Below are 54691 nucleotides of genomic sequence, written 5' to 3'. Positions count from 1 at the left end.
GCCGTCTGGCGGGGACTGGCTGCATGAACTGAAGATCGACGGCTATCGCGGCTTGGTCCAGCTGGGCCAAGGGGGGCCGCGCATCCTGACGCGCAACGGGCTGGACTGGACGGACCGGTTCGCGCCGCTGCTGCCGGCGCTGGCCGAGTTGCCCGCGCGCTCTGCCCTCATCGACGGAGAGATCGTCGCGGGCGCGGGCCAGCACGGGTTTCCTGCGCTGCAACAGGCCCTGACCGAGGGCGGGCCGTTCGCCTATATCGCCTTTGACCTGCTGGCGCTGGACGGGCACGACCTGACCGGCCAGCCGCTGACCGAGCGCCGGGCGGCGCTGGAACGGCTGCTGTCGGACATGCCGCCGATGGGACTGGTCGACCTGTCCACCGCCATCGCAGGGGACGGTGCGTCCGCCTTGCAGGCGGTGTGCGCGGCCGGGGGCGAGGGGATCGTCAGCAAGCGCGCGGGCTCGCCCTATCGTCCGGGGCGCACGGACAGCTGGCGCAAGACGAAATGCGCGCGCAGCATGACCTGCGCGGTGATCGGGTGGCTGCCCTCGGACAGTCCGGGGCGGCCGTTTTCCTCGCTGCTGCTGGCCAGCGCCGCGGAGGGAGGCGGCTGGCGCTATCGCGGCAAGGTGGGCACGGGATTTTCGGCCGGCGTGCAGGAGGATCTGGCCGCGCGGCTGGCCCCGCTGGCGCGAAAGACCGCGCCCGCCGCCGTGCCGCGCACCGACGCGCGGGGCGGGCGCTGGGTCGAGCCGGTGCTGATGGTCGAGGTCCGTCATGCGGGCCTGACCGCCGACGATCTGCTGCGCCATGCCAGCTTTCAGGGACTGCGCGAGGACAAGATGCCAGCCGATCCACCCAGGCCCGCCGACCGACCGCCCGCCACGGCCCGAGTCGCCCCCAGGTGCGCCGCGCCCGGCCCCAAGGTCGCGGGCGTCACCATCACCAGCGCCGACCGTGTCGTGTTTCCCGACCTGGGCGTGACCAAGGGCGAGGTCGCCGCCTACTATGCCGCCATCGCACCCCTGATGCTGCCGTTCGCCGCCGACCGGCCGCTGGCCTTGGTGCGCCTGCCCCAGGGCGTGGGCGGCGAGAGCTTTTTCCAGAAGCACGCCGGCCGGGGCTTTCCTCCCCAGGTCCGGCTGGCGTCCCTGCCCGGCGAGGACGAGCCGGCGATGTATGTGGCCGACGCGGCCGGGCTGGTCGCCGCCGCGCAGAGGGGCACGGTCGAGTTCCACATCCGCGGGACCCGCCGCGACCGGCCCGACCGCCCCGACCGGCTGGTGTTTGATCTGGACCCCGACGAGGCGCTGGGCTTTGGCGAGGTCCGTCGCGCGGCGGTGGACCTGCGCGGCCGGCTGGACGGGCTGGGCCTGCCAAGCTGGCCGATGGTCACGGGGGGCAAGGGTATCCACGTCGTCTGCGACCTGCGCCGCACGGTCGGCTGGGACACCGTGACGCTGTTCGCGCGCACGCTGGCCACGATGATGTCGGCCGAGGAACCCGACCGTTTCGTCGCCGTCATGTCCAAGGCACGGCGGCAGGGCCGCATCTTCGTGGACTGGCTGCGCAACGAGCCGCAAGCGACCGCGATCAGCCCGTTCTCGCTGCGGGCGCGGGCCGGTGCGCGGGTGGCGATGCCGGTGTCCTGGGGGGTGCTGGACGACCTGACCGGCGCGGATGCGTTCGACATCCGCAACGCCGCCGAGCAGGCGGAACGGGTCGCCCCCGAGCGCACGCGCCCCATGAGCCTGGACAGGGCGGTGCGCGCGCTGGTGTCGGGATCGCGCGGCCTGTCGCGATCATGACAAATAACGGTCATGTAAGTGTCATGAACCAGCCCTAGAGAGCCTCTGGCAATCCATGCGTTACAAGGAGCCTTCCATGAGCATGATGAAGATGACCGCCTCGGCGCTGGCCATGGTCGCCGCCTCGGCCACCGCGGCCGCCGCGCGCGACAACGTGCAGGTCGCGGGGTCGTCGACGGTTCTGCCCTATGCCACCATCGTGGCCGAGGCCTTCGCCGAGAACACCGACTTTGCCGCCCCGGTCGTGGAAAGCGGCGGCTCGTCGGCGGGTCTGAAGCAGTTCTGCGAAGGCGTGGGCGCAAACACCATCGACGTCGCGAACTCGTCGCGTCCGATCCGCGAGGCCGAGCTGGCCACCTGCAAGGAAAACGGCGTCACCAACATCATGGAAGTCCGCTTCGGCTATGACGGGATCGTCTTCGCCTCGGACATCAACGGCGCCGATTTCGTGCTGACGCCCAAGGACGTGTTCATGGCGCTGGCCAAGGACGTCGTTGTCGATGGCAAGGTCGTCGCCAACCCGGCCACCAAGTGGAACCAGGTGAACCCCGCGCTGCCCGACCAGGAGATCACCGTCTACGTCCCCGGCACCAAGCACGGCACGCGCGAAGTGTTCGAGGAAAAGGTCATGGCCGTGGGCTGCGAGGAGGCCGGCGCGCTGGACGCGCTGACCGCGGCCAATGGCGGCGACGAGGACAAGGGCGAGGCCGCGTGCATCACCCTGCGCACCGACGGACGGTCCGTGGACATCGACGGCGACTATACTGAAACGCTGGCCCGGATCGATTCCAACAAGGCCAGCGTCGGCGTGTTCGGCCTGTCGTTCTACGAGAACAACACCGACAAGCTGAAGGTGGCCACGATCAACGGCGTCACGCCCACGGTCGAGACGGTCGCCAAGGGCGAATACCCCGTGTCGCGCCCGCTGTTCTTCTATGTGAAGAAGGACCACATCGGCACCATCCCGGGCCTGCAGGAATACGCCGAATTCTTCGTTTCGGACGCCATCGCCGGCCCCGGCGGCCCGCTGTCCGAGTATGGCCTGGTGCCTGACCCGGAACTGGCCGCCGTCCAGGCGGCCGTGGCCGAGGGCGCAACCATCACGATGCCGTAAGGCGCGCGACCGCGACAACGGGGCGGGCCGTTCGGCCCGCCCTCTGCCAAGGGGCCGTGCAACCCTGGCGACCGCCGAACCGACGACTGCCCCGGACATCCCGCCCCGCGAGGACCGATGCCTACTTTCTGGATCATGATCACCGTCCTTGCCCTGGCCGCCGCAGGGTTTGTGGTGGGCCGCAGCCAAGCGGTGCGCGCGGTGTCGGGCAATACCCGCCTGCTGCATTCGCGCCCGAACTACTACGGCTGGAACGTCGCGCTGTTCACGGCCTTGCCGCCGCTGCTGCTGCTGCTGATCTGGGTGCTGGCGCAGCCGGCGATCGTCGCGCGCGCCGTCGAGGACCATATCCCGGCCGAGGCGATTGCCGACAACGAAAGCCGCAGCCTGCTGATGGCCGATGTCCAGCGCTCTGCGACAGAGCTGGGCCGCGCCGTCTCGGCCGGCACCCTGACCGAGGCCGAGGCGGCGGCCCTGACCCCGCTGGACAAGGCCGCGTTCGACCGGCTGGCGAAAGCCGGCGCCAAGGTGTCCGACACGCCCCATGTCCTGGCCGCGGCGCAGGATTACCGCAGCATCAACAAGACCGCCGCGCGGCTGCTGACCGGCCTTGCGCTGGCCTTGGCGCTGGGCGGCATGGCGCTGGCACTGAGCCGCACCGTGCCCGAGTTCCGCGCCCGCAACGTGGTCGAACAGGTCGTCCGCGGCGTGCTGATCCTGTGTTCGCTGATCGCCATCGCCACGACCGTGGGCATCGTGCTGTCGCTGGTCTTCGAATCGTACAACTTCTTTCGGCTGTATCCCTGGCAGGATTTCTTCTTCGGCACCGAATGGACGCCCAGCTTCGGCGGCGGATCAAAGCTGGGCATCCTGCCGCTGCTGTGGGGGACGCTTTATATCTCGGTCATCGCCCTGCTGGTGGCGGTGCCGATCGGGCTGTTCGCCGCGGTCTACATGTCGGAATACGCCAGCCAGCGCGTCCGCTCGATCGTCAAGCCGGCGATCGAGGTCCTGGCGGGCATCCCCACCATCGTCTATGGCCTGTTCGCCCTTGTGACGGTGGGGCCGCTGATCCGGGACTGGCTGGCCATGCCGCTGGGACTGGGCAACAGCGCCTCGTCGGTGATGACGGCGGGGCTGGTGATGGGGATGATGCTGATCCCGTTCGTCAGCTCGCTGTCGGACGACATCATCAACGCGGTGCCCCAGTCGCTGCGCGACGGCAGCCTCGCGCTGGGCTCGACGCCTTCGGAAACCATCCGGCAGGTCGTGCTGCCCGCGGCGCTGCCGGGGATCGTCGGCGCGGTGCTGCTGGCCGCCTCGCGCGCGATCGGCGAGACGATGATCGTCGTGCTGGGGGCAGGCGCCATGGCGCGCATCAGCCCCAACCCCTTCGAGGCGATGACCACCATCACCGTCAAGATCGTGGGCCAGCTGACCGGCGACAATGACTTTGCCAGCCCGGAAACGCTGGTCGCCTTTGCCCTGGGGCTGACGCTGTTCGTCATCACCCTGGGGCTGAACGTGTTCGCGCTGTATATCGTGCGCAAATATCGGGAACAGTACGAATGACCGATGTCCCCTCGAACCTGCCGCGTCCGGTGGGACCCGGCGCACCCTCGGCGCCGCAGGCCAGGTCGCTGCTGATCGCCGACGCGCGCACCCGCCGCCGCAACGCCGCGGAAAAGCGGTTCCGCCTGTATGGCATCCTGGCGATCGCGGTGGCGATGCTGGCGCTGGTGTTCCTGCTGTTCACCATCCTGCGCGACGGATCCAGCGCGTTCGTGCAGACCTATGCCAAGATCCCGATGACGATCGAGGCGTCCATCGTCGATCCGCAGGGCAACCGCGACCCCGCGCAGATGGCCAAGGTCCTGACGACCTCGTACGGCAAGATCCTGCAGGACTCGCTGGCCCGGTATCTGGACGACAACGACATCGTGGTCGAGGGTCTGGGCGACAAGGACATCCAGGGCTTCTTTTCCGCGCAGGGACGGGCCGACATGCGCCAGGCGGTTCTGGCCGACCCGTCGCTGGTGGGGCAGGTGGTCGAGGTGCCGGTCCTGACCACATCGCGCGTCGATGGCATGTTCAAGGGCCGGGTGTCGCGGGAATCGGCGGCGGTGGACGCCAGGACCTCGGTCGCGCAATACGACTTGGCGATGGCGCTGGCGGAACGCGGCGACCTTCAGACGCGGTTCAACTGGGACTTCGTCACCGGCACCGACAGCTCTGACACGCGGCCGGAAAGCGCGGGCTTGGGGGTCGCGATCATCGGGTCGTTCTACATGATGCTGATCGTGCTGGTGCTGGCGCTGCCCATCGGGGTCGCCACCTCGATCTATCTCGAGGAGTTCGCGCCCAGGAACCGGCTGACCGACCTGATCGAGGTCAACATCTCGAACCTGGCGGCGGTGCCGTCGATCGTGTTCGGCATCCTGGGCCTGGCCGCGTTTATCAACGTCATGGGCCTGCCGCGGTCCGCGCCCATCGTGGGCGGCCTGGTGCTGACGCTGATGACGCTGCCCACGATCATCATCTCGACCCGCGCGGCGCTGCGCGCGGTGCCGCCGTCGATCCGCGACGCCGCGCTGGGCGTCGGCGCGTCGCGGATGCAGACGGTGTTTCACCACGTCCTGCCGCTGGCCATGCCGGGCATCCTGACGGGCACGATCATCGGCCTGGCGCAGGCGCTGGGCGAGACGGCGCCGCTGATGCTGATCGGCATGGTGGCCTTTGTCACCACCTATCCGTCGGCGCCGCCGCAGGGGTTCTTCGACCCCGCCTCGGCCCTGCCGGTCCAGGTCTTCAACTGGACGCAACGGGCGGACCCCGCGTTCTTTGAACGCGCGTCCGGTGCCATCATCGTCCTGCTGGCCTTCATGCTGGCCATGAACCTGCTTGCCATCTACCTGCGCCGACGCTTCGAGCGCCGCTGGTAAGCCATCCACGGGAGCCATAACTATGAACGACATGTATCTGGCGGAGAGAGCCGTGGACACGCAGGCAAGGCCCATCAAGTTCAAGTGCAGCGATGTGCAGGTCTGGTATGGCGACAAGCACGCGATCAAGGACGTCAGCGTCGATCTTGAGGACAAGACCGTCACGGCCTTCATTGGGCCGTCGGGCTGCGGCAAGTCCACCTTCCTGCGCTGCCTGAACCGGATGAACGACACGATTCCCGTGGCCAAGGTCACGGGCCGGATGCTGCTGGACGGCGACGACATCTATGACCGGCGGGTCGATCCCGTGCAGTTGCGCGCCCGCGTGGGCATGGTCTTTCAAAAGCCCAACCCGTTCCCCAAGTCGATCTACGACAACGTGGCCTATGGCCCCAAGATCCACGGGCTGGCGCGCAACAAGGCCGAACTGGATGTGGTCGTCGAAAAGGCGCTGCGCGGCGCGGCGCTGTGGGACGAGGTCAAGGACCGGCTGCAGGAAACCGGCACCGGCCTGTCGGGCGGCCAGCAGCAGCGCCTGTGCATCGCGCGGGCCGTGGCGACCGCGCCCGAGGTGCTGCTGATGGACGAGCCCTGCTCGGCGCTGGACCCCATCGCCACCGCCCAGGTCGAGGAGCTGATCGACGAGTTGCGCGAGACGTTCTCGGTGGTGATCGTCACGCATTCGATGCAGCAGGCGGCGCGGGTCAGCCAGAAGACGGCCTTCTTCCACCTGGGCAACCTGGTCGAGTACGGCTCGACCGACGACATTTTCACCCGCCCGCAGGACCCGCGGACGGAAAGCTATATTTCCGGCCGAATCGGCTGATCCGCGTCATCGCAACAGGGGGAATTGTCCATGATCGGCGAAAAGCACATCATGTCGGTATTCGACCGCGACCTGGAGACCGTCCAGGCGCTGGTGGTCAAGATGGGCGGCATGGTGGAAAGCGCGATCGCCGATGCCGGCCTGGCGCTTGAAACCCGCGACGAGGAACTGGCCGAGGACGTCCGCCGCCGGGATCGCGGCATCGACGAGCTGGAGGTCCAGATCAACGAGGAGGCGGCGCGCCTGATCGCGCTGCGCGCCCCCCGCGCCACCGACCTGAGGCTGGTGCTGACGGTGATGAAGATCGCCGGCAGCCTCGAGCGCGTGGGGGACTATGCCAAGAACATCGCCAAGCGCACCCATGTGCTGGCCCACATGGCCGTGGTCGAGGGCGCCGGCATGGCGCTGCGCCGCATGGCCCAGACGGTCGAGACGATGCTGAAGGACGCGCTGGACAGCTATGTCCACCGCGATGCCGCACTGGCCGCCGATGTGCGCGCCCGCGACCTCGAGGTGGATCAGATGTACAACGCGCTGTTCCGCGAGTTCCTCACCTACATGATGGAGGACCCGCGCAACATCACGGCCTGCATGCACCTGCATTTCATCGCCAAGAACCTTGAACGGATGGGCGATCACGCGACATCCATCGCCGAGCAGGTGCTGTATCTGGTCGAGGGCGAGCTGCCGGACGAGCCCCGTCCGAAAAGCGACAGTGTGACGGCAAGCGCGGAGGCCTGAGGATGACGGCGTCGCACCAACCCTGTGTTCTGGTGGTCGAGGACGAGGGCGCGCAGCGCGAGGTCCTGAAGTACAATCTGGAGGCCGAGGGCTTCGGCGTCGTCATGGCCGAGACAGGCGACGAGGCGCTGTTGCTGGTCGCCGAGGAGAACCCCGACCTGATCGTGCTGGACTGGATGCTGCCCAACGTGTCGGGGATCGAGGTCTGCCGGCGGGTCAAGGCCGATCCTGCGACCCGCACCATCCCCATCATCATGCTGTCGGCGCGGTCCGACGAATCCGACCGCGTGCGCGGACTGGAAACCGGAGCCGACGACTATGTCGTCAAGCCCTATTCCGTGGTCGAGCTGATGGCGCGCCTGCGCACGCAGCTGCGCCGCACCCGGCCGGCGACGATGGGCGAACGGCTGTCCTGGGGCGACATCGTGCTGGACGCGTCCGAACACCGCGTGTTCCGGGCCGGCCACCCCCTGCACCTGGGCCCGACCGAGTTCCGGCTGCTCTCCACGCTGATGGAAAAGCCGGGCAGGGTCTGGACGCGTGAGCAGTTGCTGGACCGGGTCTGGGGGCGCGACATCTACGTCGACAGCCGCACCATCGACGTGCACGTCGGCCGGCTGCGCAAGGTCCTGATGGCCCAGGGCGGCGACAATCCCGTCCGCACCGTGCGCGGCACGGGGTATGCGCTGGGGTGATCCGTGACGGCGGGGCGGGCGCCGCCTTCGGGTGCTGCCCTGCGCCGGTCGTGGCGCTGGCCCGCGTCCCCTTGCGGCAGCCCCGTGGACGCCGCGGCGATCCGACGTTGCACACCGAACGGTCCACAGCCTGACCGGCGCTGCGACAGGCGAGCTGCGCGTCGATGGCTTTGTCAAGGCGCGCTGGTGGGCGCGTCCGCCGCCGGCCCGCGGCGATGCCCTTGATCGGACCGGCCGCGGGGCAGGCCGCGGCCGGCGCATCCGCCCTGATGCGGGCGGCGCATCGGCAGCCCTCAGGCGTCGGTCTGGGCGTTGGCCTCGCGCCGGTTCCAGCGGACCGACGACCACAGCGACACGCCGATCAGGGCCGCGCCGCCCAGGCCGGTGATGACCTCGGGGATGTGGACCAGCGACTGAAGGTACATGATCACGGACAGCGCGATGATCGCCCAGAACGCACCGTGTTCCAGATAGCGGTACTGGGTCAGCGTGCCCTTTTCGACCAGCATGATGGTCATCGAGCGCACATACATCGCGCCGATCCCCAGGCCGATGGCGATGATGAACAGGTTGTTGGTCAGCGCGAACGCCCCGATCACCCCGTCGAAGCTGAACGAGGCGTCCAGCACCTCGAGGTACAGGAACGCGCCCAGGCCCCCCTGGGCACCCGCCGCGCGGATGTCCTGGGCGCTGTCCAGCAAGCCCCCCAGAACCTCGACCAGCAGGAAGGTCAGCAGGCCCCAGATCGCCGCGGTGAAGAACACCTGCCATTCGGCCGGCTCGAGAAAGCGCGAGAAGGCCAGGATGATCATCAGCACGACTGCCACCTCGATCCCGCGGATGGTGGCATAGCGCTGCATGTGGCTTTCCAGCCAGCGCACCCAGTGCACGTCCTTTTCGTGGTCGAAAAAGAAGCTGAGGCCCACCATCATCAGGAACGTGCCGCCATAGGCTGCGATGGGCAGGTGCGCTTCGTGCATGATCGCCGCGTATTCCTCGGGTCGCGCGGCGGCCAGCACCATGGCCTGCCACGGCCCGATGTCGGCCGCGATCACCACGATCAGCAGCGGAAACACGATCCGCATCCCGAAGACCGCGATGAGGATGCCCCAGGTCAGGAAGCGCCGTTGCCAGACGGGCGTCATGTCCTTGAGCTTGTTGGCGTTGACGATCGCATTGTCGAAGGACAGCGAGATTTCCAGCACCGCCAGGACCAGGCAGATGAAGAAGATCGTCAGCGTTCCGCCGAAGGTGCCCGTGGTGCGCCAGCCCAGGATGGCGCCAAGCACCAGCCCCACGCCCGTCACGATGAAGGCCCATTTGAAATATTGCAGCATGGTGCGCCGTTCCGCGACCGATGCGTCCGTTGCGTGTGACATGAAGACTGTCCAGGCGGCTGGAAGGGAATACAGTGCCGACATCACGAACGTGCCGCCACATCCGCCAGAGGGGCCCGGTCACCTGCTGACTCCGCCCAAGGGCGAACGCGCGCAATCTGCGCGCTTGCGGCACAGAATTCAAGGCCGCGTGCCGGGGCAGGGGCGCCCGACGTGATGTCGGCGCCGGGACCGGGGGATGGCAGGGCGATCATGCCGCGGTGCCGAGACCAGGCACGGCATCCCGCAAGGCCCATGCCCCCGCACGCGTGCGGTCCCGGGCCGTCAGCGCGCCGTCCCGGATGTCGCGGGCCTCACGCTTTTGGGCCACGCGTGTCCCTGTGCAACGCAATAAGGCCAGCGCCCCGCGCAGATCTGTCGAAGGGCGGCGGGCCGCCTGCCTTGTCGCCTTGGCCAAACGGCGGCCCTTGCCCGCGCCAGCCCACCGCGCTAGTCAGTCCCGCCCGGAGGCGTGGCAGAGTGGTTTAATGCACCGGTCTTGAAAACCGACGTGGGTGAAAGCCCACCGTGGGTTCGAATCCCACCGCCTCCGCCAGCTTTCTTTTCCAAGCGGCTGAAACGGTTACAAGATTTGGTCACATGGCGCTTGGTGTCCCCCTTTTCGTCCCCCTCAGACCTCGTAAAGGTCACTCAGGAGGTCTGCCGATGGAGTTCTTTCGCCGCCGCCGGATCGGCACACCGTGGGGTTCGCCGCAGTTGTCGGACGAGGGCCGGGAGAAGGTGAAGCAGTTCGTCGAGGGCTGGTCCGAGGGGCCGGTCAGGAGAGAGGCGCTGCTCAGGCACCTCAACGCAGAACTGCGCGAACAGGAGCGCCTCCGGCTGGCCGAGCGGCAGCACTTAGCCAGCAGTGGGGGCGAGCCGCCGGAGCGGTGATGGGCGCTCCACTGAGGCGCGCGGGATCGCCGTCGTGTGGGCGGAGGCGCACTGCCACGCCGTTGACGGCAGAACCACCGGGGGCGCATCCTCTGTCAGATCGTCGCCGTGGCGGCGTAGGGGGAGGGCCAGAACCGTGAAGAAGCGACGCAAGGAGCCGCTGCGCTACATCGACCCGGAAGACCCTCTCATTCAGGCGCTCGAACGGGAGGAGGTGCGTGACGCTCTCTGGCGGGCGCTGTTCCCCCGCCCGGCGGCGAGGGCCGATGCGCGAGCGCAGACGGAAGACCCGGCCGCGGACGCGGAACGGCCATAGGGCGTTCAGAGCCGCTCAGGGCCGCTCTGGTGCCGACCTGCTGTCTTCTGCCGGCGGGGTCGAGACCGCCGTCACATGCCCCTCCCAGCACCGCTGCGGTCATTCCGAAGGCCGGAGGTGGATCGCCACCGGCGGCAGCGGGAGGCGGCCGTTCAGCCTGGGGGGCGCGACCGTCGGCAGGGAGAGGATGCTCTCAGGCACCCGCCACCGCGCGCCCTCGCGCTCGGGGCGCGCCAGCCAGCCGGCGGCCGCGAGGGCGCTCAGGTCCTCCTCGGTCGCCCCGGTGGCGCCGCAGGTGGTGCGGCCGACGGTGACAGGGCGGCGGCAGAGGATCGTGGCAGCGGCCCTGAGCGCCACCGTGGGGGCGCGGGGGCGCACCCTCGCGTGGAAGGCCACGAGGTCGCCCCAGAGCGCCCAGCATCGCCCGTGGGCGGCATCCAGCAGGTAAAGGTCGGTGCGGCCGCGCAGGCAGCCCTCCGAGGCCACCTCGACGGCGCGCAGCAGCCACAGCAGGCGGTCACTCAGGAACGGCAACGCCGGCGCTGCGGTGAGCGCCGCTGGCGGCAGCAGCGGCCAACGCTCGGGGGCGCCATCGGCGAACATCCTCGCTATCTCTCCGCTGCGCGGGTGCGACGGGAGCGCCGCTACGACCTCAAGCAGTGGCCGCGGCAGAGAGAGGAGCCGCTGGGCGAGCAGCGGGGCCTCGTCGTCGCGCAGGGGAGCCCAGAGGCGCGCCGGAGAGGCATCACCGCCTCTCAGGAAGCCTGAGAGCGTGTCGGCGTCGGCTCCCGCTGCCCCGTCGCCGACGTCGGGCTGCGGCCGGACGAGGTGCGCCCCGCAGAGGACGGGCCAGAAGCCGGGCGGCAGAGCGCTCTCTCCGGGCTCGGGGTCGCCACGGACGGCGAAGGCGTGGAGGATGCGGTCGGACGGCAGCGGCAGACCGAGACGCCGCACGGCGGCCTTCACAGCGCCAGCGCCCGGGCCGAACAGAGCGACCCTGAACGGCGGCGGCTGCGGCCCTCCGTCGCCGAGGACGAGCGGCGGCAGCAGGCCGTCCACGACGGCGAGGGCGGCGATGACCGCCGCCGGCGGCAGGTGCCGCAGCGGCGACGGCATCGCTGCAGCGTCGTACGGCGACAGCGGCCGGCCGCAGGGGAAGACCCCGAGGAGGTCGAGCGGCTGCTCCCGGCGCGCGGGCATGAGCGGCCATCGCCACCGCGGCGCGTAGAGGACAGGGATGATCTCCTCCGCGGCGCGGCGCGGCAGGGGCCAGCCGCGAGCGGGCGAGGAGGCGCTGTCGAGAGGCCGGCAGTACGTCATTGGGGGATACCTCCTGCTGTAGGCGAGGACCGCGCGGCGGATCGCCACCGGCGGGGCTGAGGGGGCGGCTGCGATGTCATTGTGCAATCCTGACACTCCTGACACTTAAATCGCCCCCCTATGGCGCCCTAGAGAATACATAGGGGGTCTATAGGGGCGTACAGGGGATGTTCTCTTTACGTTCTTCTCTCTCTCTCTCTACACTGCTATTCAATAGAGAAAGAAGTGTCAGAGTGTCAGCCGCAGCAATAACCCGTTGACGATCAAGGGAAAAACTCCTGACACTTAGCCTGACACTCAGGGCGTGGCTGACACTCGAAGTGTCAGCCGACGCCCCTTTCCCCCCGTCGACGGCGTTCCCCGAAAGGTCGCACCCTACCCCTAGGGGGCGCTAAGCCTGACACTTAGGGGCCGATCCTGACACTTGCTGACACTTGCGGGCGCCGCAAGTGTCAGGATTTTCAGGGGGGTTTTCTTCCTTTTGTAGTCTGAAAACGACACCGGCGATGTCGTTTTCAGACCTTGTCTGCGACCCCCGCCGGCGATCCCCGGACAGCGGAAGGCCCCCTCCGGCGGGGCGCCAGAAAGGGCCTTGGTCAGCGCCATCGGCAGCAGACCCCCGTTGGCGATCACCGCACCACCGCCAGCGGCGGCGGAGGGGCGTGCCACCGGACGACGAAGCCGCCGCCGCTCCTGCGCCCACGCTGCGGCGCGAGGCCGTAGCGGCGCCCGCGCCAGCCGCCGATCTTCCGGCTGAACTCCCTCATCGTAAGCGCCTCCTCAGGGTCGCCGCCGGCGCGGTCCCACCACCGCCGGTAGGCGTCGTACAGCGCCCCCAGCCGGTGGCGCTCCCCGATCTCCCACCGCTCCGGCTCCGCGAGCCGGGCGGTGAGAAGGAAGCGGAGGAGAGCGGTGTCGCTCCGCCGCGCCCTCGCCTCTGCCGCCGGCAGCCACCCCACAGCGGCGCTCATCGCTGCCGCCCGCCTGCGCCGCCGCCCTCGTCCTCTCCTTTCGGAGCACGGCACCGTCGGCGCTTCGCGGGGTTGTCCGGTGCGCCGCCGCGGTTCTGCCGGAGCGCCTTCCGCAGTCCGACCACGCGGGCATCGCCGTCGCCGGCAGGAGCGTCCGGCTCCTCCGACCCCTCCGCATCCTCGTCGGCGAGCAGCCGTTCGACCGTGTAGCCGCGCGCGTGTTCGGTCCTCTCCCGGCAGAGGCCGTAGCGGTCGGCGCCTTCGGACAGCGCCTTCTCGAAGGTCCGCCGCGTCCACGGCTTCATCCCGGCCCCTTTCGCCCAGCGCTCGAACTCGGGATAGAGGTCGGGCGCCTTGAAGAACGCCCCGGGCGCCCAGCCCTCCGGGTTGCGGTGCTGCTGGTCGAGCAGGAACTGCCGCACCACATCCTCCTCGTCGGCATACCTGCGCCCGGCCGCCGCCACGTCGTCGGGGATCACCAGCCCCTCCCGGCCACCCCCGGCGGCGTGCCAGTCGCGAGCGCCTTCGATAGCCCAGCGCAGGATCGCCGGCCCTTCTTCCGCGAGCAGCAGCTTGCGGAAGTCGGGCACCTGCTCGTGCTTCTCGAACTTCCGCCGGAACTCCATCAGGATCGTCCTGCCCACCATCGCCTCGTCGGCGGTGGCGAAGGAGGGCCGGGGGTTGCTGTTGACGAGGATCGTCGCCCTCGGCGTGAAGTCGAAGAAGTCGCGGTTCATGTGCCGGGCGGTGACGGTGTCCCCGCCCGTCACGTCCTTGACGAGGGCGTCGTTCCAGACCCGGCCGGCCTCCGGTTCGGTCACCGTCACCATCCGCGCGCCGGCGAGGCTTGCGAGGCCCGTCGGGTGCTGCGTCCCGCCACCTTTGGGGCGGAGCAGCACCTCCACCGACACCACCTTCGCATAGCTGCCGAGGAGGCCTTTGAGCACCTCCCGGTAGACGGACTTGCCGTTGTCGCCGCCACCTTGAAGGAAGAAGAACGCCTTGGCGCTCGTCGACCCCGTCAGGCAGTAGCCGGCGAGGCGCTGGAGGAAGGTCGCCCACCCCGGCCGCCCGTCGGCGATCTGGTCGATGAAGCGCAGCCACCGCTCCGGCACGACCCCCTGCGGCGCCGGCCCCTCCGCCGCCGAGAGGCTGATCCGGTCCTCCGGCCGCCCTTCCCGCACTTCCGCCGTGCGGAGGTCGGCGACCCGGCCGCCGGGCAGGCCGAACAGCATCGGCTCCGCGTCGAAGGCGTCGGCGGCGATCCGCGTGGCCTCGTCCCTCGCCTGCTCAAAGACAGCCCTTCGCTTCGCCGACGTGCGGAGGTGCGCCTCCAGCTTCTCGACCTTCTCGAAGACCTCCTTGCCGATCTCGCCCGCGTCGCGCTTCGCCTCCGCCGCCGCGAGCCGCATGGCCCCCACGTCGCGGAGGTAGGCCCCCAGCGCCTTTCGGGCGCCGGCGTCGTCGAGCCGCTGCCAGTGGCCGCCCTCGAAGCGCCGCCAGAAGCCGTCGTCGCAGAGGACGAGGCGGTCGCCCTCCTCCGCAAGCCAGCCGAGGGCGAGGGAGGCGTCGTCCGTCCTGACACCGCACAGCGCCGTCAGCCGCTCGACCACGGCCGGGTCAGGATCGCCGTCGGTGGGGGCGGCGCCATCGGCGCCCTCTCCCCCACCGACGGCGATCCGGGCCAGCTTCTCCGCCGCCTCGCGGTGGCGAGCGTCGTCGCACGCCTTCTGCCACGCCTCCCGCGCTGCCGCCTCGTTGCCGCCGTGCTCGTAATGGACGAACAGGTCGAAGGCGTCGCCCCAGCGGCCGGAGGCGCACTTGCGCCCGAGGCCCTTGCCGGCGTCGCTGGCGCTCAGGCTGATCCAGTACTCGCCGCCGGCGTCGTCGGTGCGAACCTGCGTCGCGTGGGAGCCGGTCTTCTGGTAGGGCGACCGCCAGTGCTCCGACCATCCGTGGCTGCCGTCGTCGCGGTTCAGGTACTCGTAGCTGTGCAGCAGGTCGGGCAGGGGGTGAGCGCGGTTGAAGCGCTCGATCAGCGTCGCGGTGCCGCTGGCCTCCCTCTCCACACGCCGGCGCTCGCGGTCGGCTGCGGCTGCGGCCTCAGCCTCGGCCCTCTCGCGTCGGCGGCGGTCGCGCAGGGCGATGATCGGGTGATCGCCGCCGAGGGCGAGGGGGTCGCCTCCGGTCTGCCGCCGTTGGTAGAAGGGCGCATCGCCGTCGGGCAGGTTCGGCAGGAACGCGATCTGCCCTGCCCGGCACATTGCCCGGTCAGGCCGCACGGCGCCGCCGGAGCGCTGCTCGATCAGTTCGCACAGCGCCTCCGCCGTCTCGGCGTAGTCCGCTCCCGGCAGCGCCGCCGCAAGGGCGATCACCGCTCGCCACTTCGGAGCGACCGCGGTGGCGCTCTTTGTCGTGTAGATCAGGGCGTTCACGCCCTCGCCGACGGCCGCCTGCACCGCCCTCTCGACATCGTCGAGGGAGTGCCCGCCGTCGTCGATGTCGAGCACCAGCGCCCCGAACGCGCCGCGCTCGCGCTGCGCCGCGTGGGAGCGGGCGTCAGCGCCGCCGAGGGCGCTGGGGATGAACCAACCTGCGTCCTCCTTCGGCACGCAGGGGACGTTCGCCGCGAAGGCGAGGTCGGCCAGATCGGCGTAGGCGAGGTGGGCCAGTGCCTGCCCGTGAACGCCAACGCCGGTGGCGAACAGCGGCTGGAGCGGCCCCGGGATCGCCGGAGAGGGGGTCGGCCCCACCCCCGCCGATGGCGATGGCGATGGGGAGGCCAGAGGAGTGCCGGCGGGGGCGAGGCGGCGGATGCGCTCCGGCCGCGGCGGCTCCTTCGGAGTGCCCTTCGCGGCGATGGTCGCCTCTTGTGCGTCCTCCATGGTCATGCCCGGCCTCCTTTCGCAGCGCGGGCCGCCAAGAGGGAGCGCTGGTGATCGTCGAGGTTGAGAGCGAGGATGCGCTCGACGGCGCCCTTGGCCTCGATGACTGCGGCCCGGCAGTCCGCAGGGTCGGAGGGAGCGCCCTTGCGCCCGGTGGCGACGACGACCAGCGCGAAGAACAGGAGGTCCTCCATCCCGAGGTTGCCGCCAAAGGAGGCTTCGGTGTAGCGCCTGCGGCCGGACACGACAGCAGCGGATGCCTGAGCGAGGATCGCCAACGCGGCCCGCAGGTGACCGTCGGAGGGGGGCTCTGCCCCCGTAAGAACGTTTTTCGGCAAGGTTGCCATGGTGTTTCCTTTGCCCCTGAAGGGCTTGATGGAGGGCACCGTCGGCGCTATTTTGGGGGAGGCACGTTTCCTCCTTCAACAGCACTGGCGACGGCGCGCCTCGGGTTCATCCCGGGGCGCGGCTTCCCGCGCCCGTTGCTTGCTCGGGGGCGCTGTCCGCGCTCGCGAGCCGTTCAGTTCAGGGGGTGGGGGTCTTCTGGACCGCCGCCGCGGGTGGCGGTGGCGATAGCACTCAGGCGGCGATGCGAGCGGCGATGCGCTCCTCCATCCAGCGCTGGATAGCACTCTCCGGCCACGCGGAGACGCGTTCGCCCAGCTTCACGGGGGGCGGGAACTCGCCCTTTCCGATCTTGCGATAGATCGCCGCCTTGCTGAGAGCGACGCGCTCCCGCACCTGCGGCATCCGAAGAAAGCGGTCGGTCGTCATTGAGGTTGTCTCCTTGAGGCTGTTCATGTCCTGCAAGGTAGCGCGCAGGCCGGCGGCCCTTTACGCCCACACTGCGACTTTAATCCGCGCGCCGGGCAAGCCGCTGAAATCAGTTGTCAACTTTCTGAGGACACGGCCTTGGCAGCACCAGCGGCGGCGGCCCTCTCGCTGCAGACTTCCGCCGCAGAGCGGACCCAGACGCCGCTCTCCTCGCCTCCCAGATCGAGCGCCGCCAAGGCCGCCGCTGTCGCAGAGCAGTAGGCGTTGGCCGGCCCCCTCCTGTCGCCCTTGCCACTGTTGTCGCGGGCGAACCGGACGCGCTCGCCCATGCCCGCTGCGTCGAAGAACGCTGCGACCACGCGGGCCACATCGCGGGCGACAGCGGCGCGGCCCCCGCCGATGGCGTTCTCCGCGCGCCACTTCTCGACCTCGTCGGCGACGCGGCGGCAGTCGGCGGCGAGGGTGAGCGCCACCGGCGCGAGGACGGCCAGAGCGGCGGGATCGCCGACGGCGGCGAGCAGCCGTTCCTCCGTCAGCCGCTCCGGGTCGGGGGCGAGGCGCCGCTGACCGACCGGCGGCGCTGGATCGGGCGGCAGCAGCGCCACCGAGCGCGCTGCGCCGGCGAGCGCCGTCTCGGACTGAGGGTCGGCGGCGAACGCCTCCAATGCCTGCGCCACGCGCTGGTGGACGGCGCCGAAGGAGCGAACCGCATCGCTGTCGCGCTGCCGCGCCTCGATGGCGGCCAGCCAGTGAAGGTCGGGCTGGCGCCGCAGCCACCGCTCGACCGCCTTCCGCTCGACCGCCTCCCTTTCGAGCCCGTCAGCGTTCCTGTGAGGGGCGCCGTCGGCGCTGCGGTAGCGCGGCCAGTCGGGCGTCGCCTCCGCCAGCGCCGCCGCCGGGCGAACGCCGCCGCGCGGGGCGGGGGCCTTGACCAGCGCCTCGACGAGCGCGGTGCGGGCCGCGCGGGGGACAGCCGGCGCATCGTAAGGGTTGGCGCCAAGCGCCTTCGGCGGGCGCCCGCGAGGGCGCTTGGGCGGCGTCACTGCCGCCCCCGCAGCGGCACCGCAGCGGCGGTGGAGGGTGCGCCGGTCAGGAGGCCCGCCCACGCCGACATCATCGACCGGCGGCGCTCAAGCATGTCGCTGCGGCGGTAGGCGCGCTCGACCGCGCTGCCGACGGTATGGGCAAGCGCGATCTCGGCCATGTCGCGCTCGTAGCCGCCCTCGGCTGCCCAGTCACGGAAGGTGCTGCGGAGGCCGTGCGGCACCGCGGGGCGGCCCGAGCGAGGGTCGACGAAGCCCGGATCGCCGTCGGTGGTCGCTGCGGCGTGGACGCGGCGCATGACCGCAGACAGGGCCATGTCGGACAGGGCGACGCCCGACGGGGCGGGGAAGATGAGCGGCGCCCTGCCGGCCGGGAGAGAGCGCGCCGCCTCGATGATCGCCAGCGCGGGGGCGGTGAGCGGAACGCGGTGGGCTCGGCCAGCCTTCATCCGCTCGGCAGGGACGGTCCAGACCCGCGCCTCAGGGTCGATCTCCGACCACAGCGCGCCCCTGACCTCACCCGAGCGGGCAGCGGTGAGCGCGGCGAAGCGCAGCGCCAGCGATGCCGCACCGGGGCGCTGGGCCACCGCGGCGAACCAGCGCGGAGTGTCCGCGAGCGCCAGCGCGGGCTGGTTGCCGCTGCGGGCGATCTTCGCGGGCTTCGGCAGAAGGTGATCGAGGTTGCCCTTCCACCGCGCGGGATTGTCGCCGGTGCGGTGGCCGGCGACCGTCGCCCAAGACAGGACGGCCTCGATGCGCCCGCGCAGGCGCGAGGCGGTTTCAGTCCTCGTCGCCCAGATCGGCTGCAGCACCCTCAGAACGTCGGCGACGGCGATCTGAGCCACCGGCAGAGCGCCGATTACAGGCCCAGCGTAGCTGTCGAGGGTGCTGCGCCACTGAGCGCGATGCTTGGCGTTGCTGAACTCGTCCAGCTTTGAGGAGAGGTGGCGGTCCACGGCCTGAGCGAAGCTCAGCGTCTCCCGGGCACGACGGCGCTCCCCGACGGGGTCCACGCCATCGCGGGCGAGACGGGCGTTCGCCAGCGCCGCCTCGCGCGCCATCGCCAGCGTCACCACCGGCGGCGATCCGAGGCCGATCTCGCGGCGGCGGTGGCCGATGGTCAGCCGCTGCACCCAGCGCTTCGAGCCGGTCGGCTCGACGCGCAGCAGAAGGCCGAGGCCGCCGCCGTCGTGGTACTTCCCCGGCGCCGTCACCGTACGGACGAACGCCGCCGAGAGAGGGCGTCCCGAGCGACCGCCGACGGCCGGCGAGGGCTGCGCTTCCGCGGCTGTCGCTTCATCGGCCATTTCACCTGTCCCCCTCCGTGTCCCCCTCGAAATAGTAGACTGCACGAGTCTTCGCAAGACCGTGCTGGACAATGTCAGTGTCTAACCATCCGAGAATTCAGTACCTTTCGGGACGCTACGGGACCCCGGCAGAACACCCTTTGGCGGCCACCGCCTCCGCCATTATCCCTGTTGCGCACACGGACAGGCGCCCAGTGAGGGGAAAACAGTCCTGTTTTCCAACGTCTTCGCCTCCTCCATGCGAACCTTCGAGGCTGCGCGCCAGGGCCGTTCCGAGTTCTGAACGGTGCTCCGTCTCTGTTCGGGCGATCCTCGCCGATTTCGGTTCGGTCTGAAATTCTCGCGCCTTTCCAATGTCATGAGGTTCAATCGCGCCAAAACTTCGCGCCTTGTTTCCCTCGCTCTCAACGCGAACAGAGCCGCAACACGCCAGAGGCGCAGCCGCTGGGTGCGCTGGCCGCATGGCGCGTAGCGGTGGCGGTGGCTGACGCCGGTCGAGGCTGTAACGCAACAGTTCTGTCGGCTCGGCACCTGGGCCAGTCAGGACCCGCGGGCCGATTGCGCCTTTACCACGCTGCGCACCAGTTTTCCGAAGGCGCGGTCATTTTCGCGGCGCTCTGCCAGGGTGGCAGAGTTGAAGGCGTCCTCCGCCTGGAGCTTGCGCCAGCGCGCAAGACGGGTGGGGTCGAGACTGCCGTCCTCGATGGCGGTCTGGATGGCGCAGCCCGGCTCGGTTTCATGGTGGCAATCCGAGAAGCGGCAGCGGGCGGCCAGCGCTTCGATATCCTCGAACACGTCGGCAATGCCTGTCGCGGCGTCGGTCAGCTGCAACTCCCGCATGCCCGGGGTGTCGAGGACAAGGCAGCCGCCAGGGGTCGCATGCAACTCCCGCCGGGTCGTGGTGTGCCGGCCCTTCGCGTCGTCCTCGCGGATGCCCTGAGTGGCGATCGCATGCGCGCCAAGGAGCGCGTTGGCGAGCGTGGACTTTCCGACGCCGGAGGAGCCGAGAAAGGCGACGGTGCGGCCGGGCTTGCACCAGTCGGCCAGCGCCAGCACCGGTTCCGCGCCGCGGGCGTCGAGCGCCACCACCGGTGCCCGATCAGACACCTTCCGGGCCGCTTCGACATAGGGCGCGGTGTCCTCAGCCAGATCGGCCTTGGTCAGCACGATCACCGGTTCGATCCCGGCGTCGAAGGCGAGCGCGACGTAGCGCTCCAGCCGGGCGACGTTGAAATCCTGGTTGCAGGAGGTGACGATGAAGACCGTGTCGATATTCGCGGCGATCAGCTGCACCGCGCGGCCCGTGCCCGGCGCGCGGCGCTTGATCAGGCTGTTGCGGTCCAGCACGCGGCTCGACCGCGGACGCGCGCGGTCCAGAAGCAACCAGTCGCCCACCGTGGCCTCGGGCCCGGGCGGAATCATCTCGTCGATACCGTCGCCCGCCACCTGCAAACCGCTGCGATGCACGGCGACGACGCGGACGGGGGGCGTTTCGGCCAGCGCGTCCGCGTCAATCTGCCGGGCAAAGACCGGTCCCCAGCCCAGCCGCTCCAAGGGAGTGGGTTCGCGGCGGGCCGGCGCAGAACTTCCGGGGAACAGGGCAGAATAATCACGGACCATGGATCCTGATTACCACAAGAACGGATCATTGCTCGCTGAAATGCATCAGGTCCGGCTCGTGAGCCGCATCTGTCCGGGGTGGACGTCAGTCGAACGCCCGCCCCGGCTGTTCGTGCCAAGGCAGGGCCGCGACATCGGTCAGTGTCAACAGGGTCACGGCGGGCACCTCGCGCCTGCAGACCAAGCGCTTGAGGACCCCCGGCGCGAGATGGGCGAGCCGCAGCTGTCGGCTGACATGGCGTTCGGCAAGCCCACGGCTTTCGCCAGATCGGTGACCCTGTTGAATTCGCCAGCTTTCATGCGTCGCCGCATGTCCCGCGCCCGGTTGATGGCGCGCAGGACATGCGGATCCTGCGTCCGGTCTTCGCGGGGCAGACAGGTGGCGGGCGGCATGATCTTCGGCCGCCCGTTCTGCTTGCGGACCGTGAGCGGCACGAAGATCGGGGGGGACTCGTCGGGTCTCATCATTCCGCCGCCACCTTCTTTGGTGGGACCATCCTGTCGCGCATGCCGGAACCGGGAGCATGGCCGGACCTCGGACTTCGCCGAGATCCGGCCATGCTCCCGCAGGATGCCGCTGATCTGTTCCTTTGTCAGACGTGCCGTCTTCATGGTCCGTCCTCTCGGGGCGGCGGATACGGGACGCAGCCGGAGGAAAAAGCTCGTGGCAGGATCGTCTTGCGCTTCGATACATTGAAAAGGATGGGCTGCCCTGCGCCGAGCAAGGTCTTCGACGAAAACTGCAATCCATGTCCATCCCCGATGTCGGCACCCCGGCAGGCATCCTTGTCGAGCACCGCAGGGACAAGGGCCTCAGCGTCCTGCGCCTGGGGGGAAAGCGGCGCGGCTTTCAGGCGCTCCATCTTTCCTCTCTCGCCGGTGTCTGCAGGCCGCTGCCCCATCGGGCCTTGTCCCCGCGGGCCGGCGGCGACATTCTGGTCCTGCGCTGCGCAGGGGCATCCCATGACACTGGCCGTCCGTTCCGAAACCGCATGGTCGTTCTGGGGGCGGCTGCGGGCCGCCGCGGTGCTGGTCGTTCTGGTCGCATGTACGACGCCGGTGGCGGCCGCGGGGTGCGCCGGGCGCAACCTGTTTCCGACGCTCGCCCCCGATCAGGTCGCGGCCCTTGATGCGGCGGTGGCAAGGGTTCCGTACGCGAACGGCCTTCACTGGCGGGCCACGCGGGGGTCGGCGCGGATCGACATCGTGGGCACGTATCACTTTGCCGACCCGCGCCATCTGGACACGGTCGAGCGGCTGGCCCCCCTGGTCGCCGCCGCCGATGCGCTGCTGGTGGAGGCCGGACCCGACGAGGAGGCGCGCCTGTCGGATGCACTCGCGGCCGACCCGTCGCTGATCATGGATGCCCGGGGGCCGACGCTGCCGGAACGGCTGGGTCCGCGCGATTGGGGGATGCTCTCTGCGGCGCTGGGGGACCGCGGCATCCCGCCGATCCTGGCAAGCCGGATGCGACCCTGGTACGTCTCGATGATGCTGGGCCTGTCGCCCTGCATGGTGCGGCAGGTCCGCACGGCGGGCGAGACCGGGGGCCTGGACCATCTGCTGATCGCCGCAGCACAGGACGCGGACGTGCCGGTGCGCGCCCTGGAGCCCTGGGACACGCTGTTCGGCGTCTTTTCGGGACTGACCGACGCGCAGGAAAACGACATGATCCGCGCCGCTCTGCCGGCTGCGCGTCAGGCCGACGACTACGCCGCCACCACGACCGAGGCCTATTTCGCCGGCGATGTCTGGCGCATCTGGGAGTTCGGGCGCATCGACGCCTATGCCACCTCGGGGCTGGACCGCGCCGCGGTGGACGAGCAGTTGCGGCTGGCGCAGGATCAGTTGATGGACGCCCGCAACCGCCGCTGGATCGGTCCGCTGACCGGGGCTGCGGTGGACGCGGCCGGGCGCGGCAAGGGCGTGGTGGCGGCGTTCGGCGCATTGCACCTGCCGGGCGACAATGGCGTGCTGCGGCTGCTCGAAAGGGACGGCTGGACCATCGAGAGGACCGATCCATGAGCCTGACCGAGGAACGCTGGGCCGACGAGGAGGGCTGGTGGACGATGGGACCGGCCGAGGCGCGCCGCAACATGCACCCGGCCTGCGTCGTGGCCACGGCGCGGGGCGTGATGCAGGGCCGGGCGGTCCTGGCCGCCATGGACACCGCGCCGCGCTGGACCGCCGTCGTGATGACCGATCGCCACGCGACCGAGGGAGAGGACTGCGTCGTGCTGGGCTATCGCGCCTCGGCCAGCCGCACGGACGGATCGACGCGGGTGGCGATCTGCACCTCGACCTGGGTGCTGCAGCGCGACGGCTGGCGGCTGATCCAGCACCAGCAGACCCCGCCGGCCGACGGCTGAGGCGCGGGCCCCGACCCTTTCCCGCGCCGAATAGACAAGCACCGGGCCGCCCCCTATAACGCGCCCGAGTTCGCCATCCGCTTGCAAAGGTCCGTCCATGATCCAGGTTTTCGGCCACAAGGCCCCCGACACCGACTCCACCGGCTCGCCGCTGATCTGGGCGTGGTACCTGTCGGATGTCCGCAAGACCCCGGCCAAGGCCGTCCTGCAGGGGACCCCCAACACCGAGGCCATGTGGATGCTGGGCAAGTGGGGGGTCGACCTGCCCGAGATCATCACCGACGTGGCCGCGGGCGACCCGTGCGTGATCGTGGACACCAACAACCCCGCCGAGCTGCCCGCGTCGATCAACGATGCCGAGGTGATCGAGATCATCGACCATCACCTGCTGGCCGGCGGCATCAAGACCCGCACGCCCATCAACATCACCGTGCGGCCGCTGGCCTGCACGGCGACGATCATGCACGACCTGATCGGCGACGACCTCGAGCGTGCGCCGCGTTGGGTTAAGGGCGTGATGCTGACCTGCATCCTGTCGGACACGATGGAGTTCCGCTCGCCCACCACCACTCCGCATGACCGCTGGGTCGCCGAAAAGCTGGCCCGCGACCTGGAGATCGCGATTCCGTCGTTTGCGACCGAGATGTTCACCGCGAAATCCGATGTCTCGGCCTTCGGCGACGATGCCCTGCTGCGCATGGACAGCAAGGAATACGAGCTGGGCGGCAAGCGGATGCGGATTTCCGTGCTGGAAACCACCGCGCCGCAGGTGCTGCTGGACCGCAAGGCGCAGCTGATGGCCGCCATGCCCGGCGTCGCCGCCGAGGATGGCGCCGACGAGGTGATGCTGTTCGTCGTGGACATCCTGAACGAGCAATCGACCCTGCTGGTCCCCAACGACTTCGTCCGCCGCGTGGCCGAAACCTCGTTCGGCGTGCCGGTGACGGGCGACAGCGTCGTGCTGCCGGGCATCATCAGCCGCAAGAAGCAGATCATCCCCGCGCTGAAGGTCTGATCCCGCCGCTGCGGCCGCGCCGCCGCATCTGTCCCGCCCGGAGGCTGCGGCCTCTGGGCGGTTCCATGTCACGCCCAGCCCAAGGACGCCGCCATGACCCGCATCATCGAAAGCCTCGATCAGGTCGCCGCAGACTATGACGTGCTGTTTTGCGACCTGTGGGGCTGCGTGCACAACGGCCAACGCTTCTATCCCGCCGCGACGGACGCGCTGGTCCGCTATCGGCAGGGCGGGGGCAGGGTCGCGCTGATGACCAACGCGCCGCGCCCCGCGGCGCTGGTGCAGGCGCAGATCGACCGCATGGGCGTGCCCCGCGCGGCGTGGGACGTGATCGTGACGTCGGGCGACGCCGCGCAGGACGCGATGCTGTCCGGCCGCATCGGTCAGGACGTGTGGCACCTGGGGCCCGACAAGGACACGGGCTTTTTCACCGAGACGGCGGACCCGCGCGCGACCGCCATCCGCCGCGTGGATCTGGAGCGGGCGCAGGGCATCGTGGCGACCGGCCCGTTCGACGAGATGGTGGATGTCCCCGAGGATTACCGCGCCCGTCTTGAGGCGGCGCTGGCCCGCGGCCTGCCGATGCTGTGCGCGAACCCCGACCTTGTGGTCGACCTGGGCGAGACCCGCATCTATTGCGCGGGCGCCATCGCGCAGCTTTACGCAGAGATGGGCGGCGAGGTGCTGTATTTCGGCAAGCCGCACGCGCCGATCTATGACCTTGCGCGGCGCCGGCTGGACAGCCATGCCGCGCGCGAACTGGCCATCGGCGACGGGATCGGCACCGACATCGCGGGGGCGGTCGCGCAGGGCATCGATTCGCTGTTCGTGACAGGGGGACTGGCGGCGGACCACCTGGGCGGGGACGTGGAACGCCCCGACCCTGCGCGGCTGGCCGACTGGACGCGCGCGCAGGGCATCGTGCCGACGCTGGCCATAGGGCGCCTGCGCTGACCGGCACCGCGGGCGTCGCGTAACATTCTATCTTCTTGGCCAAGGCATGTGTTAGTTTGTTGCGCGAAGGCTTCGCATTTGATATGCGGCGCTGCAGCAACCAGGGACCTGCCATGATGCTCGACAACCAGCCGCGCGGAACGATCGTCATCGAGGATCTCGAGGTGGGGATGATGCGCTCGCTGCAAAAGCGCATTACCGACCACGACATCGAACTGTTCGCGCAGGTCTCGACCGACCGCAACCCGGTGCATCTGGACGACGACTATGCGCGCGACACCATTTTCGAAGGGCGCATCGCCCACGGCATGCTGACTGCCGGGCTGGTCAGCGCGGTGATCGGCGAGCAACTGCCCGGCCACGGCACCGTCTATCTGGGCCAGACGCTGAAGTTCATGGCCCCCGTGCGCCCCGGTGACCTGGTCCGGGTCGAGGTGACGGTCGAGTCCATCGACCACGCGCGTCGCCGCGTCACCCTTGCCACCCGCTGCCTGGTGGGCGATACCGTCGTGCTCAAGGGCGAGGCGGTGGTTCTGGCGCCAAGCCGCAAGTTCGACTGAGGGGCCAGGCCCCCAAAGGGCCGCCGATGCCGACCACCTCCGACCGTCATGCGCCGCAGAACCCGGTTCTGCACATCCACCGCGACTGGCGCGGCCTGCCGGCCAGCGCCCGCGGCGCGACCGTGGCGATGGGCAATTTCGACGGCGTCCATGTCGGACATCGCGCGGTGATCGACGCCGCCCGGCGGGCTTGCCCCGGCCGCCCGCTGGGGGTCGTCACCTTCGAGCCCCACCCGCGCGAATATTTCGCCGCCCTCCGGGGCGAGACACCCACGCCGTTCCGGCTGATGAACGCGGTGTCGCGCGCAAACCGGCTGGCCCGGCTGGGGATCGAGCATCTGTACGAACTGCCCTTCGGCCCCGTGCTTGCCGGCCTGACGCCCGATGCCTTTGCGCGCGAGGTTCTGGCCGAGGGCCTGGGCGTCGCCCATGTCGCTGTCGGGGCGGATTTCCGCTTTGGCCGCGACCGGGCGGGCGATGCGCCGGGCCTGTCCGCGCTGGGGCAGGCGCTGGGGTTCGGCGTCACCACGGTTCCGCTGATCGGGGCGGGCGACACCGCCGCAAGCTCGACCGCGATCCGTGCCGCGCTGGCAGAGGGTCGGCCGCGCGATGCCGAGCGCATGCTGGGCCACTGGCACCGCATCGAGGGGCCGGTGCTGCACGGCGCAAAGCGCGGGCGAGAGCTGGGCTATCCCACCGCCAACATGGCGCTGGACGGGCTGGCCCTGCCACGGCTGGGCGTCTATGCGGTGCTGGTTGATGTGCTGACCGGGCCACACAAGGGCAGCTATCGCGGTGTCGCGTCGCTGGGGGTGCGCCCCATGTTCGGCGAGAATGCCCCGAACATCGAGAGCCACCTGTTTGATTTCGCAGGCGATCTATACGGTGAGCAGCTGTCGGTCGCGCTGGTCGCCTGGCTGCGGCCCGAGGAAAGGTTCGACAGCCTCGACGCCCTGATCGCGCAGATGCACGCCGACGAGGCGCAGGCCCGCGCGCTGCTGACGGCGCTGTGATGCGGACCCGGTTCTGGGAGATGCCGCTGGCCGAACTGACCGCCGCCGAGTGGGAGGCGCTGTGCGACGGCTGCGGCAAGTGCTGCCTGAACAAGATCGAATACGAGGATGACGGCAGCGTCGAGTTCACCCGCGTCGCCTGCCGGCTGCTGGACGGGCAAAGCTGCCGTTGCTCCAGCTATTCCAACCGCCATCAGTTCGTGCCCGACTGCGTGGTTCTGACCCAGGGCAAGCTGGCCGAGATCGCCTGGTGGCTGCCGGCGACCTGCGCCTATCGCCTGCGGGCCGAGGGCAAGCCGCTGCATGACTGGCATCACCTGATTTCGGGCGACCCCGAGTCGGTGCACCGCGCGGGTGTATCGGTCCGCGGCTGGACCGTCAGTGAGCTGACCGTCGCCGAGGAGGACTGGGAGGACCATATCATCGAGGATCTGTCGTGAATTTCGCCTCGGACAACGCCTCGGGCGTGCATCCCCGGATCATGGCCGCGCTGGCGGCGGCGAACGACGGCCCGGCGCCGTCCTATGGGCGCGATCCCCTGACGGCGGCCGCCGTCGCCCGCGTGCGCGAGGTGTTCGAGGCGCCGGACGCCGCGGTCTTTCTGCTGGGGACCGGCACCGGGGCGAACGCGCTGGCGCTGGCGCAGCTGTGCCCGCCCTGGGGACGCATCTTCTGCCATCGCACCGCACATATCGAAACCAGCGAATCGGGCGCGCCCGCCTTCATGGCCGGGGGTGCGCAACTGGCGCTGATCGACGGGACAGGGGGCAGGATCACCCCGGACGGGCTGGCCGCCCGGCTGGCCGACTATCCGCAGGTCGATGAGCATGACGGCGTGAACGCCGTGCTGTCGCTGACGAACGCGACCGAGTGGGGCACCGTCTATGCCCCCGACCAGGTAGCCGCGCTGGCGGCGGGCTGCGGCATGGCGGTCCATATCGACGGGGCGCGGTTTGCCAACGCGGTCGTGGCAACGGGCGCCACGCCCGCCGCGCTGACCCATCGCGCGGGGGCGGCTGCGCTGTCGCTGGGGGGCACCAAGGGCGGCTGCCTTGCGCTCGAGGCGGTGGTGATCTTCGACCCCGCGCGGGCCGCGCAGTTCGATTTTCGCCGGATGCGCGCCGGCCATCTGTGGTCCAAGCACCGGTTCCTGGCCGCGCAGATGCTGGCCTGGCTGGAGGGCGGCCTGTGGCTGGACCTGGCCCGCCACGCCAACGCCGCCGCCCGCGAACTGGATGCGATCCTGCGCGCGGCGGGGGCCGAGCCGCTGGCCCCGGTTCAGGCGAACGAGGTCTTCGTCCGCCTGCCGCGCCCCCTGATCGCGCGGCTGCGCGCGGCGGGCCTGCGCGCCGCCGACTGGCCCACGCCGGGGGACGATGCGGACGCCGCGACGATCCGGCTGGTCACAAGCTGGGCCACGACCGACGACGAGATCACGGCCTTTCGCGCCGCCTCAGCCTAGGGCGTCCAGCAGCAGGTCCAGCGCATGATCCACCGTCGCCGCGCGGACGCCGTCGCGGCCGCGGGCGCCGAACTCGACCGTTTCCGTCCGCACGCCGCGCTCGTCCGCGATGCCGAAGCAGACCCGGCCCTCGGGCTTGTGTTCGGACCCCCCGGGACCCGCGATGCCCGTCACCGCGACGACGATCCCCGCGCGCGAGCGTTCCAGCGCGCCCGCAGCCATCTCGGCCGCGACCTGTTCGCTGACCGCGCCATGCGCGTCCAGCGTTTCCGCGCGCACGCCCAGCATCTCCTGCTTGGCCTCGTTCGAATAGGTGACGAAGCCACGGTCCACGACCTCGGACGCGCCCTCGACATCGGTCAGCTTGCTGACGATCAGCCCGCCCGTGCAGCTTTCCGCCGTGGCGATCATCAGCCCGCGGTCGCGGATCGCGTTCAGCAGCGTTTCGGCCTTGGACAGTTCCTTGTGCGACAGTTCCGGCTTCTCGTCGGCGTTCGGTTTCGGTTCGCTCATCCCATCACCCCATGTGAAATGCCGGCGGCGATCATGGTCGCGACGCCGGCGAACAAGCCTGCCCACAGATCGTCCAGCATCACCCCCGCGGCGTCGGTGCGGCGGTCCGCCCGTCCCACGAGCCAGGGTTTCCAGATGTCGAACAGGCGAAAGAACACGAAGGCCGCGACCCAGCCCGGATAGGGAAAGCGGTCCGCAGGCAGCCCCATCAGCCAGAACCCGGCCGAGGGAAAGCACAAGGCCAGCCACTGGCCGGCGATCTCGTCGATGACGATTTCGCTGCGGTCCTTGTCGGCCATGCCGGCGGTCCACCCGGAAATGGCCCACAGGCCCAGGGCAACGGCGGCCCCCGTGGCCAGCGCCAGGGCCGGGAAATGCCCAAGGCGGTGCAGGATCACCCCCAGCAGGACGGCCAGGGCCGAGGCCCAGGTTCCCGGCGCGGGCCGCAGATGCCCGACCCCGAACCACGTCGCGAGACAGGCCTGCATCACGCGCCGCCGATCAGCGTGGCAGTCGCAATGGCGGCGATGCCCTCGCCCCGGCCGGTGAAGCCCAGCCGTTCCGACGTGGTGGCCTTGACGCTGATGCGGGCGGCCTCGACCCCCAGGATCGCGGCCAGCCGCGCCTGCATGGCGGCGGCATGGGGGCCGACCTTGGGATGTTCGCAGATCAGCGTGACGTCGGCGTTGCCCAGCCGGAACCCCTGTTCGCGCGCAAGGGCCGCCGCGTGGGCCAGGAAGACATGGCTTTCCGCACCCTTCCATCGCGGGTCGCTGGGGGGAAAGTGCCGACCGATGTCGCCCATGGCCAGCGCCCCATAGATCGCGTCGGTCAACGCGTGCATCCCCACATCGGCATCGGAATGGCCGACCAGCCCCGCGCCATGGGGCACGCGCACCCCGCACAGCCAGACGTGATCGCCGGGGCCAAAGGCATGCACGTCGAACCCGTTGCCCAGCCGAATGTCCATGCCACCCCCCAGGATGCGGCGCGCGCGATCAAAGTCGGCGGGCCATGTCAGCTTCAGATTGTCGTCGTCGCCCGGCGTGATCGTCACCGGCAGGCCGGCGCGGTGGGCCAGTTCCACGTCGTCGGCCGCGCCCTCGGGATGGGCGCGGTGCGCGGCCGCGATCGCCTCCAGCACGAAGCCTTGCGGGGTCTGGGCCCGGTAAAGGCCGCCGCGGTCGGCGAACCCGGTGACGCGGCCGCCGTCGCCGCGCCACAGCGCATCGGCGACCGGCAGCGCAGGCGCGGCGGCGGGCGCGCCCGCCGCCAGGGCGGCCAGGACGCCCTTGATCACGCCGCGTGACACCAGCGGGCGCGCGCCGTCGTGGATCAGCACATGGGTCAGCCCGGACGCGTCCAGCGACGCAAGCCCCGCGCGCACGCTGGCCGAGCGCGTGTCGCCGCCCGCAACCAGCGTGACCGGCCCGGACAGATCGGCCACCGCGCGGGCCATGTCGTCGGGATGCACCACCACGACGATGCGGCCGAAGCCGGCGAATGCGTCGATGCTGCGCGCCAGCACGCTGCGCCCGGCAAGGTCGCGCCACTGCTTGGGGCGGCCCTCGCCCGCGCGCAGGCCTCGGCCCGCCGCGGTGATGACAACGGCGACGCGGTCGCGGGGCAGCGCGGGCGCCGCGGGTTCGGTTTCGGGGCAGGGGGCAGGGCGATCCATCACGCCGGGATACGTCAGCACGGCAGGCCGCGCAACGCCGGGCGGCCCGTCGCGCAACGCGGCGTTGCGCGCCCCCACCCCTCGCACCCGGCCCGCATCCGGCCTATATCGCGTGCACCACACCCAAGGAGACGCGCGCCATGACCGAACTTTCCCCGCTGGACTCAGCCAAGGACGCGGCGGCGCGGGCTGCCGTGGCGCTGGTTCAGGACGGAATGCGGGTGGGTCTTGGAACCGGCTCGACCGCTGTCTTCATGGTCCACCGCCTGGCGGAACGGGTGCACGCCGAGAACCTGCGCCTGCGCCTGGCCGCGACCAGCCGCGCCACCTGCGACCTGGCCGGTCAGCTTGGCCTGACGATCGAGGAGCTTGACGACATCGGCTGGCTGGATCTGACGATCGACGGCGCCGACGAGATCGACCCCGACCTGAACCTGATCAAGGGCGGCGGCGGCGCGCATCTGCGCGAAAAGATCACCGCCGCCGCGTCCGACCGCCTGATCGTCATCGCCGACCCCGGCAAGGTCGTCGAGACGCTGGGCGCGTTCCATCTGCCGGTCGAGGTCATCCCGTTCGGCTGGCAGACGACCCGCGTGCATATCCAGCACCTGCTGGAGACCCTGGACCTGACGCATCGCCCGATGCTGAAGCGCCAGCGCGACGGACGCGATTTCGTCACCGACGAGGGGAACATGATCCTGGACCTGTCGCTGGACGTGATCGCCGACTGCAAGGCGCTGTCGTCGGGGCTGCACGCTATCCCCGGCGTGGTGGAACACGGGCTGTTCCTGGGCCTGTGCGACCTTGCGCTGATCGGCAGCCCTGACGGGGGCGTAATCGAAATGACCCGGCCCGAGGTGGTGGCATGAGCTTTGATCTTGACCTTTTCGTGATCGGCGGCGGCTCGGGCGGGGTGCGCGCGGCGCGCATCGCGGCCAGCCAGCATGGCGCCCGCGTGGCATTGGCCGAGGAAAGCCGCCTGGGCGGCACCTGCGTGATCCGGGGCTGCGTCCCGAAAAAGCTGATGATCTTTGCCAGCGGGGCGCCCGCCGCGGCCGCCGAGGCGCGTGCCTACGGCTGGTCGGCCGAGGCCGGCCGCTTTGACTGGCCCGCGTTCCGCGACAAGCTGCACCACGAGTTGTCGCGGCTGGAGGGGCTTTACGAAGGCGGGCTGGTCGCCGCCGGGGTGGCCGTGCACAACGCCCGCGCGCGCATCGTCGATGCCCATACGGTCGAACTGGACGACGGGCAGCGGTTCAGCGCGGCCCATATCCTGATCGCCGTCGGGGGCCGCCCGGTGCGCCCGGACATCCCGGGCGCAGAGCTTGGCCTGATCTCGGACGACCTGTTCGACCTGGACCGGCTGCCGGGGCGGGTCCTGGTGGTCGGCGGCGGCTTCATCGCCTGCGAATACGCCACGATCCTGAACGGCCTGGGCTGCGCGACGACCCTGGTGCATCGCGGCGACAAGGTGCTGCGCGGCTTTGACACCGAGATGCGCGGCCTTGTCACCCGCCAGCTCGAACAGATCGGCGTCACCCTGCAACTGGACGACGGCCCGACCGCGCTGGCGCGCGAGGGCGACGGCATCCGCGTCAGCTTCAAGTCCGGGGCCGATGCCGTCTTTGACGCGGTGATGTTTGCCACCGGCCGCGCGCCCTATACGGGCGGGCTGGGGCTGGAAGGGACCGGCGTCCGGCTGGGGTCCAGGGGACAGATCGTCGTCGATCAGTGGTCGCAGACCGCCGTGCCGTCGATCTTCGCCGTGGGCGACGTGACCGACCGCGTGAACCTGACCCCGGTCGCCATCCGCGAGGGGCACGCCTTCGCCGACACGGTGTTCGGCGCGCAGCCGCGCTGCGTGGATCACGGGCTGATCGCCAGCGCCGTCTATACCCGCCCGCACGAGCTTGGGACCATCGGCCTGACCGAAGAGGAGGCGGCCGCCAGGGGCCCGATCGAGGTCTATGCCGCCAGCTTCCGCCCCATGCGGTCGCTGTTCGGCGGGTCCGAGGCCCGCGCCCTGATGAAGCTGGTGGTCTGCGAGACCACCCGGCGCGTCCTTGGCTGCCACATCTTCGCCCCCGAGGCGGGTGAGATGATTCAGCTGGCGGCCGTCGCCGTGGGCATGAAGGCCACCAAGGAGGATTTCGACGCCACCGTCGCCGTCCACCCGACCCTGGCGGAAGAGCTGGTCACCATGCGCCTGCCGGTGCGCCGCGCCGGTCCCGAGTTGGCCGGCGCACGCCACGCGGCCGAGCCGGCCGAAGCCTGAGCGTCCGCCTCCGTGCCTCCTGCGCGCCGCGTTCCTTGGGATGCCGCGCAATCGGGCACAAAGGGTTGACTTAACGCATGTTCGCCCCAGTTAGGGGAGAGGTTCGACGAAAGGTGCATTCATGGCAAATCAGGGCCCGTGGGGCGGGGGCAGCGGCGGCGACGGCAACGGCGACGATCGGCCCAAGGCGCCGCCGGGGCGCCCGCCCGAACAGGGCCGCGGCCCGCAGCGCCCCTGGGGCCTGCCGGGCGGGTCCGACGATCGCCCGCCACCCGGCGGTCCGCGCCGCCCTGACCAGGTTCCCGAAATCGAGGACCTGATGCGCAAGGGCCAGGAAAAGCTGCGCGTGCTGATGGGCGGCAAGACCGGCGGGCCGCGCGGCCCCCTGGGACCCCGGCCTGGCATGCCCCGGGTCAGGCGGGGCAGCTGGGGGATCTTTGCCCTGGGCGCCGTCGCGGTCTGGGTCTTCACCAGCTTCTACACCGTGGACACCGGAGAGAAGGCCGTCGAGCTGCTGTTCGGCCAGCCCTACGCCGTGCGGGACGAAGGCCTGAACTTTGCCCCCTGGCCCTTCGTCACCCGACAGATCGTGCGCGTGACCGAGGAAAAGTCGATCGACATCGGCATCGGTCGTGACCCGCTGGACAGCGGGCTGATGCTGACCCGCGACCAGAACATCGTGAACATGCAGTATCAGGTGGTCTGGAACGTCTCGAGCCCCGAGCAGTATCTGTTCAACCTGGCCGACCCCGAAGGGACGATCCGCGCCGTCGCCGAAAGCGCGATGCGCGACATCGTGGCCCGGTCGGAACTGGCGCCGATCCTGAACCGCGACCGCGGCGTGATCGCCAGCGACCTCGAGGTGGCGATCCAGGCCACGCTGGACAGCTACAGCGCCGGCATCAACGTCGTGCGCGTCAACCTGGGCCGCGCCGACCCCCCCGAAGAGGTGATCGACGCCTTCCGCGAGGTGCAGGCCGCGCAGCAGGAGCGCGACCGGCTTGAGAAAGAGGCCGACGCCTATGCCAACCGCGTGCTGGCCAACGCCCGCGGCGAGGCAGCGGCGCTGGTCGAGGGGGCCGAGGCCTATCGCGCCCAGGCCGTCAACGCCGCCGAGGGCGAGGCCTCGCGGTTCATCTCGGTCTACGACGAATACGTCAAGGCGCCCGACGTGACCCGGCGCCGGATGTATCTGGAAACCATGGAGAAGGTCCTGGGCGACGTGAACAAGGTGCTGATCGAAGGCGGGGCGTCCGGCTCGGGCGTGGTGCCATACCTGCCGCTGGACCAGTTGCGCCCGCAGCCGGCGCCTCCGGCGGTGCAGCCGTCGGCCGCCGCCCGCGGCGTCGCGCCGGAAATCACCGCCGCGCCGCAACCCACCGTCACTCGGGGGAACAACTGATGCGCCGCGCGATATCCGTCTTTGCGCTGCCGCTGGTCTTTGTGCTGGCGGTGGCCGTCATGGCCTCGGTCTATATCGTCGATGTCCGTGAAAAGGCCCTGGTCCTGCGCTTCGGCGAGGTCGTGGCCGTCCGAGAGGAGCCGGGCCTCGGCCTGAAGCTGCCGATCATCGACCAGGTGGTGACATACGATGCTCGCATCCTGGGCCTGACCACCGAGCCGATGGAAGTGACGCCGCTGGACGACCGCCGCCTGGTGGTGGACGCCTTCGCGCGCTGGCAGATCACCGATGTCGTGCGGTTCCGCCGCGCGGTGGGCGACGGCGGCATCGCCTTTGCCGAAAGCCGGCTGGCGGGGATCATGACCAACGCGATCCGGGGGGTGCTGGGTTCGGTCCCCTCGACGACGGTCCTGTCGGACGACCGGACCTCGCTGATGAACCAGATCCGCGACACGGCCCGGCGCGACGCCGAAAACCTGGGCGTGCAGGTGATCGACGTGCGCTTGACCCGCACCGACCTGCCCGAGCAGAACCTGGCCGCGACCTATGCCCGGATGCGCGCGGAGCGCGAGCGCGAGGCCGCCGACGAGATCGCCCGCGGCGGCGAGGCCGCGCAGCGGGTTCGCGCGACGGCGGACCGGACCGTGGTCGAGCTGACCTCGGACGCGCGCCGCAAGGCCGAGGTGGTGCGCGGCGAGGCCGACGCCCGCCGCAACGCGATCTATGCCGAGGCCTTCGGCCGCGACCCCGAGTTCTTTGCGTTCACCCGCTCGATGACCGCCTATGAACGCGCGCTGGGCGGGTCCAACAGCTCGATGGTACTGGCGCCGGATGGCGAGTTCTTCAGCTATCTGGGCGGCGAACGGGGCGAGGGCGCGCTGACGGGTGCGCCTGCAACGCCGGCCGTCCCGCGCGACACCGGCGCACAGCCCGGCGCCAGCGTCGATCCCGCAGGCACATCGGCGCCGGACGCCGCGGGCGGCGCGGCTGCGGTCCTGCCCGGCGCCACGCCGGACACGACAGCGGACGCGGGCGTGACGGCGACGCCGGTCACGACCCCCGCCTCGCTGGCCGTGGATGAGGTGGCCCCTGCCACGGGTGCCGCGCCGGTTCCCGCAGGTGCCGCCGAACCCGCGCCGGCGGGCAACGCGGCTGGGGCGCCCGCAGGCACCGGTTCCCCGGTCGCGCCGACCGCCAGCAACTGATTGCGTGCAGGCGAGAGACAAGGGGGGGTGCGGAAAGCCGCGCCCCCCTTTGCATTTGAGGTCCGGTGGGCCCGCGCCCTGAAGTGCAAGTCACGATGAGTTCACGCGGCCAGGGACGTGGCACTCTTGCAACTGCGTCCCATATGTCGTGCGTTGGTTTTCGCACACGGCCCCCGCCGGGCCGGCAAGCTCTGGAGAGTTCCCGCATGACCTGCGCCCTGATCCGTCGCCGCCTGGCCTTGTCCGCCTCGGCGATCGCCATCGCCCTGACGCTGACGCCCGTCCACGCCCAGCAGGCGGCGCCCCAGCCCGTTCCGCCTGTTGCGCCCGCCCAGGCAACGCCGCTGCCCGCCGCGCCGTCCGGCGCGCCGCACACCACCACCGTGCCCGACGCCGAGGAGGGCAAGGTCCCGGAGGCCGCGAATGCCAACACGCCCCTGAGCGCGCCCGCGCCGCAGGTGATGCCGGACAGCTTTGCCGGCATCGTCGAACGGGTCAGCCCGGCCGTCGTCAACATCACCACCACCGCCGTCGTGTCGCGTCCCGTCAACCCGGGCCCGATGTTCCCCGAGGGGAGCCCGTTTTCGGACCTGTTCCGCGACTTCGGCATCCCGGGCTTTCCCGATCAGGACATGCCCTTCGGCCAGCAGGGTCCGACGGCGCGCGAGCGGTCGAATGCGCTGGGGTCGGGGTTTGTCGTTTCGGCCGAGGGGCTGATCGTCACCAACAACCACGTCATCGACGGCGCCGACGAGATCGAGGTCGAGTTCCAGTCGGGCGCCCGCCTGCCGGCCAAGGTGATCGGGACAGACGCCACGACCGACGTGGCCGTGCTGAAGGTCGAGGCAGACAATCCGCTGCCGTTCGTCACGTTTGGCGACAGCGACCAGGCCCGTGTGGGCGACTGGGTGCTGGCGCTGGGGAACCCGCTGGGGCAGGGCTTCTCCGCCTCGTCCGGCATCATCTCGGCCAAGGCGCGGGCGCTGACGGGCACGTATGACGATTTCATCCAGACCGACGCGGCGATCAACCGCGGGAACTCGGGCGGTCCGCTGTTCAACCTTGCGGGCGAGGTGATCGGCGTCAACACCGCGATCCTGTCGCCGAACGGCGGGTCGATCGGGATCGGGTTTTCCATGGCGTCGAACGTCGTCAGCAAGGTCGTGCAGCAGCTGGAGGAGTTCGGCGAGACGCGCCGGGGCTGGCTGGGTGTCAAGATCCAGGACGTGACCGACGACATCGCCGATTCGCTCGGGCTGGAATCCAGCACCGGGGCGATGGTCACCGACGTGCCCGCCGGCCCTGCCGCCGATGCCGGCGTGAAGGCGGGCGACGTGATCACCCGCTTTGCCGGCGGCGAGGTGGCCGACACCCGCGACCTGGTGCGCCGCGTCGCGGATGCGCCGGTGGGACAGGCGGTGGAGATCGTCGTGATGCGCGATGGCAAGCCGGTGACGCTGCAGATCACGCTGGGCCGGCGCGAGCTGGCCGAGGCGGCAGCTGGGGGTCCGGGGTCGCAGGAGGGCAGCGATGCGCCCCGCACCAGCGAGACGCTGGGCCTGACGCTTGTGCCGATGACGCCCGAGCTGGCGGCGCGGCTGGACCTGCCCCAGAACGCCGCCGGGCTGGTCGTGCAGGATGTCGATCCCGAAGGGCCGGCGGCCGGCAAGGGCCTGTCGGCCGGCGATGTGATCGTCGAGGCCGGGCAGCAGCCCGTCGCATCCGTGGCCGACCTCGAGGCGCGGGTCGCCGAGGCCAAGGAGGCGGGGCGCAAGTCGGTCCTGCTGCTGGTGCGGCGCGAGGGCGAGCCCCGTTTCGTCGCGCTGTCGGTCGAGTGATTGCGGCCGGGCCAAGGTCCGCAGGGGTCGCGGTCCCCGACTGCCCGGCATGAAGAAAGGGCGGCGGTCACGCGACCGCCGCCCCTTTCGTTGGAACGGGCCTCGTCCTACTGCGCGGCGGGGGCCGGCATCGCGGCCTTCAGCGCCTCGAACCCGGCGGTGAAGCCCTTGAGCGACAGCGTCAGCTTGACGGTGTTCTTCGCCGCCTCGCCCCCATAGGGCAGCAGCGAAACGGTCGCGGCGTTGCCGTTCTTCATCGCGGCAAGCTCTGCCTCGGTCATGCCGACGCGGGCGATGCAGCCGATCTGGGCGCAGACAAGGAACGGATAGGCGCTGTTCTTGCCGGAATCGATCTGGAACCCCAGCCCGGTCGTCAGGTCCGTTTCCAGCGGGGACACAAAGTTCACGACGGCCGCCGCCCGGCCTGTGAACGGAATGACCGATACCTCGGCCACGGCCGCCCCTTGGGCGTCCTTCATCAGCTGGTAAAGCTCGCACGGGTCCTGCCCCTCGGGCGCCTTCATGCAGCGCAGCTGCCAGTCACCGTGGGTTCCCTTGGTGTAATAGGCGCCGACCTGCGGCTCTCCCGCGGGCGCGGCGGCGGCGGCGTCGCTGCCTGCGGCGGGCGCAGGGGTCGCCGGGGTGGCTGCCGGGGCCGTTCCCGTTTCAGTGGTCGCGGCGCTGTCGGGCGCAGGCGCCGCGGCCGCCGGTGCGTCGGCCGCCGGCGCTGTCGGGGCAGGGGTCGCCGGGACAGGGGCGTCGGCCGCGGCCGGGGTCGTCTCGGCGGCAACTGCGGCGGGGGCGGCAGCGTCGCCAGCCGTCGCGGCCGCAGCCGGCGCCGGGGCATCGGTCGCGGTCTGCGCGAGTGCCGCCAGCGGCGCGGTGGCGATCAGCGCCGCCAGAAAAGCGGCAGAGGGGGTGCGGGCCATGGGTCATCCTTTATCGACGAAACGCGTCGCGGCGGTGCTAGCATGGGTGGTTCGCCTTGTCAGGGGCAAGCCCGACCGACTGCACAGGGGCGGGCATAACACTCGCGTGCGTGGGCATCATCGCGCACGGACCCGCAGGGCGCGCCGGGTGCCGGGGGAATGGCAAAAGGGGCGCGGCCTGCGCCAGCGCCCCTTTCTTTTCCTTCCCTGCCGGACTGGCCGGTCATCATTGCGCGCAGGCTATCCGCCCGCGCGCGGGGCGTCAATCGCGCCGACCGCGACCCGTCGCCGGACGGCTAGCGGGGCGTGGCAGAACCGGGCTGGCCCGGCGCGCGGAACGGGCTATGCTCGCCGCAAGCCCTGCGCACGAGGATAGCCGTGACCGATCCGACCCCGACCCTGCCCGACGCTGCCCTGCCCGCCGACCAGGGCGCATCGCCCGGGACGCCGCTGCGGCGCGTCGTGGACCTGGACCGTGGCTGCATCCTGCTTGGCGGGGCCGGGCCCGACCATACCGACCCGCAGCATCTGCTGTTGCGCCGCGCCAACCGTCACGGGCTGATCGCGGGCGCCACCGGCACCGGCAAGACGGTGACGCTGCAGACCCTGGCCGAGTCGCTGTCGCTGGCGGGGGTGCCGGTGGTGCTGTCGGACGTCAAGGGCGATCTGGCCGGCATGGCCCAGCCCGGCGGCACCGACCCCGCCCTGGCCCAGCCGTTCGCCAGCCGCGCCGCGCGCATCGGGATGCCGCTGGACCACCAGGGTTTTCCCGTCACCTACTGGGACGTGTTCGGCGAAAAGGGTCATCCCGTCAGGACCACCCCCACCGAGATGGGACCGCTGCTGCTGTCGCGGCTGATGGACCTGACCCCCGCGCAGGAAGGCGTCATGACCCTCGTCTTTCGCATCGCCGACGAGCAGGGCTTGCCGATCCTCGACCTCAAGGACCTTCAGTCGATGCTGGTCTGGGTGGGACAGAACGCGAAAGAGCTGAGCCTGCGCTACGGCAATGTCTCGACCGCCTCGGTGGGCGCGATCCAGCGCGGCCTGATGGTTCTGGAGGGGCAGGGGGGCGACCGGCTGTTCGGGGAACCGGCGCTGGACCTGGCCGATCTGATGCGGGTGGATGCTTCCGGCAAGGGGGTCGTCAACATCCTGGCGGCCGACCGGCTGATGCAGTCGCCGCGCCTTTACGCGACGTTGCTGCTGTGGCTGCTGTCCGAACTGTTCGAGCAACTGCCCGAGGTGGGCGACCCCGACAAGCCGCGGCTTGCGTTCTTTTTCGACGAGGCACATCTGCTGTTCGACGATGCGCCCGGTGCGCTGATCGACAAGGTCGAACAGGTGGCGCGGCTGATCCGGTCCAAGGGGGTCAGCGTGTGGTTCGTCACCCAGAACCCCGCGGACCTGCCCGACTCGGTGCTGGGGCAACTGGGCAATCGCATCCAGCACGCCCTGCGCGCCTATACCCCCAAGGACACCAGGGCGCTGAAGACCGCGGCCGAAAACTATCGGCCCAACCCGGCCTTCGACACCGCGCAGGCCATCCGCGAGGTGGGGACGGGCGAGGCCGTGACCTCGCTGCTGGAGGAGAGCGGCGCGCCGGGGATGGCGCAGCGGACCCTGATCCGCCCGCCGCTGTCGCGCATGGGGCCGATCGCGGACGAGGACCGGGCGCGGATCGTGCAGCTGTCGCCGCTGGCGCTAAAATATGCCCGGACGATCGACCGCGCCTCGGCGCACGAGGCGCTGGCCCAGCGCGCCGCCGACGCCGCGGCGCAGACCGCCGACGCCGATCTGTTCGAGATGCCGTCGCGCGGGACACGGCGCGCCGATGCCGGCATCCAGATCCGGCCCGGGCCGACCGCGGCCCGCACGCCGCGCGGCGACACGATGGCCACGGCGTTCGGCAAAAGCATGGCCCGCGCGATCGGCACGCGGGCGGGCACCGCGATCGTGCGCGGGGTGCTGGGGTCGATCCTGCGCAGCCGCTGACGGCGGCAGGCGGGCCTCAGCCCCCGACCAGGCGCAGGCGCGGCCCGGCTGCGACCGTCGATCCGATCTCGGCCACCAGCGCGATCAGCACCAGGACGTGGCGCTGCATGTCATAGTCGGCGGCCCCCTCGATCCGGGCGCAGTTCAGCCGGTCCTCCTCGGCGCGCAGCCAGGGCAGTGCGGCGCCGGGACGGGGCGTCACCTCGCTGCGCATCAGGCGCCGCAGCGCGCGGTCGCGCCGCCATCCCGCCTGACCGGCGCGGGCCGCCGCCAGCAGCACCCGCGGCCGCCGCAACGGCGCCGCGATCCGGGGCACGGGAAAGGCGATCACCGGGGCGGCGGGGGCCGCAACGGGACGGCAGTCGGTAGGATCGAAGGGGGACAGATCAGACATGGCAGACCTCGCATCGGGGTTGGTGCGGACAGTCTGCTCGCCTTGCAGGTGTGTTGCGCCACAGCCGTGGGCAGCGTTCGTGGGGGCAGGATTTCTTTAGGGATTGTTAGCGATTCATCACCGATGTGACATGACGACCTGCCGTGCAGGCGGGTTCCCCACCAAGCCCCAAGGCCGCGACGGGCGGCCCCAGGATCACGAGGACACATCGGACATGACGATACTGACGGGTGATTTCTCTGACGCCGCAGCCATCGGGCCGGCCGGCAGAGGGCTGCACCCTGCCGCCGCCGCTGCAGGAATCCTGCAGGACCTGGTCGAGCTGACGGCCACGCCCCGGCCGGCCCTGGCGAGCAGCGTCGCCGGACAGGCAGAGGCCGCCACGGGGCCGATGCCGAGCGGCCTGCCCGAGGATGCCCGCCTGTATCTGCGCCACGTCGAGGGCGGCGCCACGATCCGGGCACTGGCGCGGGAAACCGGGTGCCACGCCTCGACCATCCTGCGCCGCATCCGCCGGTTCGAGGCGCGTCGCGACGATCCCCTGGTGGACCGGGCCGTGGACCATGCCGGCGGGGCGAATGGTGCCGCCGGTGCCATCAGCCTGCACGACCAGGACCAGCTGCGCCGCATCCTGCGCCGTCTGGCCGAACCCGGCGCCGTGCTGGCAGTGGCCGCGGGACTGGACAAGGCTATCGTCACGCGGTCCGACATCCGCACCGCCATTCTGGACCGGCGGCTTGCCGAACTGATGGCGCTGCGCGGCTGGGTCGCACTGGTCGGACAGGGCAGGATCACGCGGCACGCGATCACCCCGGCCGGTCGCGCCGCGCTGAAGGGGATGGTCGCGGGCCGGGCCTTCTTCGTCCCGCAGGCGTCCGATTTCAGGGATGCAAGCCCGGTGACGGCCGCTTGCGACCAGGCCGGATCGGGGGATAGCAGGGCAGGGCAGGGCCTGCCGCCGGTCGAAACCCCGGCGCCACCCGGTCTGGCCGAGGCCGCAGCCAGCTTTGCCCCCGCACCCGACCCGGGCCCCCTGCACGCCCAGCGCCACCGCATCTACGAGGATCGCGTGCTGGACGACCCCGACGGCGAGGGGCGTCGCCGGATGCGCGTCAACATCGCGGAAAGCCCGTTGCAGGTGCTGGGGCGCCGCCGCGATGCCAACGGCCAGCCCTTTCTGGACGCCGCGCAGGTCGCGGCGGGCGAGCGCCTGCGCGAGGACTTCGAGCTGGCGCAGATGGGCGCACGGGTGGCGCAGAACTGGGACCGCTTCATGACCGCGGGAATCGACGTCAGCCGCCATGATGCGGGCGGGGGCGGGTCCGATGGCGCACGCCGCCGCGTGGCCGCCGCCCTGCGCGAACTGGGGCCGGGCATGGGGGACCTGGTCCTGCGGGTCTGCTGCTTTCTGGAAGGGATCGAGCTGACCGAACGCCGCCTGGGCTGGTCCGCCCGGTCGGGAAAGATCGTCCTTCGGCTGGCCCTGATGCGGCTGGACCGGCACTATGCCGATACCTATGGGTCGGGCCGCCCGCTGATCGGCTGACCCGCGTTCCCCGTGTCGGGCGCGCACGCGGCCCTGTCGCGCGCGCGCCTGTCGTCATGGGGGGGCGATGCGGCCCCCGGCGGGTGTCAGGCAGCAACGCCTGCGGTTTCGCGCAGATAGGCCAGCACCGTCTCGGGCGAGGTTTCGCCATAGGGGTCGTCGGCGCAGTCGTCGCACCGGCCCGGCTCCTCGAACAGCTTCTCGACGACGCCGTCGTCCACGATGGCGGCATAGCGCCACGACCGCGCGCCAAAGCCGACGTTGTCCTTGCGAACCAGCATGCCGACCGCCTGGGTGAACGCGCCCGACCCGTCGGGGATCACCTGCACATGGGCCAGGTCCTGGCCCTTGGCCCACTGGTTCATCACGAAGCTGTCGTTGACGGACACGCAATAGATGGCGTCGATGCCCAGCTTGTCCAGCTCGGCCGCCGCCTTTTCAAAGCCGGGCAGCTGATAGGTCGAGCAGGTGGGCGTGAACGCCCCCGGCAGCGAGAACAACACGACGCGCTTGCCGGCGAAGTAGTCGGCGGTCGTCATCGGCTGCCACCGATAGGGGTTCGGTCCGCCGATCGAGTCGTCGCGGACACGGGTGTGGAAGGTCACGTCGGGCAGCTTGTCGCCGGCTTTCATCGGTCATCCTTTCATGTGTCTGCCGCATCAGCATTGCCGCAATGCAGCATGACCTGATGTGGCAAAGCCGGCGGCGTTGATCAACCCCGCGCAATCCGTTACCTGTGGGCAAATCGCGCCCGAGGAGATCATGGCAGACACGCCCCCGATCCTGCGTCACCCCGAAAAGGCCCACCGCCCCGACCAGGCCCAGCCGAAAAAGCCCGCCTGGATTCGTGTCAAGGCCCCGGTCAGCCAGGGCTACAAGGACACGCGCGACATCCTGCGCGACAACAGCCTGTCCACCGTCTGCGAAGAGGCTGGCTGCCCCAATGTCGGCGAATGCTGGAGCCAGGGCCACGCCACCATGATGATCATGGGCGAGATCTGCACGCGCGGCTGTTCGTTCTGCAACGTCATCACCGGCAAGCCCCGCGCGCTGGACGTGTTCGAGCCGGGCCGCGTCGCCCATGCCGTCGCAAAGCTGGGGCTCAAGCACGTCGTGATCACCAGCGTGGACCGCGACGATCTGGACGATGGGGGGGCCGAGCATTTCGCCCAGACCATCCGCGCCATCCGCCACCGCAGCCCCGACAGCACCATCGAGGTGCTGACCCCCGACTTCCTGAAGGCCGGACCCGGCGCGCTGGAAACCGTGCTGGCGGCGCGACCGGACGTGTTCAACCACAACCTGGAAACCGTTCCCGGCCTGTATCCGACCGTCCGGCCCGGGGCGCGCTATTTCCACAGCCTGCGGCTGCTGCAGCGGGTCAAGGAACTGGACCCCGCGATGTTCACCAAATCCGGCATCATGGTCGGCCTGGGCGAGGATCGTCAGGGGGTCTTGCAGGTGATGGATGACATGCGGGCGGCCGACATCGACTTCATCACCATTGGCCAGTACCTGCAACCGACGCCCAAGCATCACCGCGTGGACCGCTTTGTCACCCCCGAGGAGTTCGCGGGTTACGAAAAGGCCGCCTATGGCAAGGGGTTCCTGATGGTGTCGGCGACGCCGCTGACGCGATCATCCTATCACGCGGGGGACGACTTCGCGGCGCTGCGTTCGGCGCGTCTGCAAAGGCTGGCGCTGATCTGACCGGCTTGCGCGGCCCGCGCGGCCACGCTATCGCTGCACTGCACCCAGCCGGGGCCCGAGTGGCGGAATGGTAGACGCAGCGGATTCAAAATCCGCCATCCGCAAGGATATGTCGGTTCGAGTCCGACCTCGGGTACCAGAAAAAAGCGGCCCGGTACCGCTTTTTCCTTGCTGAACAATCCCGATGGGGGCAATGCCGCCTTATTCCGCGGCCTGTGCCATCGGGTTGTTGGGATGCTGCGTCCAGTCGCGAAAGCCGCCGGCGGTGCGGCCGGTGCGGGGGTCCACCTCGCCCGGCGCCAGTTCGCGCATGGTGATGCAATTCTCGACCGGGCAGACGTCCACGCACAGGTTGCAGGCGACGCAGTCTTCCTCTTTCACGCGGAAGATGCGGCCGGGGTCCATGGCGATCGCCTGATGCGACGTATCCTCGCAGGCCGCATAGCAGCGGCCGCAATGGATGCACAGATCCTGGTCGATCACCGCCTTGGTCATGTAGTCGAGGTTGAGGTACTGCCAGTCCGTGACGTTCGGGACCGCGCGCCCGATCAGGTCCGACAGCGCCATGTCGCGGCCGTCCAGATAGTCGCGCAGGCCCGAGATCATCTCCTGCACGACCTTGAAGCCATAGGTCATGGCCGCGGTGCAGACCTGCACGTTGCCGGCGCCCAGCGCCATGAACTCGGCCGCGTCGCGCCAGGTGGTCACGCCGCCGATGCCGCTGATCGGCAGGCCGCGGGTGGCCGGGTTGCGCGCGATCTCGGCCACCATGTTCAGCGCAATGGGCTTGACCGCCGGCCCGCAATAGCCGCCGTGCGTGCCCTTGCCGTCGATGGTCGGCTGCGGCGCGAACAGGTCCAGATCGACCGAGGTGATCGAGTTGATCGTGTTGATCAGGCTGACCGCATCCGCGCCACCGCGCCGCGCAGCCTCGGCCGGCTTGCGGATGTCGGCGACGTTGGGGGTCAGCTTGACGATGCAGGGCATGCGCGAGTGGCTCTTGACCCAGCGCGTCACCATCTCGATGTATTCGGGCACCTGGCCCACCGCAGACCCCATGCCGCGCTCGGCCATGCCGTGCGGGCAACCGAAGTTCAACTCGACTCCGTCGGCGCCGGTGTCCTCGATCCGCGACAGGATCGATGTCCACGATTCCTCGTCGCAGGGCACCATCAGGCTGATGACCAGGGCACGGTCGGGATAGTCGCGCTTGACCGACTTGATCTCGTCCAGGTTCACCTGAAGCGGCCGGTCGGTGATCAGTTCGATGTTGTTGATGCCAAGGACGCGACGGTCGGCGCCGTGGATCACGCCATAGCGCGGCCCGTTCACGTTGACGACCGGGGGGCCGTCCAGGCCCAGCGTCTTCCACACCACGCCGCCCCAGCCGGCCTGAAAGGCGCGGCGGACGTTGTATTCCTTGTCGGTGGGGGGCGCCGAGGCCAGCCAGAACGGGTTGGGCGAGCGAATCCCGATGAAGTCGCTGCGAAGGTCGGCCATCACTCAGCCCTCATGTCGGGCGCATCGACGGGGGCCAACGGCTGGCCCGCCAGATGCGCGTGGATGTCCTCGGCCGCGTCGCGGCCCTCGGCCACGGCGGTCACGGTCAGATCGTCGCCGCCCGCCGCGCAGTCGCCCCCCGCCCAGACCCCCGCGATCGAGGTCCGGCCGGGCCCGGTGACGGCGATCTTGCCGCCGGCCAGCGCGATCCCCTCGGGCACGCCCGCAAGCCGCTGGCCGATGGCGGTCAGGATCATGTCCGCGGGAAGGCCGATCCGCTCGCCCGTGTTCAGCAGGCGGCCGTCTGGCAGGTCGGCGGTATGGGCCAGCACAACCGCGCCGCCCTCGGCCGCCAGGGGTGCGGCGTTGGTCATCAGCCGGACCCCGGCCTTGACCGCATGGTCCTGTTCATGACGCGAGGCGGCCATCCTGTCCTGCCCGCGGCGATAGGCGATGGTGACGGTCTGCGCCCCCAGCAGCCGCGCCTGCACGGCCGCATCCACGGCCGTCATGCCGCCGCCGATCACCACCACGTCGCGGCCCACCGGCAGGGTGGACAGGTCCGCGGTCTGGCGCAGCTCGGCGATGAAATCGACCGCGTCGCGCTGGCCCGGCGCGTCGATGCCCAGGGCGTTCACCCCGGCCAGCCCCATGCCCAGGAACACCGCGTCATAGTCGGCGCGCAGGGCCTCCAGCGTGACCTGCTGGCCCAGGCGCTGGCCAAGCCGCAGCTCGATCCCGCCGATGCCCAGCAGCCACTCGACCTCGGCCGCGGCAAAGCCGTCCACGGCCTTGTAGCTGGCGATGCCGTATTCGTTCAGCCCGCCGGGCTTGGGGCGCGCATCGAAGACGACGACGTCGTGGCCCTTGGCCGCCAGCCGGTGCGCGCAGGACAGGCCCGCAGGTCCCGCGCCCACGACCGCCACCCGCTTGCCGGTCGGCGCACCGCGGCGAAACGGATGGGCGCCCGACAGCACGAGTCCGTCGGTGGCATAGCGTTGCAGCGCGCCGATCTCGACCGGGCGGCCCTCGGCCTCCATCCGCACGCAGGCGCCCTCGCACAGGGTCTCGGTCGGGCAGACGCGGCCGCACATGCCGCCGAAGATGTTGTCGTGCAGGATCGTCATGGCCGCGGCGTCGGCGGTGCCGGTGGCGATCTGGCGGATGAACAGCGGAATGTCGATGCCGGTGGGGCAGGCGGTGATGCAGGGCGCGTCGTGGCAGAAATAACAGCGGTCGGCGGCGACCCGCGCCTCGTGTTCGTCAAGCGGGGGGGCCACGTCGCTGAAGTTCGCGGCAAAGGCATCAGGCGGCAGACGCCCCGGCACCACGCCGGGCGTCATGGGTGTCGTGGTCACGGTGGACCTCCCTGTAAGCTGGCCGGTTGCTGGCTCTTGCGATCAGGCTGGCACAGGTCGTTTTTTTTATCAAACGGTAAAAGAAGGGTCGTGGCCCGGCAGGGTCAGGGCGGCGTCCAAGCCCCGCAGCGCAGACCGCCGCAGCGTCAACCGGCCCCCATGCAGCGCGGCCAGGTCGGACACAATGGACAGGCCCAGACCCGCCCCCTGCGGGCCGCGTTCGTCCAGCCGAACGCCGCGCGACAGGGCGCGGGCATGATCGTTGTCCTTCAGCCCAGGCCCGTCGTCGGCGATGGACAGGGTCAGCGGATTGCCCGCGCCGACCGTGACGGCGATCCGGTGCGCCGCATGTCTCACGGCGTTTTCCAGCAGGTTGCCGACCATCTCCTCGAGATCCTGGCGTTCACCGGCAAAGCGCGCGTCAGGCGGGCAGGTGATGTCGATGGTCAGGCCCCGCTCGGTCGCCGGCCGACGCAGCACCAGCAGGATGTCGTCGATCACGGGGAAGACCACGGTGCTGTGGCCCAGCAGGCGCGGCGCGCCTGCGCTGCGGGCGCGGCGCAGGTGCCAGCCGATCTGGCGGTCCATCCGCGCGATCAGCGCCTGTCCGGGATGGTCCGGCGGCAGCGCGTTGGCCAACGCCGCCATCGGCGTCTTCAGCGAATGGGCAAGATTGCCCAGATGTTCGCGCGCGCGGCCGATCACGGTGCGGTTCTGGTCCAGCAGCGCGTTCAGTTCGGCCGCGATCGGGCGCAGCTCGGCCACCCTTGGCAGGGGCACCGATTCCGCCCGGCCGGCGCGGATGCGGCGAATGTCGGCCCCCATCGCGTCCAGCGCCCGCAACCCCGCCGTCACCTGCGCGACCGACGCCAGCGCCAGCCCCGCGCCCAGCACCATCAGGGACAGGGCCAGCGGCCTGCGCACCTGCGCCAGGGCCGCGTCGATGTCGGCCTGCGGCGCGGTGACGGTGACGGCCAGCGGTGCGTCCACGCCGGGCAGGGTGAAGGACCGGCGCAGGACGCGCAGGGCGCGCCCCTCGGGGCCGGTGCCTGCGCCGCCCGCAACCGACGTGTCGGGGGTGGTCGTCAGCCGCAGGTCCAGCAGCGACGCCGAGCGCGCCAGCACCGCGCCGCCCCCCTCAAGCTGCCAGAACCAGTCCGACAGCGGCAGCTGAAAGCGCGGGTCGGCCGGCGGCGCGGGCACGCCCACCGCGCCAGAGGCATCCAGCGCGGACGCCGCGATCACCGTGTCCGCCATCACCGACAGGTCCGCGTCGAAGCGGTCCGTGACGAAACGTTCCAGAAGCCCGCCGATGACAAGCCAGGCCGCCAGCAGCGCCAGTGTCAGCCAGACCGCGGCCAGCGCCAGCAGGCGGCTGCGGATCGAATCCGCCGCAATCCTCACGGTCCGCTCCGCAGGACATAGCCCTCGCCGCGCCGGGTCTCGATCAGCCCGTCGCCGATCTTGCGGCGCAGGCGGCCGATCACGACCTCGATGGACTTGAAGTCGCGGTCGCTGTCCGCGTCATAGAGATGCTCGCTCAGCTCGGTGCGGCTGACGATGCGGTCGGGATGGTGCATCAGATAGCCCAGGATGCGCGTCTCGAACGCGGTCAGGCGCAGGGTCACGCCCTCCCTGGTGATGACGCCCAGTTGCGTGTCGTAGCTGAGCGGCCCTGCCGTCAGCACCGCGCGCGCGTGGCCCGCGGCACGCCGCACCAGCGTCTGCGCGCGCAGCACCACCTCGTCCAGGCGAAAGGGCTTGACGGCGTAATCGTCCGCCCCGGCGCGAAACCCCGCGACCTTGTCGGTCCAGTCGCCGCGCGCAGTCAGGATCAGGACGGGCATGGCCAGTCCCTGCGCGCGCCAGCGGGTCAGCACCTCGATCCCCGGAAGGCCGGGCAGGCCGAGGTCCAGGATCGCCACGTCATAGCGTTCTGTGGTGCCGAGGCATTCGCCCCGATCGCCCGTGTGGGCGACGTCGGGAACAAATCCGCCCGCTGTCATCGCGTCAGCCAACTGGGTTGCCAGCGTGGGGTCGTCCTCGACGATCAGGCAGCGCATTCAGTCGTCCTTTCCATGTCGGCGGGCCGCCCCCAGGTTGTTGCCGCGCGCCGACAGCAGCCGCCCGTCACGGGCGTCCAGCCTGATTTCCACGACATCGCGATGCTGGCTGAGCAGCCGGGCCGCATAAACCAGCTGGACCCCGCGCGCCGCCTCGCGCGGCGAAGGGGGAACCAGCGACAGCCCGATCAGCCGCCCGTCAAAGCGGCGCGCGATCGCCGCCACGGCCTGATGGGCGGGCAGGACGGCAAACATGGGCTGGTCCGGCAGCTCGGTCACAGCCGGGCCCCTAGGGGCATCGGCGGCGCGGGGCAGGGCATGGGACACCGCCCTGTCCCCCGGCGCGCGGCCGTGGCCGCCGGGACGGTGCAGGAGCAGGGCGCCCGCCAGCACCAGCAGGGCGGCCAGCAGCGTCGGGACGGCAAGCAACAGGATCAGGCGGCGGCGCATGGCCCGCACTAGACCACGGAACCGAAACGAACACCAAACGGCCCGTTGGCCTTTGGTTGGTGCCGGGCACGCTACACCGTGATTCGATCCGGGGCCGCGACCCCGGACTGCATTCGACGGAAAGGACTGATCCATGCTTCGCATGCTTCGCACTTCGGCCGCCATCGCCGTGACGGCGTCCCTGATGGCCGCCCCGCTTGCCGCCCAGACCGCGGCACCCGGCGCGCCCGCGGCACAGCCAACAGCGCCGGTCGTGACCGCGCCCGAAACCCTCGCTGCCAGCCCCGCACCCGCGGCGGCGCTGCCGCAGGCCCTGACCGACCTGGGCATCACCGATGCGACCGTCAGCGCGGGCAAGCGCGGTGGCCAGCGCGTGCGCGGCACCTTGCCGGGCGGCGCGGCGTTCCAGGGCGCGCTGGACGACCAGGGTGTGCTGCGGATGCTGCGCGCGACCGGCGACGGCGCGGCGCTGCCGGCCGATGTGATCGCCCAGCTGGTTCCGCAGGCGATCCGCAACGCCCCGGTCTTTGCCGAGGTCGCGCAGATCGCCGGCGTCGCGCGGGGCGAGCAGGGCGTGATGGTGTTCGGCAGCGACAGCACCGGCCAGCCCGTCCGGGCTGCCTTCTCGGCCGACGGGACATTGCAGCGGTTCGGGCGCGGGGACGACGACCGCGCGCGGCCCCTGATGCGCGGTGACGATGACGACCGCGGTCCGGGTCACGGCCACGGCCACGGCAAGGATCGCCGCGAGGACCACGGCAGGGAGCGGGGCCGGCCCGGCGACGACGACCGAAGCGATTGGCGGCGGGGCGAGGGCAGGGACCGGCCCGCGATGGGCCAGCCCGGAATGGGCCAGCCCCCCCAGCCGCTGACCGACGATGCGGTGCGCTCGGCCCTGGCCGACGCAGGCTATACGCAACCTGGCGCCATCGCCAAGGACGGGCCGCGCACCACGGTCGAGGCCACGAACCCGGAAGGCGAGCCGGTCACCGTCACGGTGAACCCCCGCGGCATCATCGTGCGAGAAGAGGCGCGCTGACCGCCGGCCCGGATCACGAACGCAGGGGCCGCGGCGCAAACCGCGGCCCTTTGCCTGACGATCAGGTCCGGCGGGTGGTCTCGCGTCGCGGCATCCGCAGCGTCCGGGCGGTCAGATCAGGGGCCAGCGCGGCCATGGCATCGGCCTGGGTCAGGAACACCTGCCCCGTCAGATCATGCAGGAAGGCGCTGCGGCGCAGGCGGTCCATGACGGGACCCTTGACCTCGGACAGGTGCAGGGTGACGCCGGCGTCGCGCAGCTGGCTGTTGATGCCCTCCAGCGCCTCGAGCGCGCTGGAGTCGATCGCGTTGACGGCGGGGCACATCAGCACGACATGGCGGACCGCGCGATCGGCGGCGACCCGGTCGTAGACCGCATCCTCGAGCACGCGGGCGTTCGGGAAATACAGGCTTTCGTCGATGCGGATCGACAGCACCTCGGGGGCCGTCACGACCTCGTGGCGGGCGACGTTGCGGAAATGCTCGGTCCCCGGCACCTGGCCCACGACGGCGACATGCGGACGAGAGCTGCGATAGAGATGGATGGCCAGCGACAGGACGACACCGGCGGCGATGCCGGTCTCGACCCCCTGCAGCAACGTGGCGACGATGGTCAGCGCCATGGCCGATGCGTCCCCGCGGGAATAGCGCCAGACCCGCGCCAGGGCGCCCAGGTCCACCAGCGACAGCACCGCGACGATGATCGTCGCTGCCAGCGTCGCCTGCGGCAGGTGGTACAGCGCGCCGGTCAGCGTCAGCGTGCCCACCGCCATCAGCACGGCCGTCATCGCGCCCGCCGCGGGGGTGCGGGCGCCGGCATCGAAGTTGACGACCGAACGGGCAAATCCGCCCGTGACCGGAAAGCCGCCAGCGAGGGCGGCCGCGATGTTGGACCCGCCAAGGGCCAGCAATTCCTGGTCGGGGTCGATCCGCTCGCGCCGGCGCGCGGCCAGCGTCTGCGCGACCGAGATCGTCTCGACGTAGCCCACAACCGAGATGATGAGCGCCGGCAGCGCCAGGCTGGCCCACAGCGCAGGGTCGAGCGGGGGCAGCGAGGGGACGGGCAGGCCCCGCGGAATGGCGCCGACCACGGCGAGCCCCCGGTCCGCAAGGCCAAGCGACCAGGCGATCAGCGTGGTCCCGACGACCGCAAGCACCGGGGCGGCGCGGACCGCAATGGCCGCCCGGCTCGCCTGCCAGCCACGCCGGGCGAGCAGCGGGCCCAGGTTCCGGCGGGCCCAGACCAGGAACGCCAGCGCGCCCGCCCCGATCAGCAGGGCGTCCAGCCGCACCCCATGGATGTGGGCGGCCAGCGCGTCCATGACCTGGGGCAGCGTCTCGCCCCCGCCAGGCACGCCCAGGATGTGGCGCAACTGCGACGCGGCGATAAGGATGCCCGAGGCGGTGATGAAACCTCCGATGACCGGATGGGAGAGGAACGAGGCCAGAAACCCCAGGCGCAGGGCGCCCATGGCGGCCAGCATCAGCCCCGACAGGGTCGCCAGCGCCGCAGCCGCGCCCAGGTATTCGGGGGTGCCCGGTGGCGCGACCTTGCCGACCGCCGCCGCCGTCATCAGCGAGATGACCGCGACCGGCCCCACCGCCAGCGTGCGCGAGGTGCCCAGGGCCGCATAGACCAGCAGCGGCGCGATCGAGGCATAGAGCCCCACCTGTGCCGGCAGGCCGGCCAGCAGCGCATAGGCCAGCGATTGCGGGATCAGCATCAGCGTGACGATGACCGCCGCCATCGCGTCCGCCGACAGCATCCCCGTGTCATAGCCTGAAGCCCAGTCGAACAGCGGCAGCCGTCGATGCCATGCCGGGCGACGGGGCGTCATGGCCTTCAGCCCCGGCCGTGCAGCAACGGCGCCACATGCGCCAGGTCGTATCCGGCGCCCGCGGCGGTCGACAGGATCGCATCGGCGGGCTGCCGCCCTGCCTGGGTCAGCGCCCACAGGGTGGCGCTGCGGGTGCCCGACCGGCAATAGGCGATCACCGGCCCATCCGCCCCCGCCAGCGCCGCGTCAAAGCCTGCGATCAGGTCGGGCGTGACGCTGCCAGGCTGAAACGGCAGATAGTGAAAGGCCATTCCCGCCGCCTCGGCCAGCCTTGCCATCCGGGCGCTGGACAGTTCGGGGCCGATCTCGGCGTCGGGGCGGTTGTCGATCAGCACCCGAAACCCGGCATCCGCCAGCGCGGCGACATCGGCAGTGTCGATCTGGGGTGAGACGGCAAGATCGGGGGTCAGTTGACGCAGGTCCATCGCAAGCTCCGGGATGAGGGGTGATGGTGTGGTTGAGCCGGGGCAGGGGATGCGTCAACCCCAAAGCCGCCCGCGTGCCCGGACTGCGGCACCCGCGTCAGGTCCCGCCATGCCGTCAGAGGACCCGTGTCGTCGTCCCGGACCCGGCCCGGCCGGTCTGCGGCCGGTTCATCTGCCGTGTCACAGCCCGCCGCGCCGGGGCTGCGCAAGGCGTCTCGCCGGCTCGCATCCAGGGCTGCAACCGCCGCCCGGCAAGGCACCCGGCCGCCGCGATCGCCATGCGGGCGCGCGGCCATCGTCCGCAAGGACCGGCCGGCAGCGGGACGGACCCCGCGTCGGGCGGGATGGGCCAGAGTGACGCCTTGTCGTGACAGAACACCCATGACCATTCCGACCTTTGTGTCGGGTCTGTTGTGGCACGGCTCGTTTCACATTGCAATAACTGAATGTATTCACGGCCACGCTGCGCCGAAGCGTGCCACCGCCGACGCGCCACGGGGCGGACCGGACAGCAGCCGGGCGTCTATCCCCGCGTCCCGCGCCGCCTCGGCCGCACTTGTTGTTCCGGCGATCAGGATGCAGTCCGCGCAGTCCATGCCCAGCTGCGACCGGGCGCGGTGGATCAGCCCGGCGTCGATGCGAGGGGCCGGCACGACGATCTGAAAAGGCGTGGGCGCCCGACTGCCCGAGGACAGCAGCGCGTCCAGTTCGGCGGCCGTCGCGGGTCCGACAACGGCCTGGCGCAGACGATGCCGCCTGGCATCGTCAAGCAGCACGGCCGCCGCCGGGTGCAGGGCCGCGGCCCCTGCGGCAATCAGCGCCGCGCTGCGGGCCGAGGCGTCGGCGCCAAGGGCGGCCACGGTCGCCTCGTCCAGCGTGGGGCCACCGTGCCGCGCCAGATAGGCCCGCAATGGCGCGGCACCCGTTCCGTGCAGCACAAGCTGCCGCCACAGGGCGGCGTCCCAGTTCAGGTCGATGGCAAAGGCACGGAAGCTTTCGTTGAACCCGGCGCGCCGTGTCTCGACCATGTCGGCCAGCGCCTCGGCATCCCAGATCAGCGCCTTCATGGCGGCAGGGCGGCAAGGCTTGAAACGAGCGCCGGCAGCCTGTCGAAGGCATCGAAGGCTGCCGCATGCGGCAGCTCGGCCACCGGGCGCTGGCGATAGCCGCGGGTGAACAGCAGCAGCGGCACCCCGGCCGACGCGGCGCAGGCCGCATCGAATTCGCTGTCGCCGACATAAAGCGCCTGGGTCCGGTCGCCACCGGCCAGCGCCGCCACCGCGGCCCACAGCGGCTCGGGCGCGGGCTTGCGCTGTGGCAGCGAGTCGCCGGCGACGATCACCGAAAAGACAGAGCCCAGCCCGAAGTGCGCAAGATTGGCGCGTGTCGGGATCATGGGCTTGTTCGTGCACAGCCCCAGCGGGTGCCCGGCGTCGGCAAGCGCGCCCAGCGCCTCGGCCACGCCGGGATAAAGCGCCGTCAGTCCGGTCGCCGTGTGATACCGCGTCATGAACGCCGCGACGAGGTCGGCCCGCGCCACCGGGTCGATGTTCAGGTCGGCCACGATCTTGCGCCACAGCACGTCCACGCCGCCGCCGATGAACATCCGCACCCGATCAAGGCTGAGCGTGGGCGCGTCCACCGACCGCAAGGTCGCGTTGACCGCGGCATGGATGTCCGGCGCGCTGTCGATCAGCGTGCCGTCAAGGTCGAAGACCACCGGAGTCATGCGGCGATCCATTTGATCGAGCATCCCATCGATGGCACCTGATCGCGCGGCCCCTGTCCGGTTTCGGCAATCTGGCGCATCGCCTCGTACAGGTCGCGCCGGGCATCAGGCGGGGCGGGATTGCGCCCGGACGCATCAAGCCGGCCGCGATATTGCAGCCCGCCCGAGGCGTCATAGCCGAAGAAATCGGGGGTGCAGACGGCCCCATAGGCGCGGGTCACGTCCTGGCGCTCGTCATACAGGTAGGGGAACGGAAAGCCGTGCCGCGCAGCCTCGGCCCGCATCGCCTCGGGGCCGTCCTGGGGGTATGCGGACACGTCGTTGGAGGAGATCGCAACCACCCCGATCCCCAGCGCCGCCAGATCCCGCGCGTCGCGCACGATGCGGCCGATCACCGCCTGCACGTAAGGGCAATGATTGCAGATGAACATCACCAGCGTGCCACGCGGCCCCGCGACATCGGCATAGGACACCATGCGGCCGGTGGTATCGGGCAGACGGAAATCCGGTGCCGGCGCACCGAAGTCGCAGATCGGGGGTGACACGGCCATGGCGAACCTTTCCTTTGATCAGCTATCGCCAACCTGCGTCGACGATGGCAATAGGCCGAAGGTCGCAGCGGCCTTTTCAAGGGTGCGCAGCAAGGCAGATCGGCAACCAGACAGTCGATAATTACATAATACCGATTATCTCAAACTGTGGGTGTAGACGCAAAGTAGAATTGTCGCTGTCTGGCAAAGTAGAACTGTCGCCCTCACCCTGACCTTCGGGGTTCAGCGTGAGGGCTGCGGGATGGGA

General features: G+C 70.5%; 52 protein-coding genes and 2 tRNA genes (1 of these 54 cut by a window edge). 27 read left to right on the top strand and 27 right to left on the bottom strand.

Annotation, left to right across the window (positions count from 1 at the left end):
• The 7 genes from ligD to phoB form a co-directional block, all read left to right on the top strand.
• Positions 1-1810 carry the 3' portion of a DNA ligase D gene (gene ligD, locus DPQ23_RS12715; RefSeq protein WP_240602708.1) on the top strand. Its footprint begins 659 nt before the window's first position, so 1810 of the gene's 2469 nt are visible here — the last part of the coding sequence; the start codon falls outside the window, past its left edge; it ends in the stop codon at positions 1808-1810.
• Positions 1811-1886: 76 nt separating this feature from the next.
• Positions 1887-2924 (top strand): PstS family phosphate ABC transporter substrate-binding protein, encoded by a 1038-nt coding sequence (locus DPQ23_RS12710; protein WP_112875166.1) that lies wholly within the window; start codon positions 1887-1889, stop codon positions 2922-2924.
• A gap of 117 nt (positions 2925-3041) precedes the next feature.
• A complete protein-coding gene (gene pstC, locus DPQ23_RS12705; protein WP_112875165.1) occupies positions 3042-4496 on the top strand; it encodes a phosphate ABC transporter permease subunit PstC in 1455 nt (484 codons plus the stop codon).
• Positions 4493-5866, top strand: coding sequence for a phosphate ABC transporter permease PstA (gene pstA / locus DPQ23_RS12700; RefSeq protein ID WP_112875164.1), 1374 nt, complete (start codon positions 4493-4495; stop codon positions 5864-5866). Before pstC ends, pstA begins: the two co-directional genes overlap by 4 nt.
• Positions 5867-5888: 22 nt before the next feature.
• Positions 5889-6692: a phosphate ABC transporter ATP-binding protein PstB gene (gene pstB, locus DPQ23_RS12695; protein WP_112875163.1), complete on the top strand. Its 804-nt coding sequence runs from the start codon at positions 5889-5891 to the stop codon at positions 6690-6692.
• Between the two features lie 30 nt (positions 6693-6722).
• Positions 6723-7433 carry a phosphate signaling complex protein PhoU gene (gene phoU, locus DPQ23_RS12690; protein ID WP_112875162.1) on the top strand — a complete coding sequence of 237 codons (711 nt, stop codon included), beginning with the start codon at positions 6723-6725 and terminating at the stop codon, positions 7431-7433.
• 2 nt (positions 7434-7435) lie between these two features.
• A complete protein-coding gene (gene phoB / locus DPQ23_RS12685; protein WP_112875161.1) occupies positions 7436-8128 on the top strand; it encodes a phosphate regulon transcriptional regulator PhoB in 693 nt (230 codons plus the stop codon).
• Positions 8129-8421: 293 nt separating this feature from the next.
• Here the strand turns inward: phoB and DPQ23_RS12680 are convergent, their stop codons facing one another.
• Positions 8422-9507: a DUF475 domain-containing protein gene (locus tag DPQ23_RS12680; RefSeq protein ID WP_112875160.1), complete on the bottom strand. Its 1086-nt coding sequence runs from the start codon at positions 9505-9507 to the stop codon at positions 8422-8424.
• A 463-nt stretch (positions 9508-9970) separates the two neighbouring features.
• Here DPQ23_RS12680 and DPQ23_RS12675 point away from each other — a divergent pair.
• Positions 9971-10060 (top strand) — tRNA-Ser (locus DPQ23_RS12675).
• A 110-nt stretch (positions 10061-10170) separates the two neighbouring features.
• Positions 10171-10398, top strand: a complete 228-nt coding sequence (locus tag DPQ23_RS12670) for a hypothetical protein (RefSeq protein WP_112875159.1) — start codon at positions 10171-10173, stop codon at positions 10396-10398.
• Between the two features lie 415 nt (positions 10399-10813).
• On the opposite strand, the gene DPQ23_RS12665 is transcribed toward DPQ23_RS12670, so the two are convergent.
• The 10 genes from DPQ23_RS12665 to DPQ23_RS15460 all read right to left on the bottom strand — a co-directional run bounded on the left by DPQ23_RS12665 (position 10814) and on the right by DPQ23_RS15460 (position 21497).
• The gene (locus DPQ23_RS12665; protein ID WP_112875158.1) at positions 10814-12034 is read right to left on the bottom strand and encodes a hypothetical protein; all 1221 of its coding nucleotides are present in this window, start codon (positions 12032-12034) and stop codon (positions 10814-10816) included.
• A 629-nt stretch (positions 12035-12663) separates the two neighbouring features.
• Complete coding sequence (locus DPQ23_RS12660; RefSeq protein WP_112875157.1) at positions 12664-13005, bottom strand: hypothetical protein; 342 nt, start codon at positions 13003-13005, stop codon at positions 12664-12666.
• Positions 13002-15896 carry a DNA primase family protein gene (locus DPQ23_RS12655; RefSeq protein ID WP_112875156.1) on the bottom strand — a complete coding sequence of 965 codons (2895 nt, stop codon included), beginning with the start codon at positions 15894-15896 and terminating at the stop codon, positions 13002-13004. Before DPQ23_RS12655 ends, DPQ23_RS12660 begins: the two co-directional genes overlap by 4 nt.
• Positions 15893-16237, bottom strand: coding sequence for a hypothetical protein (locus DPQ23_RS12650; protein ID WP_112875155.1), 345 nt, complete (start codon positions 16235-16237; stop codon positions 15893-15895). The genes DPQ23_RS12655 and DPQ23_RS12650 overlap by 4 nt, the downstream gene beginning before the upstream one ends.
• Positions 16238-16469: 232 nt before the next feature.
• Complete coding sequence (locus DPQ23_RS12645; protein WP_112875188.1) at positions 16470-16664, bottom strand: helix-turn-helix transcriptional regulator; 195 nt, start codon at positions 16662-16664, stop codon at positions 16470-16472.
• A gap of 116 nt (positions 16665-16780) precedes the next feature.
• The gene (locus tag DPQ23_RS12640) at positions 16781-17707 is read right to left on the bottom strand and encodes a hypothetical protein (RefSeq protein WP_162630739.1); all 927 of its coding nucleotides are present in this window, start codon (positions 17705-17707) and stop codon (positions 16781-16783) included.
• Positions 17704-19014, bottom strand: a complete 1311-nt coding sequence (locus DPQ23_RS12635) for a tyrosine-type recombinase/integrase (protein WP_112875153.1) — start codon at positions 19012-19014, stop codon at positions 17704-17706. The genes DPQ23_RS12640 and DPQ23_RS12635 overlap by 4 nt, the downstream gene beginning before the upstream one ends.
• Positions 19015-19554: 540 nt before the next feature.
• Positions 19555-20634 (bottom strand): ribosome small subunit-dependent GTPase A, encoded by a 1080-nt coding sequence (gene rsgA, locus DPQ23_RS12630; RefSeq protein ID WP_112875152.1) that lies wholly within the window; start codon positions 20632-20634, stop codon positions 19555-19557.
• Between the two features lie 153 nt (positions 20635-20787).
• A complete protein-coding gene (locus DPQ23_RS12625; RefSeq protein ID WP_240602706.1) occupies positions 20788-21246 on the bottom strand; it encodes a hypothetical protein in 459 nt (152 codons plus the stop codon).
• Positions 21243-21497 (bottom strand): hypothetical protein, encoded by a 255-nt coding sequence (locus DPQ23_RS15460; RefSeq protein ID WP_162630738.1) that lies wholly within the window; start codon positions 21495-21497, stop codon positions 21243-21245. The genes DPQ23_RS12625 and DPQ23_RS15460 overlap by 4 nt, the downstream gene beginning before the upstream one ends.
• 100 nt (positions 21498-21597) lie before the next feature.
• Between DPQ23_RS15460 and DPQ23_RS12620 the strand changes: the two genes are divergently transcribed.
• From DPQ23_RS12620 to DPQ23_RS12585, 8 genes are all read left to right on the top strand, one after another.
• Positions 21598-22659, top strand: coding sequence for a TraB/GumN family protein (locus DPQ23_RS12620; RefSeq protein ID WP_112875151.1), 1062 nt, complete (start codon positions 21598-21600; stop codon positions 22657-22659).
• On the top strand, positions 22656-23003 hold the full coding sequence (locus tag DPQ23_RS12615) for a DUF4440 domain-containing protein (protein ID WP_112875150.1): 348 nt from the start codon (positions 22656-22658) through the stop codon (positions 23001-23003). Before DPQ23_RS12620 ends, DPQ23_RS12615 begins: the two co-directional genes overlap by 4 nt.
• Positions 23004-23100: 97 nt before the next feature.
• Positions 23101-24018, top strand: a complete 918-nt coding sequence (locus DPQ23_RS12610; RefSeq protein ID WP_112875149.1) for a manganese-dependent inorganic pyrophosphatase — start codon at positions 23101-23103, stop codon at positions 24016-24018.
• Between the two features lie 93 nt (positions 24019-24111).
• On the top strand, positions 24112-24972 hold the full coding sequence (locus DPQ23_RS12605) for a TIGR01459 family HAD-type hydrolase (RefSeq protein ID WP_112875148.1): 861 nt from the start codon (positions 24112-24114) through the stop codon (positions 24970-24972).
• A 116-nt stretch (positions 24973-25088) separates the two neighbouring features.
• On the top strand, positions 25089-25532 hold the full coding sequence (locus DPQ23_RS12600) for a MaoC family dehydratase (RefSeq protein ID WP_112875187.1): 444 nt from the start codon (positions 25089-25091) through the stop codon (positions 25530-25532).
• A gap of 68 nt (positions 25533-25600) precedes the next feature.
• Positions 25601-26545, top strand: a complete 945-nt coding sequence (locus DPQ23_RS12595) for a bifunctional riboflavin kinase/FAD synthetase (protein ID WP_112875186.1) — start codon at positions 25601-25603, stop codon at positions 26543-26545.
• Positions 26545-26985, top strand: coding sequence for a YcgN family cysteine cluster protein (locus tag DPQ23_RS12590; RefSeq protein WP_112875147.1), 441 nt, complete (start codon positions 26545-26547; stop codon positions 26983-26985). The genes DPQ23_RS12595 and DPQ23_RS12590 overlap by 1 nt, the downstream gene beginning before the upstream one ends.
• Complete coding sequence (locus DPQ23_RS12585) at positions 26982-28007, top strand: threonine aldolase family protein (protein ID WP_112875146.1); 1026 nt, start codon at positions 26982-26984, stop codon at positions 28005-28007. Before DPQ23_RS12590 ends, DPQ23_RS12585 begins: the two co-directional genes overlap by 4 nt.
• Here the strand turns inward: DPQ23_RS12585 and DPQ23_RS12580 are convergent.
• The 3 genes from DPQ23_RS12580 to DPQ23_RS12570 are packed head-to-tail and all read right to left on the bottom strand — an operon-like array spanning position 27999 to position 30198.
• On the bottom strand, positions 27999-28520 hold the full coding sequence (locus tag DPQ23_RS12580; RefSeq protein ID WP_112875145.1) for a CinA family protein: 522 nt from the start codon (positions 28518-28520) through the stop codon (positions 27999-28001). The genes DPQ23_RS12585 and DPQ23_RS12580 overlap by 9 nt on opposite strands.
• Positions 28517-29008: a phosphatidylglycerophosphatase A family protein gene (locus DPQ23_RS12575; RefSeq protein ID WP_112875144.1), complete on the bottom strand. Its 492-nt coding sequence runs from the start codon at positions 29006-29008 to the stop codon at positions 28517-28519. Before DPQ23_RS12575 ends, DPQ23_RS12580 begins: the two co-directional genes overlap by 4 nt.
• Positions 29008-30198, bottom strand: coding sequence for a bifunctional 2-C-methyl-D-erythritol 4-phosphate cytidylyltransferase/2-C-methyl-D-erythritol 2,4-cyclodiphosphate synthase (locus DPQ23_RS12570; RefSeq protein ID WP_112875185.1), 1191 nt, complete (start codon positions 30196-30198; stop codon positions 29008-29010). Before DPQ23_RS12570 ends, DPQ23_RS12575 begins: the two co-directional genes overlap by 1 nt.
• Before the next feature lie 140 nt (positions 30199-30338).
• Here DPQ23_RS12570 and rpiA point away from each other — a divergent pair, with 140 nt between their 5' ends.
• The 5 genes from rpiA (at position 30339) to DPQ23_RS12545 (ending at position 36918) form a co-directional block, all read left to right on the top strand.
• On the top strand, positions 30339-31067 hold the full coding sequence (gene rpiA / locus DPQ23_RS12565; RefSeq protein ID WP_112875143.1) for a ribose-5-phosphate isomerase RpiA: 729 nt from the start codon (positions 30339-30341) through the stop codon (positions 31065-31067).
• The gene (gorA, locus tag DPQ23_RS12560) at positions 31064-32473 is read left to right on the top strand and encodes a glutathione-disulfide reductase (protein WP_112875142.1); all 1410 of its coding nucleotides are present in this window, start codon (positions 31064-31066) and stop codon (positions 32471-32473) included. The genes rpiA and gorA overlap by 4 nt, the downstream gene beginning before the upstream one ends.
• Positions 32474-32594: 121 nt before the next feature.
• Positions 32595-33875, top strand: coding sequence for an FtsH protease activity modulator HflK (gene hflK, locus DPQ23_RS12555; protein WP_112875141.1), 1281 nt, complete (start codon positions 32595-32597; stop codon positions 33873-33875).
• The gene (gene hflC / locus DPQ23_RS12550) at positions 33875-35080 is read left to right on the top strand and encodes a protease modulator HflC (protein WP_112875140.1); all 1206 of its coding nucleotides are present in this window, start codon (positions 33875-33877) and stop codon (positions 35078-35080) included. Before hflK ends, hflC begins: the two co-directional genes overlap by 1 nt.
• Positions 35081-35541: 461 nt before the next feature.
• Complete coding sequence (locus tag DPQ23_RS12545; RefSeq protein ID WP_240602723.1) at positions 35542-36918, top strand: DegQ family serine endoprotease; 1377 nt, start codon at positions 35542-35544, stop codon at positions 36916-36918.
• 107 nt (positions 36919-37025) lie between these two features.
• Here the strand turns inward: DPQ23_RS12545 and DPQ23_RS12540 are convergent, their stop codons facing one another.
• Complete coding sequence (locus DPQ23_RS12540) at positions 37026-37847, bottom strand: invasion associated locus B family protein (protein WP_112875138.1); 822 nt, start codon at positions 37845-37847, stop codon at positions 37026-37028.
• Positions 37848-38297: 450 nt separating this feature from the next.
• On the opposite strand from DPQ23_RS12540, the gene DPQ23_RS12535 reads away from it, so the two are divergent.
• Positions 38298-39842 carry a helicase HerA-like domain-containing protein gene (locus DPQ23_RS12535; RefSeq protein ID WP_112875184.1) on the top strand — a complete coding sequence of 515 codons (1545 nt, stop codon included), beginning with the start codon at positions 38298-38300 and terminating at the stop codon, positions 39840-39842.
• 16 nt (positions 39843-39858) lie between these two features.
• Here DPQ23_RS12535 and DPQ23_RS12530 read toward each other — a convergent pair whose 3' ends face one another.
• A complete protein-coding gene (locus DPQ23_RS12530) occupies positions 39859-40236 on the bottom strand; it encodes a DUF6477 family protein (protein WP_112875137.1) in 378 nt (125 codons plus the stop codon).
• Positions 40237-40450: 214 nt separating this feature from the next.
• Between DPQ23_RS12530 and DPQ23_RS12525 the strand changes: the two genes are divergently transcribed.
• Positions 40451-41782, top strand: coding sequence for a DUF6456 domain-containing protein (locus DPQ23_RS12525; RefSeq protein WP_420818588.1), 1332 nt, complete (start codon positions 40451-40453; stop codon positions 41780-41782).
• An 86-nt stretch (positions 41783-41868) separates the two neighbouring features.
• On the opposite strand, the gene DPQ23_RS12520 is transcribed toward DPQ23_RS12525, so the two are convergent.
• The gene (locus DPQ23_RS12520; RefSeq protein WP_112875136.1) at positions 41869-42414 is read right to left on the bottom strand and encodes a peroxiredoxin; all 546 of its coding nucleotides are present in this window, start codon (positions 42412-42414) and stop codon (positions 41869-41871) included.
• Between the two features lie 130 nt (positions 42415-42544).
• Here DPQ23_RS12520 and lipA point away from each other — a divergent pair, with 130 nt between their 5' ends.
• Entirely contained in the window at positions 42545-43492 is a 948-nt protein-coding gene (lipA, locus tag DPQ23_RS12515) for a lipoyl synthase (RefSeq protein WP_112875182.1), read from the top strand.
• A 53-nt stretch (positions 43493-43545) separates the two neighbouring features.
• Positions 43546-43631, top strand: a tRNA-Leu gene (locus DPQ23_RS12510).
• 62 nt (positions 43632-43693) lie between these two features.
• Here DPQ23_RS12510 and preA read toward each other — a convergent pair.
• The 5 genes from preA to DPQ23_RS12485 all read right to left on the bottom strand — a co-directional run bounded on the left by preA (position 43694) and on the right by DPQ23_RS12485 (position 48863).
• Positions 43694-44992, bottom strand: a complete 1299-nt coding sequence (gene preA / locus DPQ23_RS12505; RefSeq protein WP_112875135.1) for an NAD-dependent dihydropyrimidine dehydrogenase subunit PreA — start codon at positions 44990-44992, stop codon at positions 43694-43696.
• Complete coding sequence (locus DPQ23_RS12500; protein WP_420818587.1) at positions 44992-46350, bottom strand: NAD(P)-dependent oxidoreductase; 1359 nt, start codon at positions 46348-46350, stop codon at positions 44992-44994. Before DPQ23_RS12500 ends, preA begins: the two co-directional genes overlap by 1 nt.
• A gap of 69 nt (positions 46351-46419) precedes the next feature.
• A complete protein-coding gene (locus DPQ23_RS12495; RefSeq protein ID WP_112875133.1) occupies positions 46420-47754 on the bottom strand; it encodes a sensor histidine kinase in 1335 nt (444 codons plus the stop codon).
• A complete protein-coding gene (locus tag DPQ23_RS12490; protein ID WP_112875132.1) occupies positions 47751-48413 on the bottom strand; it encodes a response regulator transcription factor in 663 nt (220 codons plus the stop codon). Before DPQ23_RS12490 ends, DPQ23_RS12495 begins: the two co-directional genes overlap by 4 nt.
• Complete coding sequence (locus tag DPQ23_RS12485) at positions 48414-48863, bottom strand: PepSY domain-containing protein (protein WP_162630737.1); 450 nt, start codon at positions 48861-48863, stop codon at positions 48414-48416.
• Positions 48864-48996: 133 nt separating this feature from the next.
• On the opposite strand from DPQ23_RS12485, the gene DPQ23_RS12480 reads away from it, so the two are divergent.
• A complete protein-coding gene (locus DPQ23_RS12480) occupies positions 48997-49902 on the top strand; it encodes a hypothetical protein (RefSeq protein WP_112875130.1) in 906 nt (301 codons plus the stop codon).
• A 61-nt stretch (positions 49903-49963) separates the two neighbouring features.
• Here DPQ23_RS12480 and DPQ23_RS12475 read toward each other — a convergent pair whose 3' ends face one another.
• The 5 genes from DPQ23_RS12475 to DPQ23_RS12455 all read right to left on the bottom strand — a co-directional run bounded on the left by DPQ23_RS12475 (position 49964) and on the right by DPQ23_RS12455 (position 54444).
• Positions 49964-51739 (bottom strand): SulP family inorganic anion transporter, encoded by a 1776-nt coding sequence (locus DPQ23_RS12475; RefSeq protein ID WP_112875129.1) that lies wholly within the window; start codon positions 51737-51739, stop codon positions 49964-49966.
• Between the two features lie 5 nt (positions 51740-51744).
• Positions 51745-52164, bottom strand: a complete 420-nt coding sequence (locus tag DPQ23_RS12470; RefSeq protein ID WP_112875128.1) for a protein tyrosine phosphatase family protein — start codon at positions 52162-52164, stop codon at positions 51745-51747.
• Between the two features lie 452 nt (positions 52165-52616).
• Positions 52617-53231, bottom strand: coding sequence for an HAD family hydrolase (locus tag DPQ23_RS12465; RefSeq protein ID WP_112875127.1), 615 nt, complete (start codon positions 53229-53231; stop codon positions 52617-52619).
• On the bottom strand, positions 53228-53893 hold the full coding sequence (gph, locus tag DPQ23_RS12460) for a phosphoglycolate phosphatase (protein ID WP_170310793.1): 666 nt from the start codon (positions 53891-53893) through the stop codon (positions 53228-53230). The genes DPQ23_RS12465 and gph overlap by 4 nt, the downstream gene beginning before the upstream one ends.
• Entirely contained in the window at positions 53890-54444 is a 555-nt protein-coding gene (locus tag DPQ23_RS12455; protein WP_112875125.1) for a thioredoxin family protein, read from the bottom strand. Before DPQ23_RS12455 ends, gph begins: the two co-directional genes overlap by 4 nt.
• Positions 54445-54691 lie beyond the last annotated feature (247 nt).

Origin of the sequence: Paracoccus endophyticus, from assembly GCF_003286075.1 — a bacterium.
GTDB lineage: Bacteria > Pseudomonadota > Alphaproteobacteria > Rhodobacterales > Rhodobacteraceae > Paracoccus > Paracoccus endophyticus.
The sequence above is the reverse complement of the archived record's forward strand: the minus strand, read 5'-3'. Positions and strand labels throughout refer to the sequence as shown.

What these genes read in the sequence shown, in the direction of transcription:
- DPQ23_RS12710 (WP_112875166.1), top strand. Translation starts at nt 1,887, where the DNA reads ATGAGCATGATGAAGATGACCGCCTCGGCGCTGGCCATGGTCGCCGCC.
- pstC (WP_112875165.1), top strand. Translation starts at nt 3,042, where the DNA reads ATGCCTACTTTCTGGATCATGATCACCGTCCTTGCCCTGGCCGCCGCA.
- pstA (WP_112875164.1), top strand. Translation starts at nt 4,493, where the DNA reads ATGACCGATGTCCCCTCGAACCTGCCGCGTCCGGTGGGACCCGGCGCA.
- pstB (WP_112875163.1), top strand. Translation starts at nt 5,889, where the DNA reads ATGAACGACATGTATCTGGCGGAGAGAGCCGTGGACACGCAGGCAAGG.
- phoU (WP_112875162.1), top strand. Translation starts at nt 6,723, where the DNA reads ATGATCGGCGAAAAGCACATCATGTCGGTATTCGACCGCGACCTGGAG.
- phoB (WP_112875161.1), top strand. Translation starts at nt 7,436, where the DNA reads ATGACGGCGTCGCACCAACCCTGTGTTCTGGTGGTCGAGGACGAGGGC.
- DPQ23_RS12680 (WP_112875160.1), bottom strand. Translation starts at nt 9,507, where the DNA reads ATGTCACACGCAACGGACGCATCGGTCGCGGAACGGCGCACCATGCTG.
- DPQ23_RS12670 (WP_112875159.1), top strand. Translation starts at nt 10,171, where the DNA reads ATGGAGTTCTTTCGCCGCCGCCGGATCGGCACACCGTGGGGTTCGCCG.
- DPQ23_RS12665 (WP_112875158.1), bottom strand. Translation starts at nt 12,034, where the DNA reads ATGACGTACTGCCGGCCTCTCGACAGCGCCTCCTCGCCCGCTCGCGGC.
- DPQ23_RS12660 (WP_112875157.1), bottom strand. Translation starts at nt 13,005, where the DNA reads ATGAGCGCCGCTGTGGGGTGGCTGCCGGCGGCAGAGGCGAGGGCGCGG.
- DPQ23_RS12655 (WP_112875156.1), bottom strand. Translation starts at nt 15,896, where the DNA reads ATGACCATGGAGGACGCACAAGAGGCGACCATCGCCGCGAAGGGCACT.
- DPQ23_RS12650 (WP_112875155.1), bottom strand. Translation starts at nt 16,237, where the DNA reads ATGGCAACCTTGCCGAAAAACGTTCTTACGGGGGCAGAGCCCCCCTCC.
- DPQ23_RS12645 (WP_112875188.1), bottom strand. Translation starts at nt 16,664, where the DNA reads ATGACGACCGACCGCTTTCTTCGGATGCCGCAGGTGCGGGAGCGCGTC.
- DPQ23_RS12635 (WP_112875153.1), bottom strand. Translation starts at nt 19,014, where the DNA reads ATGGCCGATGAAGCGACAGCCGCGGAAGCGCAGCCCTCGCCGGCCGTC.
- rsgA (WP_112875152.1), bottom strand. Translation starts at nt 20,634, where the DNA reads ATGGTCCGTGATTATTCTGCCCTGTTCCCCGGAAGTTCTGCGCCGGCC.
- DPQ23_RS12625 (WP_240602706.1), bottom strand. Translation starts at nt 21,246, where the DNA reads ATGAAGACGGCACGTCTGACAAAGGAACAGATCAGCGGCATCCTGCGG.
- DPQ23_RS15460 (WP_162630738.1), bottom strand. Translation starts at nt 21,497, where the DNA reads ATGGAGCGCCTGAAAGCCGCGCCGCTTTCCCCCCAGGCGCAGGACGCT.
- DPQ23_RS12620 (WP_112875151.1), top strand. Translation starts at nt 21,598, where the DNA reads ATGACACTGGCCGTCCGTTCCGAAACCGCATGGTCGTTCTGGGGGCGG.
- DPQ23_RS12615 (WP_112875150.1), top strand. Translation starts at nt 22,656, where the DNA reads ATGAGCCTGACCGAGGAACGCTGGGCCGACGAGGAGGGCTGGTGGACG.
- DPQ23_RS12610 (WP_112875149.1), top strand. Translation starts at nt 23,101, where the DNA reads ATGATCCAGGTTTTCGGCCACAAGGCCCCCGACACCGACTCCACCGGC.
- DPQ23_RS12605 (WP_112875148.1), top strand. Translation starts at nt 24,112, where the DNA reads ATGACCCGCATCATCGAAAGCCTCGATCAGGTCGCCGCAGACTATGAC.
- DPQ23_RS12600 (WP_112875187.1), top strand. Translation starts at nt 25,089, where the DNA reads ATGCTCGACAACCAGCCGCGCGGAACGATCGTCATCGAGGATCTCGAG.
- DPQ23_RS12590 (WP_112875147.1), top strand. Translation starts at nt 26,545, where the DNA reads ATGCGGACCCGGTTCTGGGAGATGCCGCTGGCCGAACTGACCGCCGCC.
- DPQ23_RS12580 (WP_112875145.1), bottom strand. Translation starts at nt 28,520, where the DNA reads ATGAGCGAACCGAAACCGAACGCCGACGAGAAGCCGGAACTGTCGCAC.
- DPQ23_RS12575 (WP_112875144.1), bottom strand. Translation starts at nt 29,008, where the DNA reads ATGCAGGCCTGTCTCGCGACGTGGTTCGGGGTCGGGCATCTGCGGCCC.
- DPQ23_RS12570 (WP_112875185.1), bottom strand. Translation starts at nt 30,198, where the DNA reads ATGGATCGCCCTGCCCCCTGCCCCGAAACCGAACCCGCGGCGCCCGCG.
- rpiA (WP_112875143.1), top strand. Translation starts at nt 30,339, where the DNA reads ATGACCGAACTTTCCCCGCTGGACTCAGCCAAGGACGCGGCGGCGCGG.
- gorA (WP_112875142.1), top strand. Translation starts at nt 31,064, where the DNA reads ATGAGCTTTGATCTTGACCTTTTCGTGATCGGCGGCGGCTCGGGCGGG.
- hflK (WP_112875141.1), top strand. Translation starts at nt 32,595, where the DNA reads ATGGCAAATCAGGGCCCGTGGGGCGGGGGCAGCGGCGGCGACGGCAAC.
- hflC (WP_112875140.1), top strand. Translation starts at nt 33,875, where the DNA reads ATGCGCCGCGCGATATCCGTCTTTGCGCTGCCGCTGGTCTTTGTGCTG.
- DPQ23_RS12545 (WP_240602723.1), top strand. Translation starts at nt 35,542, where the DNA reads ATGCCGGACAGCTTTGCCGGCATCGTCGAACGGGTCAGCCCGGCCGTC.
- DPQ23_RS12540 (WP_112875138.1), bottom strand. Translation starts at nt 37,847, where the DNA reads ATGGCCCGCACCCCCTCTGCCGCTTTTCTGGCGGCGCTGATCGCCACC.
- DPQ23_RS12530 (WP_112875137.1), bottom strand. Translation starts at nt 40,236, where the DNA reads ATGTCTGATCTGTCCCCCTTCGATCCTACCGACTGCCGTCCCGTTGCG.
- DPQ23_RS12525 (WP_420818588.1), top strand. Translation starts at nt 40,451, where the DNA reads ATGACGATACTGACGGGTGATTTCTCTGACGCCGCAGCCATCGGGCCG.
- DPQ23_RS12520 (WP_112875136.1), bottom strand. Translation starts at nt 42,414, where the DNA reads ATGAAAGCCGGCGACAAGCTGCCCGACGTGACCTTCCACACCCGTGTC.
- lipA (WP_112875182.1), top strand. Translation starts at nt 42,545, where the DNA reads ATGGCAGACACGCCCCCGATCCTGCGTCACCCCGAAAAGGCCCACCGC.
- preA (WP_112875135.1), bottom strand. Translation starts at nt 44,992, where the DNA reads ATGGCCGACCTTCGCAGCGACTTCATCGGGATTCGCTCGCCCAACCCG.
- DPQ23_RS12490 (WP_112875132.1), bottom strand. Translation starts at nt 48,413, where the DNA reads ATGCGCTGCCTGATCGTCGAGGACGACCCCACGCTGGCAACCCAGTTG.
- DPQ23_RS12485 (WP_162630737.1), bottom strand. Translation starts at nt 48,863, where the DNA reads ATGCGCCGCCGCCTGATCCTGTTGCTTGCCGTCCCGACGCTGCTGGCC.
- DPQ23_RS12480 (WP_112875130.1), top strand. Translation starts at nt 48,997, where the DNA reads ATGCTTCGCATGCTTCGCACTTCGGCCGCCATCGCCGTGACGGCGTCC.
- DPQ23_RS12475 (WP_112875129.1), bottom strand. Translation starts at nt 51,739, where the DNA reads ATGACGCCCCGTCGCCCGGCATGGCATCGACGGCTGCCGCTGTTCGAC.
- DPQ23_RS12470 (WP_112875128.1), bottom strand. Translation starts at nt 52,164, where the DNA reads ATGGACCTGCGTCAACTGACCCCCGATCTTGCCGTCTCACCCCAGATC.
- DPQ23_RS12465 (WP_112875127.1), bottom strand. Translation starts at nt 53,231, where the DNA reads ATGAAGGCGCTGATCTGGGATGCCGAGGCGCTGGCCGACATGGTCGAG.
- gph (WP_170310793.1), bottom strand. Translation starts at nt 53,893, where the DNA reads ATGACTCCGGTGGTCTTCGACCTTGACGGCACGCTGATCGACAGCGCG.
- DPQ23_RS12455 (WP_112875125.1), bottom strand. Translation starts at nt 54,444, where the DNA reads ATGGCCGTGTCACCCCCGATCTGCGACTTCGGTGCGCCGGCACCGGAT.